The following is a 56377-nucleotide window of genomic DNA, read 5'->3' as shown; positions in this document are numbered from 1 at the left end:
TGTTGTCCGCGCGCTCGATAAACGTGCCCAGACGAATAAAGCGAAACGCGTCGTTGCGCATGATCGTGCCGTATGAGGCGCCACGAAACAGGTGCGAACGCTCCTTGATCCATTCGCAGAACCGGCTCATGCCATAACGACTCAGGCCCTGCTCGGCGATGCCACGAATTTCCAGCCAGGTCGCATTGATGTTTTCCCACATGTCGGCAGTGATTCGCCCGCGCACGGCATGGGCACTGGCCCGCGCTGCACCAAGGCAGCTGTAGATACTGGCCGGGTTGGCCGCGTCCAGTGCGAAGAAATGCAGCAAGCGTTCAGCGTGCAGGTCACCGTGGCGTTCAAGGTAATCGTCCAAGGTGCCGGTGATCAGCAACGGCATGGCGAGTTCATGCAGACCATCGCCGCGCCCGTCCTGCGGCATCAGCGACAGCGAATAGCTGATGTCGAGCATGCGCGCGAGATTCTCCGCACGCTCCAGGTAACGCGACATCCAGTACAGATCCGAGGCAGTTCTACTTAACATGGCAAGCTTCCTTCAATCCTCGACTACCCAGGTGTCCTTGGTCCCGCCGCCCTGGGAGGAGTTCACCACCAGGGAGCCTTCACGCAACGCGACACGGGTCAAACCGCCAGGCACCACACGGGTTTCGCGGCCGGACAGCACGAACGGACGCAAGTCGATATGGCGCGGCGCGATGCCGTTTTCGACAAAGGTCGGACAGGTCGACAGCGATAGTGTCGGTTGCGCAATGTAGGCATGGGGTTTGGCTTTGATGCGCTCGCGAAAGGCATCGATTTCCGCCGTCGTCGCGGCCGGTCCGACCAGCATCCCGTAACCGCCGGAGCCCTGGGTTTCCTTGACGACCAAATCCGCAAGATTGGCCAGTACGTGGGACAGCTCGGACGGGTTGCGGCATTGCCAGGTCGGCACGTTTTTCAGGATCGGCTCTTCGTCGAGGTAAAAACGGATCATGTCGGTGACAAACGGGTAAACCGATTTATCGTCCGCGACCCCGGTGCCGATGGCATTGGCCAGCACCACATTGCCGGAGCGATAAGACGACAGCAGCCCCGGCACGCCGAGCATCGAGTCCGGGTTGAACGCCAGCGGATCAAGGAACGCGTCGTCGAGGCGGCGATAGATCACGTCGACCGCTTTCGGGCCATCGGTGGTGCGCATGAACACCTTGTCGTCACGCACGAACAGATCTGCGCCTTCCACCAGTTCAACGCCCATTTCCCGCGCCAGAAACGCATGTTCGAAGAACGCGCTATTGAAGCGTCCCGGCGTCAACACCACCACGCTCGGGTTGTCGATCGGACTTGAGCTTTTCAGGGTATCAAGCAGCAGATTGGGATAGTGATCGATCGGGGCAATGCGCTGGGCGGAGAACAGTTCAGGGAACAGACGCATCATCATCTTGCGGTCTTCGAGCATGTAGCTGACGCCACTGGGTGTGCGCAGGTTGTCTTCGAGAACGTAATAAGTGCCATCGCCATCGCGCACCAGATCGACGCCGGAGATGTGCGAATAGATATCGCGGTGCAGATCCAGACCTTGCATCGCCAATTGGTATTGCTCGTTGGCCAGCACCTGTTCGGCGGGAATAATCCCGGCCTTGATGATGCGCTGCTCGTGGTAGAGGTCGGCGAGAAACATGTTCAACGCCTTGACCCGCTGGATGCAGCCGCGCTCGACAATCCGCCATTCACTGGCGGGGATGCTACGGGGAATGGTATCGAACGGAATCAGGCGCTCGGTGCCCTGCTCGTCGCCATAGAGCGTGAAGGTGATCCCGGCCCGGTGGAACAGCAGATCGGCCTCGCGGCGGCGCTGCGCGAGCAGCTCGTCGGGCGTCTCGGCCAGCCAGCGGGCAAATTCCCGGTAATGCGGGCGGACCAGGCCGCCGGCATCGTACATCTCGTCAAAATAGGTGCGGATCATGCCGTACTCCTTGTCACTCCGGACATACAGGCCTTCGCAAGGCCCGTGCCATCGGCATAAACGCTTTGATTTCAATCGGTTGTAGATCCACGCCGAAGGCTGCGCACCATTCCTGTGCGGCAAATGCCCCGGCCCGATTGCCCCCGCTTCATTGCGACGCACTGCATCGCCTATCACCAGCATAGTCAGAGTTGATTTCACTGCCCGGCCGCGACTGCGGATAATCCGCGCATTCGCTGCAAAACTTCCCCGGCAAGCCGCCGCGAAGTAGACAGCTCAACTGATCTGAACTGCCTTGGCAGCCCCGTCCCGACGGGACTTTATTGCATACGCGTCTTCCCTTTTAGCCACCCTCTCCGGTGGCTTTTTTTTGCCCGGGATTCTTGTTTCAGGGTTTTGCCACTGCGATATGCAGAAGCCAGAAACGACAACGGCCGACCCGAAGGTCAGCCGTTGCCCGAGAAACAATGCGCAATATCAATTCAACCGGTAACGATTGCGCACCTCCTGCTTCACGCCCCAACCCTCGATAATGCCGCCCAGCGGTTCGACCACGGCAGAAAAGCCTTGCTCGAAATCGCCGATGTCGTCATAGGTTGCGTACATCACTTTGCTCAATTCCAGCGACCAGGCGCCGTCGTCGCGCGCACTGACCTGGGCATTGATGGATTCACCGCGAAATTTGCCTGCTGCCCTGCGCGCCCGCTCCTCGTCCGGGAAAATCGCGTAGAACTCGATGGGATGGAACCGGGAAAAATCGAAGCCGCCTTCTTTCATGCGGCGCAGAACGTTGCTGCTGATGTCTTCTTGATAGGCTGTGCTCATGAATCGTCCCCCTCGATTGATGGATAGACTTTCCGTATTCCCGCCCCGGGCCTTTTGGCCTAAGTACTACGGCAACGTGGTTGCGCGCGGGAAACAAGCATGTAGCTGACAAGACCAGACCTTAGCGATCCATTCGCTGATCTCGCTTGCAGAGTAGCCCCAAGAGAGCGCCGCTGCCAAGGCCTGGTTTACGAGATGACAGGAAGTGTTCAGACAGGGGTGATGCTGAGGATTTCGATGCCGTTCTGGGTCTTGAGGTTTTTCACCTCGGCATCGGTGGTGCGCCCTTGCAGGTCGTTGAGATCCAGCTTGGCGGCAACCGGAAGAAGCCGCTCCTTGATCAGCCGGGCGGCTTCATCATCGGACGGGCATTCCTCACGTTCGAAGACTTCATCAACAATTTCGCCGTGATCATCCACGAAAGTGACTTTCCACTTTTGCATCAGTGCCTCCTCGATCAACCCGTAAATGGGCTTACCTCTATCTCGACTTTTTTCCGCGAGAGTTGGTTCAAAAGGATTACAGCCGCCAACGGTGAAAATAACCATCCGATCGATAGGGCGGACTTCTGTGGCGAGGGGATTTATCCCCGTTCGGCTGCGCAGCAGTCGTAAGACCGTCCATTGCGGTTTAACGGAGACACCGCGCCGGCCGGTTCAGGGATGCTGCGCATCCCAACGGGGATTTATCCCCTCACCACAAAAGCTCCCTTGCAGAGCGCCTTCAGCGTGATCAGTCGTTGCTCGGCTTGTTGACCGCTTGCAGCACGTATTGCGGCAAGGCGAACGCACCGATGTGGATTTCCGGATTGTAGTAACGGGTGACGATGCCGCTGCCGATGAAGCGCTGTTGCAGGGTTTCACGGCTGAGCTTGCGGTAGGCCGGGTTGGTCGAGCCCCAGGCGAAGGTCATCGAGCCGCCGATGTAGGTCGGCACGGCGGCCTGGTAGAAGTGCCAGTCCGGGAACAGGCTGCGCAGGCGACCGGCGGTGGTTTTGACTTCGTCGATTTGCATGAACGGCGTGCCGTTCTGAGTCACGAGGATGCCGCCTTCGTTCAGGCAGCGGTGGCACGCCTGGTAGAAATTCTCCGAGAACAGCACTTCGCCCGGGCCGATCGGGTCGGTGGAGTCGGAGATGATCACGTCGAATTTTTCAGTGGTGGTGGCGACGAAACGCATGCCGTCATCGATCACCAGGTTCAGGCGCGGATCGTCGTAGGCACCAGCGGAATGGTTCGGCAGGAATTCCTTGCACATGTCGACCACGGTGCCGTCAATTTCGACCATGGTGATGTGCTCGACGCCGGCGTGCTTGGTCACTTCGCGCAACATGCCGCCGTCACCGCCGCCGATGATCAGCACGCGCTTGGCAGTGCCGTGGGCGAGGATCGGCACGTGGGTGAGCATTTCGTGGTAGATGAATTCGTCGGCTTCGGTGGTCTGGATCACGCCGTCCAGCGCCATCACCCGGCCCATGCGCGGGTTCTGGAAGATCACCAGATGCTGGTGTTCGGTGCGCACTTCGTGCAGCAGTTTTTCCATGCGAAAACGCTGGCCGTAGCCTTCGTAGAGGGTTTCCAGGTACTCGCTGGTCTTGGTAACGGTCATGGTCAAGTGCTCCGATAAATGCGCGGGCGCCATCGTGGGGACGATTGCCCGGGAAAGGCGCGCATTCTACGTTGCCGAAGATGACAGGTCGAACCTCCGGTTGTTTTTTACCAGCGCAAACCACTGTGGGAGCGAGCCTGCTCGCGAAAGCGGAGTATCAGTTGCCGGTGATGGCGACTGACACAACGTCTTCGCGAGCAGGCTCGCTCCCACAGGGATGAACGTGTGATCGAAAATCAGCTCAGATCCGGACGTTACCCCGTGGCCCGGCAATAGCCCAGATGATCAGGCCCAGCACCGGCAGGAGGATAATCAGCAACACCCAGACGATTTTCATCCCGGTGGAGGCGCCGCTTTTGAGCACATTGATGATGGCCCAGATATCGAGGGCAAGGATGATCAGGCCAATCAGACCGTTGAACGTGGAACCCATGGTGTCGCTCCAGAATAGTGGCATGCACTTTTAGGATAGACGGTCGCGCGCAGGGTTCCCTTTTATTGCGTTTAGACGTGAACAGCGACCTTCAAGGCTTCCAGTGCCGGCGCAGCGGCGATGCCGACCTCGGCGCACAACTCCAGCACGCGGGGCACGTCGTTGCCGTAGACCAGGACCATTTGCAATTCATCGTCGAGCAACTGGCTGAAGTTCATCAACGTGTAACCGCCGTTTTCCTTGTTCAGGCTGCTCATCTGCACCTGGATGCGGTTGAGTGCGGTCAGTGCTTCGGTCTTGGCCAGTTGTTTGGGCTTGAGGTTGAAATCCACGCCGGGGCCAAACGAAGCAACGATTTGTGCGAACAGATCGACATAGGTATCGGCCTGGAACAGCACAGTTTCCGGCAGGCTGCCGACCACTACCCACTCACCCAGCGGGATCGGGAATGTGTTGTCGTAGTTGATGTCCGGATTGGCGGCCAGAAAAGCATTGGCATCGGCGTAGGCCTGTGCGGCTTCGTCGGCCACTTTCAGGATCTCGTCCTCGCCCATGCAGCCGGAGCTGATTTTGCTGATGAGTTCGACGAGTGCGGCTTTCATGAGGGCGGATCCTGTGATGGAGGTAGATTTTGCGGGCGCGAAGAATAGCGCAGAAAAGCAAAAGATCGCAGCCTTCGGCAGCTCCTACAGGTCCTGCGTTCACTTGGCGAACGCATCAAGTGTAGGAGCTGCCGCAGGCTGCGATCTTTTGACGTTTATCCGGCCAGCAACTTTTCCAGCTGCGCAGTGGTATCGACTGCGCCCATGGTCCGCGCCGCATCCAGCGCGGTCACGCCATTGGCGTCCTTGGCTCTCGGGTCAGCACCCTGGCCGATCAGGTAATCGACGATTTCAACGCGGTTGAACATTGCCGCCATCATCAGCGCCGTGCGGCCGTCGAAGGAAGAACCTTCAATCTCGGCGCCCGCCTCGACCAGCGCCTTGACCACCGCCAGATCGCCCTTGAACGCGGCGCCGGCAATCGGGCTCTGGCCGTTGCCATTGCGCATTTCCGGATCGGCTTTGTGTTTAAGCAGAACCTTCACCGCATCAACATGGCCGTAGTAGCTGGCGAGCATCAGCAAGGTGTCGCCCTTGCTGTTTTTCAGGTTCACCGGCAGCCCGGCGGTGACCAGGCGATCAAGCATCTCGGCATCACCGTCGCGCGCCTTGTTGAAAACCTGCTCGGTGAATTCGGCAGCTTCTTCAGGGGTCATCTGGCGGCTTTGGTCAGACATGTGGCACTCCATTTCGGTCTATCGGAAAGCCGACAGTTTCCCGAGCGCGACGGTGCCTGTCACTCGGTATTTTCCGAGCGTCCCGATAGCCACACTCAATATCGATGTTTGCCCTGTTGAATTTCAGCGAGGATTTGCTCACTGACATGCACGTAAGTTTCGCTGCCCGGCAGCCAGGCGAAGATCGGGTCATCGCCCGTGAGGCCGGGATCGAAGCCTTCTGTTTTCAGGCGAGTCTTCTGGTACTTGAACGTGCCGGTGGTTTCCATTTTCACTTTCACCCGCAGGAACAACGGCACGGCATAAGCCGGCATACGTTGCCGGACGAAACTCAGCAATTCAGCGAAATCCAGCGTGGCCAAGGATTCCGCAGGAGTGATGGCGGCCATTCCGGCGCGCCCGTTGGTGTTGGGGATTTCGACACCGTAGGCCACAGCTTCAGCAATCAATGGATGTTGCAGCAACAGGTTTTCGACTTCGGTGGTCGACACGTTTTCACCCTTCCAGCGATACGTATCGCCGAGGCGATCAACAAATTGAGCATGGCCGAAACCGATGTTGCGCAGCAGGTCGCCGGTGTTGAAAAAGCGATCGCCCTTGTTGAACACATCGTGCAATACGACGCGGGCGGTTTTCTGCGGATCGGTGTAACCGTCCAGCGGCGCTTTTTCGTCGATCCGCGCCAGCAGCAGGCCTTGCTCGCCCTTGCCGACCTTGCGCATGAAACCATCTTCACCGCGCAACGGTTCGCCACTGTCATGGTCGTAAGCGACCAGTTCCCAGGCCATCAGCGAAAACCCGACGGTGTTGTCGAAATTGAGGATGTTGGTGAAACCGATGTTGCCGTCGCTGGCCGCGTACAGCTCACAGATATGCTCCACCGCAAAACGTGATTTGAACTCGGCCCAAGCACCAGGACGCAGGCCATTGCCGATCATCTTGCGCACATCGTGACGGCTGTCATCGACGCTGACCGGTTGCTCGACCAGGTAGCGGCACAATTCGCCAACATAGCCGATGGTGGTCGCGCGATAGCGGCGCACGTCATTCCAGAACTGGCTGGCGCTGAATTTGCGGCGGATGGCGAAACCCGAGGCGCCGTTGATCGCCGATCCCCAACACACGCACAGACCTGTGGCGTGATACAGCGGCAAGGTGCAGTAAACGACATCATCCGGGCGCATATCGAGGGCGATCATGCCGAAGCTCGCCGAACTGCGCATCCACCGTCCGTGCTTGAAAACCCCGGCCTTGGGCAGACCGGTGGTGCCGGAGGTGTAGATGTAGAAACACGGATCGTCGAAGAATACTTGCGCGCTGCTCGGCGGGTTATCGCTGCTGGCGTCAGCACTGGCGCTGATCAGATTGACGTAATCCTCGGGCGCGATGCCCGGGTGGCTGTATGTGTCCTGATCAGCGACAAACCAGGTGCGGGGCGCTGCGATCGCTACCTGATCACGCACGCCGGCATAGGCAGCGGTCAGTTCTTCGCCGACCACGATGGCCACAGGCGCAACCAGATTGATGCTGTGAACAAGCGTGTCGCGCATCAATGAGGTGTTGAGCAGCGCACTGACCGCGCCGAGCTTGGCCAGCGCCAGGATTGTCACCAGTAATTCCGCACGGTTCTCGATGAACACCGCGACCACATCGCCCTTGCCGATGCCCTGCTCGCTCAGGTAATGCGCGATGCGATTGGCCCACTGATTGACCTGTGTATAGGTCAAGGCAACGTCGCCCTGCAACAACGCCGCACCATCGGGATTGCGCAGCGTCGCCTGCTCGAACGTCCAACCCAGGCCGCACGTTTGGGTCGGATCCGTGACGTTGGCCACCTTCATGCCTTTGACCACCCGGGGGATGGCCTTGGCGATCATCGGCAGTTTGCGGAGCATCATGCCCCAGGTAATCGTGTCGCTTGGTGCGTGACGCATGAAAGCTCCCCGTTCGATCTTGACGTGCAGACCGCTGTTCTTGTTATCGGGTAATGACTGCGACCGACGCGTTTACTCCGTGGGTCGAGAAGGAAAGTACGTCAGTGCTCGCGGGGCTGTACACGCGGTTTTTGCAATGATTTGTATCCCGTCGCGCCTCCGGGGAAGAGCGGATTCTGGTACGGACGTTTGGTTCCGTTGTACGGAGAAAAATCACGCAAAATGCAGGATGCACGATGGCCATTCATGCAGATTGCACGACGCCTGCAAAATGCAACGCCTTCAACTTGTTGATTTTAAAGGGATTTTATTCGAATCAATACTGGCACAAACGCTGCAACTACCTCCGCATGCTTGCCATTCAAGTACATACGGAGCTGATGACATGAGCCTGATTCAAGAAAAATTTACATCGCTGTTCTCCAACTACGAAGTCAGCACTGCCCCGCGTCCTGACGGTGGCATCCTGCTCACTCTGCGTAGCAGCGACGGCAAAGTCTTCAAACGCGCCCTCTCGTATCAGCAACTGCATGCCGGTGACCAACTGTCGTGGGCGATCAGCGCGATCCGCCGCGACCTGGCCGAACAAGCCAGCGAGCTGCCGCAAATTGCGATGCTGCAGAGCCAGCAGCGTTTTGCTCTGCCGACCTATCACTCGCTGTAATTGGCTTTAAACAAAAACAGGCCGTGGAGCATGCGCTTCACGGCCTGTTTTTTGTGCGCATGATTTTTGTAGGAGCTGCGGTACGCTGCGATCTTTTGATCTTGATTTCATGCGTAAATCGAAAGATCGCAGCCTCGTTTCACTCGACAGCTCCTACAGGGATGCGTGCAATGGTCAGAACGCTTCCGGTTCGATCCCGGTAAAGCTGTCCACCGTCACGTGTCCTGCCAACTCCCCGCCTTCACGCGCCAGGCCACAGGTTTTCATGCCGGCTGACTGGGCAGCGTCGAGCTCTTCGACGATATCCGACAGGAACAGGATTTCATCGGCTTCAACACCCACCGCCTGCTGAATGTTGCGGTAGGACTGCGCCTCACGCTTCGGCCCCGATGTGGTGTCGAAATAGCCGCTGAACAGCGGTGTCAGATCCCCCGCTTCCGAGCAACCGAAAATCAGTTTCTGTGCCTGGATCGAGCCGGACGAGTAAACAAACAGTTGATAACCGGCCGCATGCCAACGTTGCAGCGCTTCAACGGCATCCGGATAAACATGCCCTTTCAACTGCCCGGCCTGATAGCCCTGCGCCCAGACCATGCCCTGCAACGCCTTGAGCGGCGTGGCTTTGCGGTCTTCAGCGATCCAGCTCAAGAGGATTTCAACAACCCGCTCGACATCGGCCTGCGGCTCATTGCTGTCTCGGCGCACGGCGTCGAGCTGTTCGGCGACATCGGCACGCGAAGCGTTCTGGCGCACAAAGTCGGGCAAATGTTCGGCGGCGTAGGGAAACAGCACGTCGAAGACGAAACTCACCGCGCTGGTGGTGCCTTCGATGTCGGTGAGGATGGCTTTGATCGACACGGTTTCAGTCCTCCAGACGCGGGAAACGACCGGCGATGTCTTCGCCGGTGAAATTGGCAACCCAGCCTTCCGGGTTGTTGAACAGACGAATCGCCACGAAATGCGGATGTTCGCCCATGTCGAACCAGTGCTTGGTGCCGGCCGGAACCGAGATCAGGTCGTTCTTTTCACAGAGCACGGCGTAGACGTAATCGTCGATATGCAGGGTAAACAAGCCACGACCGGCGACGAAAAATCGCACTTCGTCTTCGCCATGGCGGTGCTCTTCGAGGAACTTGGCGCGCAGCTCGGCTTTTTGCGGATGATCACTGTTGAGGCTGATCACATCGACCGTAATGTAACCGCGCTCGGTCATCAGTTTGTCAATCTGCTCTTTGTAGGCGCTGATGACCTCTTCCTGACTGGCGCCGGGCTGAATCTTCGCGGCGGCCTGCCAGCGGTCGAAACGCACGCCCTGCTCGGCCAGCGTCGAGGCGATATCTTCGAAATGGGTCAGCACCTTATTGGGAATCTCAGGGCTGGAAACGTGATAAACGGACAGGCTGCTCATGGGCAATTCCTCGGTAGCGGCGGCGCCGTCCGGCTCTTGAAGACCGGTCGGGCGCCGCATGGCATCAGGCAAACAGGCTGTTTCAGATGAATTCAGCCTTGGCGGTTCATGACGCTGCGGGTTTTCAACTCGCATTCAAACAGGAATTCAAAAGCCTCGATCTGCCGCAGCGCGTCGCTCATCTGCGCGCCCCAGGTGTAGAGGCCATGACCACGAATCAGATAACCGACGCAATCAGGATGGGCGTCGAGCCAAGGCTGCACCTTGGCAGCGAGGCGCGCAATGTCCTGATCGTTGTCGAAAATCGGCACACGCACCCGTGATTCATGGGTGGAAATACCGCTGAAGGCTTTTTGCAGTTCGTAGTCTTCGAACTCGATGAAATCTTCCGGGGTCAGCCGCGACAGCACCGTGGCGTTCACCGAGTGGGTGTGCAACACCGCGCCGATTTCCGCGCGCCAGCGGTAGAGCTGGGTGTGCAACAAGGTTTCGGCGGAGGGTTTCTTGCCCGGCTCCAGGCTGTTGCCGGACAGATCGGTAGCGAGCACGTCATCCACACCCAACTGGCCCTTGTGCTTGCCCGATACGGTCAACAGCGCTTCGCTCGGCGACAGGCGTGTCGAATAGTTGCTGCTGGTGGCTGGCGACCAGCCACGGCCATATAGAAAACGCCCGGCGTCAACGATCTGCTGGGCGAGCTGTTCACGACTAAGGCTCATGGCCTGTCCTCTTGCATACATGTGGCAATGATAACGGCAGCGGCAAGCGCTGCGAGACTGGCAATACTAAAGGTCAATGTTGCGCCGAGGGCATTCCAGCTGTAGCCGGAATACAGCGCGCCGAGCGCCCCGCCGGTGCCGGCCAGTGCCGCATACAGCGCCTGGCCCTGGCCTTGCTGGCGGGCGCCGAAACTACGTTGCACGAAAGCGATGGCAGCCGCATGAAAGCTGCCGAATGTCGCTGCATGCAACACCTGGGCGAACAACAACACCCAGAGAAACTCCGCAAACGAACCGAGCAGCACCCAACGCAACGCCGCCAGCAGGAAGCTCGCCAGCAGCACCCGGCGCAGGGAAAAGCGCGCCAGAATGCGACTCATGGCCATGAACATCAGCACTTCCGCCACCACACCCACGGCCCAGAGCATACCGATGACGCCACGGCTGTAACCGAGGCGTTCAAGGTGCAAAGTCAGAAAGGTGTAATACGGCCCGTGGCTGACCTGCATCAGCGCGACGCAAGCATAAAACGCCAGCACGCCGGGATGACGCAATTGCTTGAGGAAGCCCTCACCCGTCGGCCGATTGCCTTGCGCGGGCTGCGCATTCGGCACCCACAGGCTGCTGAGAACGATACCGGCCATGATCAGCACCAGCGCAGCCGGGTAGATGTCCAGACTCAGCCATTCGAACAGCCGCCCCAGCACTACCACGGTGATGATGAAACCGATCGAGCCCCACAGGCGAATCTGGCTGTAGCGCGATGTTTGCCCCTGCAAATGCGCGAGGGTGATGACTTCGAACTGCGGCAGCACTGCATGCCAGAAAAACGCATGCAGGGCCATGACCATCGCCAGCCAGGCGTAGGTCTGACTGACGAAAATCAGCGAAAAGGTCAGCAACGTGCACACCGCGCCAAAGCGCACGATGGCCAGACGCCTGCCGGTGTAATCGCCGAGCCAGCCCCAGATGTTCGGCGCCACGCAGCGCATCAGCATCGGAATCGCCACCAACTCGCCGATGCGTGCGGCGCTGAAGCCGAGGTGATCGAAGTACAGCGCCAGGAACGGCGCTGTCGAACCGAGCAAGGCGAAATAGAACAGATAGAAACTGGACAACCGCCAGTAAGGAAGCGCCGCCACGCCGGTTATGCCGCGACGGCTTTGAGCGCGGCCATCAGAGCTGGCCCAGCACCGGCGTGCTCACGCGCACATCGGCGTTCTGCCCACGGTGGCGCAGCAGGTGATCCATCAGCACGATGGCCATCATCGCTTCGGCGATCGGCGTCGCGCGGATGCCGACACAAGGATCGTGACGCCCCTTGGTGATCACATCGACCGGGTTGCCATTCACGTCGATCGAATGCCCCGGGGTGGTGATGCTCGAGGTCGGTTTCAATGCCAGATGCGCAACGATTGGCTGGCCGGACGAGATGCCACCGAGGATGCCGCCGGCGTTGTTGCTGAGGAAACCCTCCGGCGTCAGTTCATCGCGGTGTTCGGTACCACGCTGGGCGACACAGGTGAACCCGGCGCCGATCTCCACGCCTTTGACCGCGTTGATGCTCATCAGCGCGTGGGCCAGTTCGGCGTCGAGGCGGTCGAAAATCGGTTCGCCAAGACCCGGCATCACGCCTTCGGCGACCACGGTGATCTTCGCCCCGACCGAGTCCTGATCGCGGCGCAACTGATCCATGTAGGCTTCCAGCTCCGGCACCTTGTCCGGGTCAGGACTGAAGAAAGCGTTTTCTTCGACACAATCCCAGGTCTTGAACGGAATTTCGATCGGGCCGAGCTGGCTCATGTAACCGCGAATGACGATGCCCTGACTGGCCAGATACTTCTTGGCGATCGCACCGGCCGCCACGCGCATGGCGGTTTCCCGTGCCGAACTGCGGCCACCGCCGCGATAATCGCGTTCGCCGTATTTGTGGTGATAGGTGTAGTCGGCGTGAGCCGGGCGGAACAGGTCCTTGATCGCCGAGTAGTCCTTGGACTTCTGGTCGGTATTGCGAATCAGCAGGCCGATCGAGCAACCGGTGGTGCGACCCTCGAACACGCCGGAGAGGATTTCGACTTCATCGGCTTCCTGGCGCTGGGTGGTGTGGCGGCTGGTGCCAGGCTTGCGGCGATCGAGGTCGCGCTGCAGATCTTCCAGGGAAATCTCCAGGCCCGGCGGGCAGCCGTCGACAATGGCGACCAACGCCGGACCATGGCTTTCGCCAGCGGTGGTGACAGTGAACAACTTGCCGTAGGTATTGCCGGACATGCAGGACGCTCCGTGAAATCAAACCCGAATTCTTGATGCGCGCCAGTATACGCAGGCTAACCGAGTAGTTCATCCTCGAACCTTAGTGGTGCTGGCGAGTCCAACCGGCACCTTGACCAATGATGGCGTGATGATGCTGCGAGTTCTGATCTTGAGTCTTACCCTCTTTACCGGCTTTGCCCAAGCGACAGTCCTACAGCGCCCGGTCACTCTGGACACCGGCAGTGGCGAACTTTTCGGTTCGCTGTTGCTGCCCAAGTCCGACAGCCCGGTGCCGATTGTTCTGATGATTTCTGGCTCAGGTCCTACAGATCGCGATGGAAACAACCCCGACGGCGGACGCAATGACAGCCTCAAGCGCTTGGCCTGGGTGCTGGCCAAACACAACATCGCCAGCGTGCGCTACGACAAGCGTGGCGTTGCGGCAAGCTTGGCGGCCGCTCCCGATGAACGTGATTTGTCTGTAGAAGGCTATGCGGCGGACGCCGTGGCGTGGGGGCAGAAGCTCAAGGCCGATCCGCGTTTCGGCAAACTGATTCTGCTCGGCCACAGCGAAGGCGCGCTGATTGCCAGCCTCGCCGCGCCGAAGCTGGACGCAGCGGCGGTGATCTCGCTGTCCGGCAGCGCGCGCCCGGTCGATCAGGTAATCCGCGAACAGTTGGCGCGCAGCCTGCCGCCGCCACTGATGCTGCGCAGCAACGAACTGCTCGACAGCCTCAAGGCCGGCCATACCGATGACAACGTGCCGCAGCCGTTGCAGGTGATCTTTCGCCCGAGCGTGCAGCCGTACCTGATTTCGCTGTTCCGTCAGGACCCGGCGCAGGCCTTTGCCCAGTTGAAAATGCCGGCGCTGATTGTCCAGGGCAGCAACGACATTCAGGTCGGCACCGAGGACGCGAAGCTGCTCAAGGCGGCGAAACCGGAAGCGCAACTGACGGTGATCGACGGTATGAATCACGTGCTGCGCATCGTCCACAACGACATGAAGCGGCAATTGGCCTCCTACAAGGACCCGAATTTGCCCCTGGCCGCCGAACTGGGCGCCGCCGTCATCGAATTTATTGACGGAATTCGTGCAAGTTAACTGCGTTTTACCCTCCAGCCTCACAGAAAACGGCCGATAAGCCTTTGTCGCCAGCGCAACGTCTGGCGGCAAGCAGGGCTTGGACAGGATCTCGCCGTTATGACTGAAACCCAGACTTCACCCGACACCAGCGCTGAAAAAGACGCATCGCCAGCGGTCGAACTGCCGTGGGCGGACGTTCAGGCCGAGCACCACAAGATGCTCCGCCTGGCGCCGCTGCAGACCGACCGCAATACCGGCGGCCGGCCGTTGCGCTTTGTCGAATTCGGTTACGCCGAGCGCAACAGCAAAGAGCGCAGCCTGATGCGCATGGCGATCAAGCTGCCCAACCAGCGCGTGCGCAAAGAGCAGAATCATCTTGATGTGTGGGTAGACCACGCGAGCAAACGGGTGAGCTTCGGTCCCGATAGCGGCTTGCAGATTGAACCGCTGAATCGCGGTATCGGCCGCTTCATGGCTGCGCAAGGCATCAATTGGGCGAAAAAGCGCTGGCCCGGCTACACCGTCGACGGCATGGACCTGAACAACAAGGACGCGCTCAACGAAGACACTCGCTTGCGTCGCGACCATTTCCTGCGCGTGCACGGTTTCGATGTGGCTTACGCCGACGCCCAGCATTTGAAAGGCAGCATCAAGGCCGTGCAGGTCGGTGATCTGCTCGGTGACTGGAACAGCGAAAAGCTGCAGATCGTCGAAATTCTTGAAGCCGCGCAGATGCTGCAGCAGGCCGAACAGAACCTGGCCGAGCAGGAAGTGAAACTGAAGAAGCAGGAAGAAAAAGTCAGCAAGTTCAAGCGTGAAGACGCCGGGCTGCGTTTCACCATTACGTGTCTGGTGGCATTTGCGGTGTTTCAGGCGGGGTTGTTGATCTGGATTGCTACGCACCGCTGAGGGCTTGAGCGCGTACTGATCGTTCCCATGCTCTGCGTGGGAATGCAGCCCGGGACGCTCCGCATCCCAAAAGCGGACGCAGAGCGTCCATTGATGCATTCCCACGCGGAGCGTGGGAACGATCTGTCACAACCTTAGACGCGGGACGCGAACAGGGCCTGATGCGCGCGGCACTGCTCCGCTGTCAGCATGAACACACCATGCCCACCACGCTGGAACTCCAGCCAGGCGAAATCGACTTCCGGGTACAACGCCTCGACGTGCACCTGGCTGTTGCCCACCTCGACAATCAACAAACCTTTCTCGGTCAGGTGATCCGCCGCTTCGGCGAGCATGCGCCGGACCAGATTCAGACCATCATCACCGCAGGCCAGACCGAGTTCCGGCTCGTGCTGATATTCGTCCGGCATGTCGGCGAAATCTTCCGCATCGACGTAGGGCGGGTTCGACACGATCAGGTCGAAACGCTGACCCGGCAAGCCATCGAAGCCATCACCCTGCACCGTGTAGACGCGCTCATCGACGCCATGGCGCTCGATGTTCTGATTGGCCACTTCCAGCGCTTCGAACGACAGATCCGCGAGCACCACTTCGGCATTCTGGAATTCGTAAGCGCAAGCAATGCCGATGCAGCCGGAGCCAGTGCACAGGTCGAGAATCCGCGCCGGTTCGTTGCCGATCCACGGCGCAAAGCGGTTTTCGATCAGTTCACCAATCGGCGAACGCGGGATCAACACGCGCGGGTCGACGATGAACGACATGCCGCAGAACCAAGCTTCACCGAGCAGATAGGCGGTCGGAACGCGATCCTCGATGCGGCGCTTGAGCAAGCGCTGCAGATTGACCAGTTCGTCATCTTCCAGCGCGCAATCAAGATAGCTGTCGGCGATTTCCCAAGGCAGGTGCAAAGCGCCCAGTACCAACTGGCGCGCCTCGTCCCAGGCGTTGTCGGTGCCATGACCGAAAAACAGATCCTCCCCATGGAAGCGGCTGACGGCCCAACGGATGTGGTCGCGCAGGGTACGAAGTCGGGAAGTGATCACGGCGTAGAACTCCAGAAAAAACGACTGGCGATTCTAGCAGCCAAAACGCGCGACGACGACGCAGGAAAAACCGCGTGGTAACGGTAGGAGATTTCTTTTTTTTGCATCAGGCATTGAACGGAACGTGTAACTTGACAAGGCTGCAGGCCAAGAACGACGGCGCCTACGATGGTAGCGATTCACAGAACCGCTCAGCCAGAGGACAATGTCGCAAAAGCCCCACCCCGAGGAGCCCCAGAATGTCCGTTCCAAAAACGATGTTTCAACTCAGCGGCCGCGGTTACGCAGCGGCCACACTGAGCCATGCCACCGTGGTCATCATCGATGCCCAGAAGGAATACCTCAGTGGCCCGCTGGCCCTGAGCGGCATGGACGCGGCCGTCGCGAACATCAAACAAGTGGTTGCCGCAGCCCGTGCCGCCGGTCGGCCGATCGTGCACGTGCGTCATCTCGGCACCGTGGGTGGCCTGTTCGACCCGCAGGGCGAACGTGGCGAGTTCATCCCTGGTCTGGAACCACAGGGTGATGAAACCATTATCGGCAAACTGCTGCCGAGCGCGTTCCATGGCACCGAACTGCTCGAGCGCCTGCAGAACCTCGGCTCGCTGGACCTGATCGTTTGCGGTTTCATGAGTCACTCCAGCGTCAGCACCACCGTGCGCGCGGCGAAGAATCTCGGTTTCCGCTGCACCCTGGTCGAAGACGCCTGCGCGACACGCGATCTGCCGTTCAAGGGCGGTGTACTCAGCGCCGAACGCGTGCAGGAAGCGGAAATGGCGATCATGGCCGACAACTTCGCCACGCTGGCCAAGACTCAGGACCTGATCTGATCCTGCCCTTGCGAGCGGTGCGTTGGCGCCGCTCATCCGCTATATCCGCTGATTTGCCGCAAATGCCATAGCCTCAGGAACAACCCGGTCAACTCCCGGTCGAAGGGCCGATACCATTGAGGAAGGTCGGAATGAAGTTATCCGATGGATTTGACGCACGCCGTTTGCGGCCCAAAGGCCAAAGCAACTGGCGTTTTCGATTTGGCGCGGCGATCTCGGCCATTCTGGCGACGTTCGGCGTGCTGCTGGCGATGGCTGGGGCAGCCAGCCTGCTCGGCCGTCCGCCGGCGCTGGGTGACCTGAACGCGTCACCGCTGGGCTCGGCAATCATGCTCGCCGTCGGCTTGCTGTTTCTGTATTTCGGCGTTGCCCTGTGGCGCCGCTGCCGCCGTCGCGCACGGCAATCGCGGGAACTGAACATGGCCCCGCATCTGATGAAAAAACACGACTGACCCAACGGCCTGGCTTTTTGCCGGGCCGTTTTCTGTCGACTTGGGTAAACTGGCCGCCCTTCGCGGAGGCTGACATGCAAGACGACGATTTTTCTCTGTTCAAAAGTGCGATCCAGGGCGTCAAGCCGATCAAGCACGACCGCGCCGACACCGGCAAACCCAAGGCTGACCGCGCGCAGATCGCCAAGCTGCGTCAGTCCGCCACCGTGCGCAGCGACACCACTATCATTGATGGCTTGTCCGACCAGTTCGTGATCGACGTCGGCCCGGAAGACGAACTGATGTGGTCCCGCGACGGCGTGCAGGAAAGCCAGATGCGCAAGCTCAAGGTCGGGCAGATCCCGTTCGAAGGCAGCCTCGACCTGCACGGCATGAGCGTGGAAAAGGCCCGGGAAACGCTTTGCGCCTTTCTCGCCGAAGCGACCAAGTTCGAAATCCGCTGCGTGCGCGTGACTCACGGCAAGGCCGTGCGCCTCGATGGCAAGCGGCCAATGATCAAAAGCCATGTCAACACCTGGCTGCGCCAGCACGCCCAAGTCCTCGGCTTTTGCTCCTGCCAGGCCCGTCACGGCGGCGCCGGCGCGGTTTATGTGATGCTGAAACGGACGATGATGGAAGGTCGCGACGAATAATTGCGTTACACCAAATTTGCGGGCTGCGAAAACTTCCACAGATAGTTCGATAGATCTAGAACAGAATCATACCCCGGTTCTAGAAAGCCAAGGCAATAGTAAAAAGCCCGCATATCTGCGGGCCCGGCTAAAAAAGTACTAACTATTTATCTTCTGCGATATCTTTCATTATCAACGGAACCAACGTCGTCTGCGCAGCATAAACAGAAGCAACTGGAGATAGATGGCTATTATCAAATGTAGTCATTCCAGTTTTTCGATCAGAACCTAAATAAGTTCTGCATCCTTTATCAGTACACAACAGGTCAATCATCGAAACATACTGAAATCCACCCTGCCCATCGCCATACTTGCTTTTGAGCACAGCTTCGGAATCAAGAACATGCTGGACGACGCCATCTTTTAAGTAAGTCGGCGTGGACTCCCAATGTCTCTGTAATATGATCTGATTAAGCCTCCCGTCCCACAACGGGACTGGGCCCATAACAATTACATGCTTGACGCCGTAGGAGGTCAATGCAGTCGCGAGTTGAGGGAGACTGGCGGAGACATCGTGCCAGAGTACCTGACCTATAATTACCACATTAGGCCTTTGATCCTTTATCGTCTGAATCGCAAATTTATTGGATTTTTTGCAATATTCAGTAGTTGAAGCGTCGATTTCCGGAAGGTTAGGCAAACAACCGGAAGTAGCCACACTGAGAACCCCAATCTCTTTAGGTAACTCGTGTGTCACTCCGTAAATATATTGTTGCGCGTGTGAATCCCCCCAAAAAACAAGCTTCTTGGATTTGTCTGACTTGAAACATTTTTCTGCAATATTGGAAACTGGAATATTTGTGGCTGAACCTTTGAGAAAAGCATCCATATTGTACCAGTCACAATCGTACCTGAACTTACCAGGAATGTCCTGTTTCATAAAATATTGCCAATCAGGTTTTACATTTGCAAAGTACTCCGCGAACTGCTCTCTTTCGTCTTGACGAGATGGAAACCCATTTTTAGAAATGGTCGCCGCACCAATACTTATAAACACCAGAGCCCCGCAGATCAGAAGTCTGAACGCTGTGCGACCGGATATTTTTTGGCGCATAGGTATTTCGATAAACCTATAGGTCAACCATGCGAGAACTACAGATAAAACTACCATAGCACTGCGCAGTGGGAAGTCGGGTGTGCCTGAGAAAAAAATGTAAGTAAAAGAGAATATCGGCCAATGCCACAAGTAGAGCGGATAGCTGATCAAGCCAATAAAGACCAAGAAGCGTGACGACAATACTTTTTTATTAATCCAAGCGTCAGGCCCTGAAAATATTAATAGTGCTGAGCCTATGACGGGAAGCAGCGCCCAATAACCAGGAAATTGTTTATTTTTATCAATAATAGATACTGCTGTAACGACGAATGTTATACCCACAAACGAGGCCGCATTACGAAGAACCTGAGATCGAATTTTACACGAATGGGGCGATCCGAACACCGTATTGTAAGCTAACAAGCTACCAAACAGTAACTCCCAAACCCGGTATTGAGGTAGAAAAAAAACGCCCGCTGGTGTGTCGGAGATATAAAGCAAGCCGAATCCAAATGAACATAGGCCAACGAATGTTACCGCTATTGCATACGCCAACCTAGATGCGACTTTGGAAAGAACGATTATAGAAATTGGGAAAAAGAGATAGAATTGCTCTTCGACGCCCAATGACCACAAATGCATGAGAGGTTTAGTCTCAACGGTTGCGTCAAAATAACCCGACTCGGAATACATCATTAAATTCTGAACAAAACTTAAACCAGCGATCATATGCTTGCAGAGAACTTTAAACTCTGCCCCCATCATGATCACCCAGGCTGCGATAAACGACGAAAGCAGAACTATCAGGAGCGCTGGGAATATACGCCTCACACGCCGCACGTAGAAATCATAGACACTGAAACTATTTGTCGATACACCCTTGAATATAATATTGGATATCAGATACCCGGAAATCACAAAAAATATATCTACACCTACAAACCCACCCGCGAGCACGGTCGGGAACGCGTGATATATAACTACAGCAAGAATTGCGAGCGCTCGCAGCCCATCGATATCGGGACGATAACTTAAAGGTCGAACATAAAGATTATTCTCCCTCTCCGACAAAGCCTCCTTTGAACTCAAATTTTGCGCAGCACTAGAACCCATTAAATTATTTCCTTGTCAAATAATTAGCAGCACATCGCGCTGTAAAACGAAGGCTAAAAAATTGGCGAATTGTACTTTCCGAACGAAATAAATTCCAATAAAATTCAAGATAAACCAATTCCGAACGGCGCCCAACCGCCCTGCACATGATTGCAGACGCTTGAAGCACTAACTTCCAACACCCGCGTGAGCTTCACTTTGCTTTTGATAGTCGGCCGATTATTAGACACCTGTCCATCGATCACCTCGCATCTGCGGCGAAATATGATCACAGGAGCGGCTTGCACGAGCAAAATTCATAGTGCTGTTCCTCCACCCACTGAGCGCGCTCGGTTTCGAGCACAGACCTGCGGACATTCAGCTCCCCGAGCGGCTTTCTCTGGATGCGCTGATCTATTTTGACAAAAATGAGGACAAACCACCAACTCTTCTCTCAGGCCAGTTTTTGGCCACCTGCATCGGATCCTGCGTACGGAGAGAAACATTTCATGCACTGCTAAGCGACGATTCGTCCTCCCTCAGAAAGAAAAGCTCCAGGCAAAACTTATGGTAGGTCGATAAATCCGAAATTTATGCTGTAGAATTTACCAGCACATGCCCAACACCTAAAAGCTCGAGCACGTTACAGAGTTTAAAATTAAAACATCCGGAAATTAAGAATGGACACTGGCAGTTACAAGAAACCACATACTTCTAAAATCAAAACCATGCTTAAAGCCTTTAAGCACCATGAAGAGCTTTCTGCATTTTTTTTAACTTTACTTATTATTTTCACCACCCAATTCTGCATAGGCGCTATTAAATTCGTTGGCGATGCTAACGCCTACTGGCATTACAGCTCTTTCATTCTAGACTTGGATTTTCCAAAAACCATGCGAGGATATTTTTATCCTCTGGTGCTCGCCATTCCAAGATTTATAGCGAATTCGTGGCCCTCGTCCGGCTACATTGGATTTTATGTCATACAAGCGCTACTGTTCTCCTACATTTTTTCCACATTGTTACCCTATGTATTCACACGACTTATCGGAGGGAAACTCTCGATCTCCCGCCGAATACTTCCACCACTTCTCGTTGCGATATTTTTTCCAGGTCTAATGGCCTATCCGCTAAGTGATCTCCCGGCGCTATGCATGATCGTGACGAGCCTTTACCTAGCCTTAAGAGCGTCTAAACAGAAAAACCTGGCCTCATCGTTTCTATTTTTGTTTTTAGCAGGCATCACCGCTTATGGCGCCTACAACATTAGAACAATATATTTGTTCCCATTACTAATTTTAATCCCAATCATCCCGGCATTATTACTGAAGAAAAACAGTCACATCGAAAAACTTCTGCTAACAGCTTCTTTTATTGCCGGAGCGACTTTTGCTTCGTTGCCACAGATAATAATCAACTTTAAACACCTGAACTCGCCGTCACCATTTGTCATAACGGATAACAAAAATACTTCGCTGTACGCCAATCAGTTAAAGTGGGGAGTTACCATACAAAGGTATGAGACTGGATACAACTCAGAAACCGGGGGTATATATCCGATTTATTACATAGACCCTTTGGGCGAGCGTTTATTTGAAAATGCAAATCTTGGCGAAGGCGTTATTACTGTTCCAAAAATCCTTACTGCCATTGTCAATCACCCGCTTTCGTTTTTGCGAATTTATACCAAGCATTTCATCAATGGTATGGATGTCAGAGATCCGGACCCGTACACATCAACATCATCAAAGGATAGAAATTTCCGTTCTTTTACGAGCTTGTCATTGTCTGTACTAGGTGCATTTTTCTTAGTACTCGTGGTTGCCAGATCTGAAACGGGCCGAAATCCTTGGCCTCAAATACTGTCAAAAGTCACTTGGCTCGTTTTATTGTTGCTACCTGTTTTGGCGATCACACCAGGCGCGATAGAAACCAGATTTTTCCTACCATTTCACTTGATAGGCTATTGCGCCATTTCTTACGGTTTCTCAAAAAATCTGAAGAATAAATTTAGCACTAAGGAAGCATTGCTCGCTGTAGTAATATATTTGACATTAGTCTTGTCTTTTTATAACAGCGCTAGAGAGTCAGTGCAACATCCGAATTCAGCTATCAAAAAGGAATATTTTGAATAACGTATTTCTTTAGCCTCTATGTTCAATTGAAGCGCCGATCACATCAGTTGACTGATTCCGTTAAAGGAAAATCGTGGGAACTGAACAACGAGCCGGGCGCACGCTCGCGAGCGCGGTCCTTTTACCGAGAGCCGCAATCCCGTCGTAAGACTTCCCAGACCTCAAGAGGGCTGCCTCAATGATTGTCAGCGGAACGTGGCACAGTTCTAGACAAGGCCAACCTTTATTCAGGGGCTTAGCTTCGTCAGAATTCATCGCTTCGAATACTCCGCCGTCGGTATCCTGGTGCGTCTCCCTGCCCTGAAAGGTGACACTCACGAATCGGCTAAAGCTCCGCAGGGATTGCAATTTCGACCGAGGGCGCAACGCAATGCGCCCCTGGCAGACCTAGTGCCCCCCATGTGCAACAGCCACCTCTTCCACAAGGGGTCGCGGGAACCTCACACGGATGTCCGCCCCCGGCTTGCGCCGCTCCAGTCAGGTGCATGACGACACGCTTCTCCGACAAGCCGATCGTGGTCATTGAGGCGCAAATATCCAATGTCCCACCTATAAGCGCTGAGTGATTACCGTGTTTGGGCTGCCAATCAAGATTTTTGAGTTTGTCTAACACGCAAGAATGACTGGCAACAGCAGCCAAGCGGCCCCTGCTGCACTCAATATCAGGGCCAACTGGCAATACAACTACGTGCATACTTACGCTACCATAAGCCCCATGACATGCATGAACCTCGATTTCATCCCGAATCAGTTTGGCCGTAGCGTGCAAATGCCGCTTCGACTTATGCCCGTTGGATCAATCACATTCATGACTGAAGCGAAGCCGGGGCGCTTGACCAAATCCTGATTGGTACTGACAGGAACCGTCCCTCCTCTAGAACCCATACGGAATAAAGCTCTGTGACACTGGAACAGAATTACACCGCTATGTAGGGTGGGTTCTGCATAGGGTTAAGAGGTAATGAAATCAAGGATTTCGTGCTCAGAGCTACCTGATTTTTCTCACTAAGACGCAAGGATTGGTACAGAAATTGGTACGATGTTTTTTACATCGAGCGTCCGCTCAATCGTAATGACGTGGGGCTTTTTCTGCTGCAAGCGTATTAGCATCCTACACTCGCGATAATAAAAAGTCTGAGCGCATATGAAAAACACAATACCGCTTGCGTTAACTTTGCTCTGGGCTTTAGCTAGTGCAATTTTTTTTGGATTAAATTTTCAGTCCAGCAGCCCAATGTCACCGAACGAAGTTGGTGATTTTCTCGCAGGCTTTTTTTCACCTGTCGCTTTAATGTGGCTGGTTTTTGGATATTACCAACAGGGCGAGGAGCTAAGACTCAACACCGAGGCCATAAAACTTCAAGTTAAAGAGCTTAATCTTTCAGTTGAGCAGCAGAAGGAGCTTGTGAAAGTAACTCAAGCAGATTTAAATTTAAGCACAAGAGCTCATGATCATCAATACGTTCCGCGCGAAGCTCTTTGCGGCTCTATGATTTCTATGGGAATAAGTGAGGATCGTTTGAAGGACGAATATCAGTACGTTTTTTGCAATACCGGAAACGTGCAATTTGCTATCAAGGAAGCCGTGTTATCCTTCGAAACTTACGGCAAGATTGGAGAGACCGATACATTACCAGCGATTATTAAACCCGGAGAGATCATTCTTGTCCTGGTTTCGTTTGCGACAGAGCGATATGAATCACAACGTGAAGGACTCGAAAAAGATGATGTTACAGGCTTGGAATTCGAAATCTTTTCTGCTGAAGGCAGAGCTTATACCTTGCCACACAGCCATACCGAAGACAATATTTGGAGTAAGTTTGAACTGGGTCGCGACTGAGCAGTGTAATTAAACCACATATTTTCAATTGGAAAATCACAATAAATTCGCTGCCCCCAATGATGGATTGGACATAGCTTTGCCCAAAAACCCTAGCATTGCTACTCTTAACTTGTTTTAGCTCTGCCTTGTAGCAAATCCTAAGCACCACTGTTAAGAATAAAAAGACAGAACAATGCCAGGACCACTAATAAGAACCTGACATTGCTTTACCCTTAAATCAAATTTTAACCAATGCAGTCAATTTATTTTATTCATCGTTCCGAACTAAAACCAGTTCTTGCGGCAGCTGCACTCTTGGTGTCTTTGAAACAATCGACTCCCACAATTTATAAACACGTGACGTCGGCCCTTCAGGACGATTGCCACCTCCCACACTTATATCCATTGCGCGAGCAATACTACATGCATGCGCCACTGCCGAAAGCGGGAAGTTTGTAGGATTTAATTTTGTCTTATCAAAAGCTCCTAATTTTTTCCGCAACTCTACGCCGACTGATTTTGCATCAGTAATTATCGAAAGATCTGCATCCGCCTCTAAATGATGTAACAACAGCCAAAAATCAAAGCATGGATTGCTTAGTGCGACTTCGATCCCTTTTTGCCGAGCCTCAGTTATAGCCTGCAGAAAAGTAGCTGCATGATTTGGCTGGATATAATGATCCGTATCCAACAACATCCACCGCTCATCATCCTCTTCTACATCAAATTGATCTAGCCTCGAGAGCACGTGCGGAGCTGCAGAACTGCCATCTGTTGTAGGCACTACTACTACTTTGATTCTCGGTATTTCAAAGGCATCGAAATACTGCTTAGGAGCAAAAGTATCATCAGAAGCAATAATAAATAATCTATCGTCACGATAGTCTTTTTGATCTCGAACTAGCGGCCTTTTTTTTCTGGATGTTAGTGACATGCTTCTTCACCCGAATCAATTAGACCGTCCAAACGACCTAAAAATGGAACGGCTCCGAATCTCCCCTGAAGGTAGTGCTTCCTAACCTCAAGATCCTTTCTTACTTTGAAATCAGATAAGCTATATAAATTCGTACTTAATGAGAAGTCTTTTTCTGCAAACCATATCTCATCCCGCCTTAGCAGCTCGAGATCTAACAAATTGGACTCATGGGTGGTTACAATTATCTGACTATTCTTTTCATCACATGCATTCAAAAATGTTTCCAAAAACTTCCAGATAAGCATTGGATGCATACTTCTATCGATTTCATCTATAAAGTATGTGGCATCCTTTGAACGCGCGACGTGTAACGCTGGAAGCAATTGCAACAATCGGCGAGTACCATCAGACTCTTCAGTTAATGGCAGCCGTGAGTTTGCTTCGTCACCTACCTGATGATTTGAATGCACTGACAACTGATAAAATCTATTACCATCCCCACGTTCTAGAAGAAGCTCCTCTCCGTTTGCCATTTGGACGATACCGATACCATCCTCACTATCTTCGAGTCTCCTAAGAAGAGTCGGCAGCACTGATTTTGGAATTATTTTCTCTAGGTCCTGCTCAGTAATTTCTTTCTTCTCGACACCTAAACTCTGGACTCCGGTAGACGATGCCCGGAGAAACTCACCAGCAAATTCCCTAAAGGCAACATTGTCCGCCAACATATGACCGACCGGCTCAATATTCTCATCCGGACCTGTCAACCTCAATTTATACTTGAACCAATGAATAACGCTTTTTACGTGTCCACTTAGATCACTATCTTTAAGTGTTGCATTCGCCGTAGCTAAAAAAGTCTGATTCGCAGGCCCACCTATTTTCGCAAGCAAGTATGCTTTTTCACTCTTACCTAAACCTGCGGGTTCAATTTTCACACCACCTGCAGCATCAGTAACTCTTTCGTATATTACTATCTCTTTCTTACCGGAGACCTGCAGCAACCACTCTTCTAATATCTGACTGTCGTCAACTTTAAATCCGTACCTATACAATTCACCTTCGCATATAAACTGCAAATCAAATGTAGATGGCTCATCTCTCAACTTACTAAACTTATATGGTTCTCTAAGGGTTCCGTGCGGTTTTCCTGCACGTAGGACCATCTTCTTCATGTAGCTGAGTGCTTTGAATAGGCTAGATTTCCCAGCCCCATTCGCACCATAAAGGACACCAACCTTCAGAACCCTGAGATCAGAATTCGGGATGGCTACGGTATGGCTGTCATGAGTACCTGAAAGCCTCCCGCTCGCTACCAAAGAAAATGTCTGTTCTTTGGAAAAGGATCTAAAATTTTCTACTGAGAAAGAAACTAACATCGGACCACCCTAATGTGATTTTTTCACACCTTAACCCACAAATACTGACGCTTTCCTTTAAAAAAAACATCCATCTGCGTAATTTTCACAGATTCACGCGAAGCAGTCGAGGAGTTCTATGATCAGCGTAGACCAGCGTTTTCTGCCTAGAGGTAGGATCTGAGATCCACGCCGTCCTAGACTCATTTCCCCTGCTCGCTTGGTGCGGACGAGCGACCGATCTATCGAGACCAAGACGACGAAATCTGGCATACATACTCTAATAGGTGTCGAGGAGAGGGGTTCCTTCGGATTTACTGGAAAGGATGGATCAGAATCATCTCGCCCTAGACGCCACCCTAATGGAGCTGTCGCTCAGCACTCAAAAACAAGGCGCCCGATGTGGGCGAAAATGTCCGTGGTGCCTTGTGGGGAGTCGGGGAGAGCGCTGGACCCGTTAAACAGGGCTTGGCCAACCTCCGAAGCAAATCCCTCAAACCCCGATTGTGCTGGAGTACTTTGGTCGTTATGCACCAACCCCCAGTATTTGTTAAGGATTAGCGCATTTCACCATTGCGTGCGCAAATGCATGCTTGGCATTGAATGGCATTAAATGGCGTACGGTTTGCCCCATTTTTGCCCCATCCCAAGAGGCCTATGGCCGGACCTTTCGAAGTGGCAAATGTACAATGTGCGAACCGGAGTCGCTCGCTTTGGACTAGGATCATGCAGAATGATGGACAGATTTAGCCACGCATCGACTTCAAGGACGAACACCATGCCAGATCCGTCGGATTTCAATATCGTCACGGCAGATGCTCTGACGTTGCTCCTGCATAACCAGCATGCACTCGGTGCAGCAATCGAAGAAATCACCCATTGGATCTCAGGGAATGGCGCAGACACTGTTGCCGATAACGCCGTTGCGGCCTTGGAAACGCTTGATCGAAATGCGCAAACGATCACTGACGCGATCATGCGACTTAGGCAGTCTAGTGCGCCTCGTTAGATAGGACGTCTATTACGTCCAATCGCGCAGGCATCTTGACCTGGTCTTGGGCCTTAAATGCGTCCAGGAGATCACTTGAAGTGATGGCCCGCCAAGACCTGACCTCGCTCCCCTATTGGAGCAATTGTCGCTACTGATTGTTCGGATAGGGATTCGAACCCCTTCTAGGATCACTTCAGACCGCTACAGGCCATAAAGTACGGGCAACTAAGCCGAATGCTTTGGTGCTTAGCGGCCTCGTGCGGCCTCTGATCTGCCCTAAATCTGCCCTAAACCGCATCCAATAATCTGACCACCAAGGTCCGCTTTCGGCCAGAAGCAGCCTGTCATAAGCGAAATGTTTCGGCCCCGGAGCGGTCATTTGCTTTTGCCTATCCAACGTTTTGTATAACCTCGGGAAATTCGTTTCGAACCCCGCATTGCAATATCCAGGTTCCCGATATGCAGACAGACCAAAACAGACTACTCGCCCTCGCATTGCTAGAGATCAAGACTTTACTTGTTGATTATCTGGGTAGCGTTGTAGACGCCCCGACGAATGTTCGCGTGGCGGCGCATATTGCCTATGCACTTCATAACGAGGCGGAGGCTGTTTACACCAATGCTGACTTTGCGCTCGACGACGCATCCCAAAAAATCGCTGCGATCGATCAAATTTTAGGTGCCACTGACGGCGCCGCGCTATTGGGCAGATTTGATGTCGAAACCTAAGTCATTCCAGATAATGCTAAACCAGGATGACTGCTTTTGGCCGAAAGCAGACATCCTCTAGGACATATCCGCTGAAGTTGAACCCTTTCACAGCTCCACCGCTGTCAGGCTGTCCCAAATACGTAGGCGTTCGCGCCGAGAGCGTACCGGCACCCAGCGTGCACCACTTCCGCCCAAGCAGATCGACAGACTCCAAATCATCCACCATCGAACTTAGCCACCAGGCACTCGCGCACTACGTTCTGCTGCACCAGGGTGCGCAGCACCTCTTCATGGATCGCCTCGCTGATCATGTGAGCTTCCTCAGCCGCGTTTGGCTGCATCATCCGTGATACCACAGTACCCGGGGTCGGCAGGCCAGACTAGGCATCGGTGGTTCCCGCCCCCCAAAGAAAAGGCCCCCACACCGGGGTCGGGTGTGGGGGCCGATGGAACATAGGCTGGAATTCAACGTAGCGGTCGTCAATAACTGAGAACGATCCGGATCTGCCATTTGATAGCTAACTGCAAGATTCGGAGATTCATTAAACCTTCGCTGGAGCTAAAGATAACCTACGGAAAGTTATTGGAGATCGTCTCGATCTCTTAGGGTTAAAGGTGGAAGTGTATATCCAAACTCTCCCATTTCGACCCTCCACTGCTCACTGCATTCCGCAAGCCGCTGATTGATCCAATCGCATGGAACTACGTCAATTCCAGCATGAACATACGGAGCATGCTCGGGTAGTTTCGTTAAATACTCATGCCTGAATTGAGCCAATAAGGTAAGACGCCTATCGTACTCAGGATGATTAGCTCCAGAGGCACCGTTTCCGTATCCCCAAAAATCAGTGGGAGATCCAACGCGCTGCATAGGGCTTCGCGCCCCTTTTCCGCCGCGACCATCAGCAGTGCCCGCGCTACCGCCATTCCCACCAATGATCAACCCCTCATCCCCTTGTATAAATCCGCTACCACCTTTGCCTCCACTCCCTCCTGTCCCCCCTTCACCTCCTTTTCCGCCGATTACAGTCCCTCGGTTGCCGATAATCGTCCCTCCTCCGCCGTCGCCGCCTACGCCTCCAGGTGTTTTGTTTAAATTAGCGGAGACCCAATCCTCATGATCTGACTTCCAAGATCTCAGCTCATCAACAGTGAAATCGATGCCTTTATTTTTATCTATTAGGTCGGCGCAACTCCGGCAAAGGAAGATTCCATTCGTTATCGCAGCACGATCCTCCGTTGTCATATTCGGGTCGTAACGCGGACCATATTTCGAAGCTGCAGTTATGTGTGCTGCCGCTCCGATGTATAGAAACTTCATGGCGTCAGCACTTGAGGGTGCAATTGTTTGTCTTCTGCAACCAGGGTTAGAACATATGAATGAGGCACGTTTTCCGAGAGCCGCAACCACCAACGGAGCAAAGTCATCTCTTGCCATTACTAAATCCTTTTTCTAAAAAAAAGAGGCTGGCCGCTTTTGGCTAAAAAAGCAGGCGCGAATCTCCGCTATCGACTCACAGCCGTCTGTGATTCGTAGGTTCACACTCAGAGAGCTGTATCTACGACTGCCGTATTCGCAGAATCGCATCTGAGAGTGCTTTGGCGTTTGTGTCTAAGGTTTCCATAGCCTTTACCGCATTAAGAGCAACATCTTCTACGCCGCTCTCCGAGAGCCACTTTGTGACCTCCTCAATAGCTGCCCCAAGTGCATGCTGGTTGTGTAGTAGTAATGTCAGAGCATCTGCCGTGGCAACGTTGGGATCTGAGTCAGATGGCATGGAAGTCGTCCTTGTGGTCGGGTTCACGACAGCCTAGCTGATCGCATTGTCGCCGAAGGTTAGTCGCTCATTCAGCAAGCTCTATCTGCGCACCGAAATGAAGCCCCAGTCCCATCTCAGTCCCATATGGCCTTTTCTCAGACGCCAAAAACCACAAACCCCCGACTTTCTCTAGGAAAATCAGGTGCTTGCGTTTACTGAATGTGGCGGTGAAGGAGAGATCCGAACCCTCTCAGGGACACCAGCTCTCAGACTGAGACTGCGCAGCACTCCAGTTAACATGCCCCTCTCCCAGGATCCAGACCTACCGTTCACAGCAGCTCGTCGACTTCCCCTCGCTCCTACGCACCACCTCATTTACTGTATACCCATACAGTGACTTTACAGCGAATCCGGCTCCATGAATTTCGACCAGGCTAAAATCTTACGACTCCAGCGATGGCGCACGACACTCGACGATCAGGATTTCCGTATGCGAAACCCGGAGGGCCATCGGGAAACACTCCACGAAATGTCGGCGGCGCTATTCGATGAACGTCTGATCGACCAACTGGAACAGTTCGACTTGAACGAAAGGGCAAACGCCGCCTATTGGCACGCCGTCGAAGAGCTGCAGAACTCGCCAGGTCACTACCGCGGTGCATCGACGTACGACGTTGTACAGATCGATAGTGGGAAACTGCTAGGCACGATCCGTCGATCGATCTTCAATTTTGTCAATGATCAACCACGCGGCGCGTCATTCGCTTACGACGGAAAGGTTTACTCGAATACGGACGGAGTAAGGCTGACGCTCGGTCTTTCACAAAAGGTCGGGAAGATCTTCGGGCTGGTCTTGGAAATGAATGGTCATCGGTACCAGTTGGTTGAGACCGAACGAATGATCGCCGGCATCACCCACCAGCCGCTTTCCGATGCTGACACTTATCGAGCATTAATAGATGCAGCGCAGGTCGCTCAAGAGGAACGTGATCTGCGTGCCTTTGAAAAGGTGCGACCTTACATCGAGTCGGCAGCCTTCTGTATTTGCTCTGCCTGCCTAGATCGCTTTGGTGCACGTGACGACTGCCCAACCTGCACCGGACAAGGTTTTGTGGAAAAAGCAGTGCCCGCAGGTCTGCGCTGAAAGCATCACGCGTGGAGTTAGCGATGAGCGCAGAACTCACTCTGAAAAGTGGCATTCATGACCTTTGAGGCACTCATCATGCCCAAAGCTTTGACCAGCATGCGAACGACAACGATAACCTGTTCTATTTTCCCGCAAGCGTCTTAAGACGGTCCACCAATGCCGCTTCGAAAATGATGTAGAGCCGCTCCGCGTCTCCGCTCTTCAATGCGCCTGCGGCTTCCAGACCCAAGACAAAGCCATCCGCCCGCGCACCCGCTTTCACGGCCAGGATCATCGAATCAGCCCGCACGATCAGGGCAAGAAGCCGATCGGCTTCACGCTTCATTTTTTCGCTCAGAACAACGTCGTCCACGGTAATTACCTTTACTACGACATCCAATACATCACCAAAAGAACAATGCTTACCCATCCTAGGGTCATTAGAAAAGAAAGGCCGACTAATCGCTTGTCCATTGCAGTTATCATTTGATGAACGAAGATGATGAGTGACATTCTCAGCACTAGTAATAATAGCTTAACGCCAGAAATGCTCTACGAGCAGAATCGGAAAATTAACTCCGATATGCCTCTAGAACAAGCCTCCTAGGGACGCCGGCTCCCAATTCATGATCACCAACTCGCCACTGACTTCAGCCTTCCCTTGCCGCTGGTTGGTGTTGCTGTAGCGGATGTCCAACGTTTCAAAGTTGAAGCCTTCGAACACGCGGCGGATGTCCGGATGGTCGTTGATGCTGACCATCACTTTGCCTTTGCAGCGGCGCATAAAGTCGGCCATCCGTTCGTAGTTCTCGAACGGAAAGTCCACGCCGTAGCCGGCGGTCTGCCAGTAAGGCGGATCCATGTAGTGGAAAGTGTGAGCACGGTCGTAGCGTTCTGCACATTCAAGCCAAGGGAGATTTTCGACATAGGTGCCGGACAGGCGCTGCCAAGCGGCCGAGAGGTTTTCCTCGATCCGCAGCAGATTGATGGCCGGGGCAGTCGTCGCCGTCCCGAAAGTCTGATTCGAGACCTTGCCGGCGAAGGCATGGTGCTGCAGGTAAAAGAATCGGGCGGCGCGCTGGATGTCGGTGAGAGTTTCAGGGCGGGTCATTTTCTGCCATTCGAACACCTGCCGCGAGCTGAGCGCCCATTTGAACTGGCGCACGAATTCTTCGAGGTGGTTCTGCACGACGCGGTAAAGCGTGACCAGGTCGCCGTTGATGTCGTTGAGGACTTCGACCGGCGACGGCTGAGGCTTCATGAAGTAGAGCGCGGCACCGCCGGCAAAAACTTCGACGTAGCATTCGTGCGGCGGAAAAAGCGGGATGAGGCGGTCGGCTAGGCGGCGTTTGCCGCCCATCCAAGGGATGATGGGTGTGGACATTGAGAGCAAGACCTTTACTGTATGGATAAACAGGTGCTAGGCTCGCCGCGCTTTGTGCACGGAGCAGGAGCCTTGGCTGGACTTGCAGGGATAGTCTGCGGGGACAGCGATCAGGTCGGATGTTGACGCATCTGATCAGATCGCTCCTTTTACTTCGCTATTGCGCGGGGGCTTTCGCTAGTATGCAACGGTAATTCGACATCACCAGGAGGATACCCATGAGCACTAAGGAATTTTTACAGCACACGATTTTGGCGCACCTGCACGCAAAAGAATGTGCTGAGCGGAAGAAAACAGAGCAGGCGGAAATGTTCGAAACTCATGCGTCGACCTTCTACTCGCAGCTTGAATCGATGCTCGCAGGAATCCAAGGCATTGAGTTGTTCAAAAATAGTGTTACTTGTTCAGACTTCACTTCGAAGATTGAAACCCTGTGCGTGAAGGTGTTGGACAAAACAGTTACATTTGAACCAGAAGAACAAAGCGGTGAGCGCGGTCTAAACGTGACGGGGCTTTTTGACCGCGCCATGTTCTACCGCCCGCTCAAATCTGGTGAATGGGAGGCCAATGACGAAAGAAGTGGTAGAGCAGTTCGTCTGACGAACGAAGTGTTGTTCACCAGGCTAGCAGCCATTGTTCCTGGTTAACTGCGCCGGGCACATCCCTATCGACTCAGCTCCCGCACATATCCTTGGCACGCAGCAAGAGCAATCAGCCCCCGGTCACCATCATCGGTGACGCCGATAATTCGTTGAGCATGCGCTGGGTCAAGTTCGGCTCTTGCGGGGCCATGAACCACGCCGCCGGTGGCGGTGGTGGCTGACACCTGTCCGTTGTCGGCGCCGGTGGTGGCGTCGAGTAGGACTGACAGGCGCAGATCAGCAGTGGCAAGGCGGTCGCGCAGGCGACCTTGATCACGTTGGGCATCACTCAAGGCTCGGTAATGGGTTTGTTCGCTGGTAGCCAGGCGCTGCTCGAGCGCGAGGCGTTTGTCCTGTTCAGCACGCTGCTGCGCAACCGTGGCCACGGCCAACTGGTTAAGGATTTCGGTGTGGAGTCGGGCCTGCTCTGCGAGCTGTTTGCCGAAGCGCCAATCCTGGACTCGCCAAGTGATGGCCGCAGAACCACCGACCAAGACAACCAGCAGCACTCGTGTTGCCAGCAGCCGATACGGGGCCGGGATCAGTTCGCCGAGACGCATAACACCGCCCTCGCCCGCTCCCACAACTCCAGCCGATCCTGCAGGCCATTGAGGCCACCGTTGATCCTGCGGGTGATCGTGTTGAATTCATTTTGATCGGCCAGCGCGTTCAGCCCATTCACTGACCAAAACCATGCAGCCGATTCGGCAGCCCACTGCGGCAGCTCCAGCAATTCAGGCGTGCGCAGCAATCGCTCGTCACCGAACAGCGCCAAGCTGCAGCGCAGGTAGTTGTCGTGGCCAGTGACCTGGATCAGCCCGCGACCGCGATAGCGCTGGCCATCACCATCCGCTGCTGGCGTGTTGCCCAGTTTCGCAGCGAGGCTGCCGGTGTCGTATTTGCTCAGGTACTGGTCGCCGCCCAGTTCCCGGACGTACTGCAGCTGACCCGATTCGTGACCGACTTGCGCCAGGAACGCGGCTTGGCGTTTCGGCGTGTTGATCTGTCGATGGGCCATGGCTGCGTTGAGGGCGGATACAAAAACGCCCGCTTGGCGGCGGGCGTTGGGCATGATGCTTTGCAGCTGTTGTTCAGTGATGGACATACAAACTCCAGACATGAAAAAGCCGCTCAAGGCGGCGAATGATTGCGACTAAGCGCGTTATGCGAGGCTGACGACCTTGACCGGCTTGGCCGGCTTTTTCCCCTTCTTGCCCTTGGCGTTAGCCTTGCCCTTCTTGCCGCCGTTACATTCAACGGTGGTCGACCAGCCGGATTGGGTGTACGTCTGCTGCACCGACTCGGCTAGAAACTCGCCATCAAGCCCGACCTTGAAGCCCTGGGCGATGATCAGGCATTCCGCAAACAGATCTGTACGCCCGGCCATTTCCAGCCGCACGCCGGCGGTGGAGCGGTTGAACGCCGCCAAACGCGCCCGGGCCGCTGCCTGGGCGGCGGTCTTGTTTGGGTAGATATGCCGATCGGTATGCACCGCCGGCAGCCCGGCCGGGGCGTCGTCGTTTTCCAGCGACACCACAGCCAGCTCACCGGTCTTTTTGTCTTGATGCTTGGCCCCGACCGCCTTGTGCGAATCGCGATCCTCAAAGTTGAATTGCCAGCGGCTGACGTCGCTTTTGTTGATCACAATCGGCGGCAGCACCTTTCCGCCCATCGTGCGCAGGGTGTCGAGTTGCTTTAATCCGCCCTTTAGCCCCGGCAGGATCACGCCCTTAAGGGTGATTTTCTCGTCACCGATGCCCACGCCCTGCTGCGCCGGGCGCCGCGATAGGCGCTCTTGCGAGGCCCAGCGGAATTTGGTCGACCGGCGCAGCTCGTCAAAGGCCGCCGTGTCCAGGTTGAAGAAATACGGCTGCGCCTTGGGGTCTTGCGGCTGGATGATCAGCAGGTGCGGGAACGGCTTCACGGCTTCCGGCGCCGGCGTCTGATCCGGGGCAAAGGTGCCCGTGGGCACGATGTTGGCCAATGCCGGACTGATCTTGCCGGCGATCTTGTTGATGGCCGTGGCGGCCTTGCCGGCCTGTTCCTTCAGCACGCCCAAACGTTCCTCCACCTGGGCGACCGCGCGGGTGGCCGTGCCGTACATGGCCACCACCCGCCCGACTTGCGCCTGCGCGGCGTTAATCCCGCGCATCGCCCGCTGAAGCTTTTCCCCGATCGCCGGCCCGACAAAGGGCAGGCTTTCCAACTCGGACGCGGCACCGGTGATTTCGCCGATCGCGCCATTCACCGGTGACAGCATTCCGTCCAGACTGCGGCGGCCGGTTTCGCCTGCCGTGGCCAGATATTTCAACCCCGACTGCAACTGCCCCAATGCTTCCATGTGCCCCCCTTATCAAACGTGTGGCGTGTCATAGAGCTGATTGCCCCCCATCTGCTTGGCCATGTCGCGATAGTGCTGATCGAGCATTGGCTTGATCTGCGCGAAAAGCTGATTGCCATCCTTCACGTCACCGTTGACCACCAGCGAAAACGGCGCCTGAATCGCCACGTTGGACTCGACTTTTGGCGCCGCCGGCGCCGCTGCCATCGGCTTGACCAATGCCCCCGCCGCGGCGTCTGCGCTGGCCGGTGGCATCATCATGTCTTTGGCGGCCATGCCGATCTGAGGCGGCGGCGTCGGCTCTTCCAGCCCGGAGCGAATCACCTTCGGCCGACGCAGTTCCGAACCCGGGAAGCGCACCTTGTTGGCAAAGTGCGGCAACAGCATGGCGTCCTTCGAATTCAGGTCGCGCGGGTCATACGACACCGGCGGCGCCTCCGGAACGGCCGGGGCCATCGTCGCGCCGACATCCAGCCCCTTGCCGGGATTGGTCAGCATCAGAGGGCCAGTGGTTGCCGGCGCGAACGCCTTGGCCGTAGCACCCAACGAGGTGTCGCCCAGCTTCGGCGCCATGTCTTTGCCGGCATTGGCCATCATCAACGGCCCGGCGTCCGGGATTTTCTTCAGCGCGTCTTCAGTGCCGAACATCGATTTGCCGACGTACCCGCCCAAGGCATCGCCGCCGTAACTGCCAATCAAGCCACCGATCAGCCCCCCGATCGCCGTGCCGATCACCGGCATAATCATCGTGCCGAGGGCTGCCCCCGCTGCTGCACCAGAGAGCGAACCGGCCAACCCACCGGCAGCCGCACCGTAACCCTCGGCCTTTTCGTCCTGAGTTTCGGCGTTCATGTAGGTGTCATAGGCCTTGAAACCGGCATCGGCCACCGCCACTACGGCCGTGCCCTTCACGACGTTGCCGACCCCGCGCGCCATCTCGACACCGCCACCGACACCGCCACCAACACCCTTTCCACCAACACCCTTGCGGCCGACCTTCTTGCCCTTCTTGCCCTTCTTGTCTTTTTTATCCTCGCCGCCATCCACGTCGCCGATGTCCAGCCCGTCACCCAGGCCACCACCGGCGCCCATATTGGTCACGATCACCTTTTGCGGAATGTTCGGATTCATGTTCTTCAGAACTTGAGGAATCATTGATAAGCCCCCTTAGGCTTCAAGCACTTCGGTCATGTAATGCGCCATCGCCAAGCAATACACCATGAGGTCGAGGGCTTCGTTACGCTCTGCTTTACCCTTGATCCACTCGATGCGTTTATGGCCGCGCACGTAACGAGCGACCTTGCGCTCGGCAACGCACTGGGCGAAAAACTCGTCGGGTACCCACTTATTCACCGGGTGGCATTAAAACAGGGTTGCTGCCACCGGAATCGACCTGTAAAAAGTAGTCATCTTCGATAGGTGCGACCGCAGAAAGCGGCAGGCACCACACCACCAAACCCGGCCATTGCGCCGGGTTTTTGCGTTCATGGGGTAGGCGATGACAAACGAGCAACAAGCACTGGCAGAGATGCCGATCTGGTTAGTGGTTGTCCTGGCGCTGGTCGGGGGTGTGTCGGGGGAAATGTGGCGAGCAGATAAAGATGGGGCGCGGGGCTGGGCATTGTTGCGCAGGCTCGCGCTTCGGTCGGGAGCCTGCATTGTCTGCGGCGTGTCGGCAATGATGCTGATGATTGCTGCCGGCATGTCGCTCTGGACGGCGGGCGCCTTGGGTTGTTTGACGGCGATGGCTGGTGCGGATGTTGCCATCGGGTTGTACGAGCGCTGGGCTGCGAAGCGGCTTGGTGTGTGCGATGTCCCGCCGAATGGCGGCGGGCCAGCCTGAAACCGCAGGGGACCCTAGGGTTATTCGGAGGGTACGGGGTCGGAAACCCGCGGGATCTTGCGACTGGCCGGTTTTTTCACGTTGGTTGACAGAGGTTGACAGAGGTTGACGGCCCTAAGTTGACAGGAGGTTTACATGACCGTTTTGAGCCGAACGGAATACGCGGCCAGCAAAGGTTGGTCCCGCCAGTACGTCGGCAAACTGGCCAAGCAAGGCCGATTGATTTACGCCTCGGATGGCAAGATCGATGTCGAAGCCACCGATCAGTATTTAGAAATGACGGGCGATCCAGCACGCAGCAATTCGGGTACCCGAATCGCACCGGTCGCCACTACATCGGTCCAGCAACCATGGATCGCTCCCGCGCTTCCCACTTCGGCCCCTCAAGCTGGGCCGGACTATCACCAGGCTAAAACACGGTTGGCTCTTGCGCAGGCTGAGAGGGCCGAAGCTGACCTTCAAAAGATCACCGGTGAGTTGGTTGATAGAGAAGTCGTCGACGAAGCCGCTTTTACTACTGGGCGCATGACTCGTGATTTGCTTTTGAGCTTGCCACCCAAACTCGCCCCCGTGTTGTCGGCTATGACCAGCGCCTGGGACATTGAAAAGCACTTGCTTGGTGAGATCCGCCAAGCGCTTGAAGAGGCTGAGCGCCTGTCTGCCGAAGACTTCAGCCACGCTTTGACCCTCGGGAACTGATCCTATGGATGCCAAACTTGCAGACGGTGCCGAGGTTTACCGGGCGGCGTACTTCCGTGGCCTTCGCCCAGAGCCTGAGCTGTGGGTCGATCAATGGGCTGACGAATACATGCGCATTCCGCGAGACACAGGTGCTGCTGAACCTGGACGGTACCGCACCTCTCGGACCCCATATGCTCGCGAGCCTATGCGTTGCCTGTCACCGGCACATCGCAGCAAACGTGTAGTCACTATGGTGGCTTCGCAGTTAATGAAAACCCAGATTGCGTTGAACTGGATCGGTGGGCTGATCCACATGGCACCGTCAAATATCCTGACCTTGCTGCCAAGCTTAGGCCTGGCCAAACGGGTGTCAGCACGGATCGGAAAGACCATCAAAGCCACACCTGTTTTACGTGAGCGAATCGCGACCGGTCGTGATGCAGTCAACACGATGGACACCAAGGAATTTGAGGGCGGATCGCTGTATGTCACCACAGCCGGCTCTGCCGCAAACTTGTCAGAGTTGTCGGCGCGCTACATTTACGGTGATGAAATTGACCGCTGGGAAGTCGACATTGGTGAGGAGGGGGACCCCATCGAATTGGCGGAGACGCGAGCGAGTACTTTCGGTCGCAACGCTAAGTTTTATTTCTCCAGTTCGCCAACGATCAAAGGCGCTTCGCGGATTGCGGATCTCTTTGAAGGTAGCGACCAGCGTCACTTCTACGTGCCATGTCCAGACTGCGGTCATATGCAGGTACTGGAATGGGAGCGTCTTCACTACAGCGACGATTTCAGCACCGTGCATTACGAGTGCGCTGGGACCGAATGTGATGTGCTGATTGAGGAACACCATAAAGGTGAAATGCTCGCCAAAGGCGAATGGCGTGCGCACGCTGAGGGAGATGGCGAGACGGTAGGGTTCCACCTTAACGCACTCTATTCACCGCCCGGCTGGATGGACTGGCGCACCCTGGCCATGCAGTTTGAGAAGGCAAAAATCGCTCAAAACAAAGGCGATCTCGAACCCATGCAGGTGTTCTACAACACTCGATTGGCCAAGGTTTGGGACAGTGCGCAGGAGCAAACCAAGGCCGAAGTACTGATCGCACGGGCGCGTCTCGAAACCTACACTCTCGGTACGATGGCGGTCGGTGCGCTGATGCTGACCGGCGCTGTTGACGTTCAGGCTATACCCCACGAAAAGCTGCGCGAGGCAGCCACACCCGATGCAACGCTAATCGCTCAGAATCGCCCGCCCGCGCAGCCTACCGAGGGGTATAAGCATCCCTCCTGCTCGCCCGCACACACAGCGAAAGTTGCCGCTAACAAGGTGCAGATCAACGCGCGTGCCGAGTTCGAAAAAGAGTTCCCAGTGCCCGAAGGTCTGCAGTACTGCACACAGCGAGGCACGTACATCACCGCACCAGGCGCGAAAACATCCGACTCATTTGCCCGTGAGCATTATGCGTACCGGGCCGGCTTCGCCGCGTGGAGCCGCAGAGCTTGGAAGCATGCCGCGCTCGTTGGCGAGCACGCTCAAGGAGTACAGCTGTGATGGAGCATACATTCCAGCAGTTCCACATGTGCTGCGGCCACGGGAGCGGCGCCAATGCAACTTTGACTGCACAGAAACACCTCTCCGCGCAGCTCGGCAAAAGCCATTCACAGTTTGAAGAAGCTGATGAGGCATCACTTCCCACCTTTCACCTGGACAAGATTCCAGAAGAAAAGATGGCCGAACTCGTTGGAACTAGCCGCCGGGCGCTACAAGGAAAACGCGCCAGAGGCGTCATCCCCAAAGGTGTCTGGAACACCATCGACAGCCGCATTTACTACAGCCTTAGGAGATACGAAGCATGGCTCGAGAGCCAATGGGATTGCCCACCGGAGTTGAATTTGCTGGCCAATCCGTCCGCATTCGTTTCACCTGGAACGGGCAACGCCGTTGCGAAACCCTCCCCTATCCCCAAACGCCGAAGGGGATTAAGGCTGCCGCCGACCTACGCGCTAACGTAACCAGCCTAATCAAGCACGGCGTGCTGGATGATCAGCGCTACGCCGAACTGTTCCCCAACTCCACCTATGCCAACTACTCGGCAACTCCCCGTTTCGGGGAGTACGCCCAGGAGTGGCTCAACAGTCGCGAGATCGTGGCCGGGACACGCAAGAATTACCTCGGCTCCCTCAATCTGTACTGGATGCCGTATCTGGCGATGTTGCCCATCGACAGCATCACGTCGGTGATGCTGCGCAAGGTAGTAGCCAACACCGAATGGCCGACACCGGGCGTAAAGCGCGCGGCGATCCAGCGCCTGACCACGGTGTTCGGTACCGCAGTAAAAGATGGCCTGATCACCCGTAACCCAGTGGAGTCCATCGAACTGCCGGTGAAGGCCAAAAAGCCCATCGATCCCTTCACAGTCGGCGAGGCCAACCAGATCATTGATCACCTATATAAGACGCTGACCCATTCAATGGGGATCTACGCGGCCTATTTTGAGTTCGCCTTTTACACCGGCATGCGCCCCAGCGAGATCGCGGCGCTGCGCTGGGAAGAGGTCGACAAGGAAAAGCGGCTGGTCAACGTGTGTCGAATCGTCGCGGACTACAAGATCGAGGAGCGTACCAAAACCCGTAACGGGCGCCAGGTCATGCTCAACAGTCGCGCACTGCACGCCATCGAGCAAGCCGAGCTAGTAGCGCAACAACGTGCCTCGCAGAGCCGTCGGAAACGCGCTGAATCGCCCTACGTGTTCCCGCCCACCAAGAACTTCGAGTTCATTCAACAGTCGAGCGTGACCGATAAACACTTCCAGGCTGCATTGATCGAATTGGGGATTCGCGCCCGCCGGCAATACAACTGCCGACACACTTACGCTACCATGTGCCTCATGGCGGGTATGAACCCTGCGTTTATTGCCACTCAGCTCGGTCATAGCGTTCAGATGTTGCTATCGACCTACGCCCGATGGATCAACTCCAGCACCGACTGGGGTGAACTCGGAAAGCTCGAAAACAGCTTGATTGGTACAAAATTGGTACAGACAGAAACAGTACCCCTCTGAAACCCTTATGGAATCAGCCTCTGTGACACTGGAACAGAACTACACCGCGATTCTCGGCCAATTGGGCGAGGACGTCTCCCGCGAGGGCCTGCTCGACACGCCAAAGCGTGCCGCCAAAGCCATGCAGTACCTCTGCCGCGGTTATGCACAGACGCTCGAAGAGGTCACCAACGGTGCCCTGTTCAGCTCCGACAACAGCGAAATGGTGCTGGTCAAGGACATCGAGCTGTATTCGTTGTGCGAACACCACTTGCTGCCGTTCATCGGCAAGGCGCATGTCGCCTATATCCCGAGCGGCAAAGTGCTGGGCCTGTCCAAGGTTGCGCGGATCGTCGATATGTACGCGCGCCGCCTGCAGATTCAGGAAAACCTCAGCCGCCAGATCGCCGATGCGGTGCAGCAAGTCACCGGCGCGCTGGGCGTGGCCGTGGTGATCGAAGCCAAGCACATGTGCATGATGATGCGCGGCGTCGAAAAGCAGAATTCGTCGATGATCACTTCGGTGATGCTCGGTGAATTCCGTGAAAACGCGGCAACCCGTAGCGAATTCCTCAGCCTCATCAAGTAATTCGCAACAGAAAAGAGCCGGCGTTGATCGCCGGTTTTTTTTCGCCCGTGAAAAATCGGGTAAGCTGCGCGCCTTCTTCATTTGCACCGTGAGGCTTTCAACGTGTTCGTCAAAGCGCTTCGTGTCGGCCTCGGCCAACTGGTTATCTTCATCGACTTTATTACCCGCCCGGGGAAGAAAAAACGCCCCACCGCTGCTCAGGCGCAAGTCGACGCTGCCGCGAAGGACCTGACGCTGTATCAATTTCACGCCTGCCCGTTCTGCGTGAAAACCCGCCGCGCCCTGCATCGCCTGAATGTGCCGGTGGCGCTGAAAGACGCGAAGAACAACGAGCAGGATCGCCAGACCCTGCTGGAACAGGGTGGCCGAATCAAAGTGCCTTGCCTGCGAATTGAAGAGAACGGGCAGACAACCTGGATGTATGAATCCAAGGTGATTATTGATTATCTGGATAAGCGGTTTGCGGCGGTCTGATGTTAACGGGTTGGAGCGATAGCCGCCTTCGCGAGCGCGCTCGCTCCCACCCTTGAAACGCATTCCATTTTGTGGGAGCGAGCCTGCTCGCGAAGAGGCCCGCACTGACAACGCCGGCCCTTAAGCCGGCGTTTTTGCTAGGCCGCCCTTTCCATCTGCGCCCGCCGCACCACCGCCGCCAACCGCTTCAACCCCTCATCCAGCCGCGACGGATCAATGTGGCTGAAGTTCAAGCGCAAATGCCCATGATGCTTGTCCGGCTCGGGAAAGAACGGTTCACCGGGCATGAATGCCACATCATTGGCCAACGCCTCATTGAGCAAAGTGCGCGTATCCAGCGGTTGCTTCAGCGTCAGCCAGAAGAACAGCCCGCCCTGGGGCATGTTCCACTCAGCCAGATCGGTAAAATGCATTTCCAGCGCCAGTTGAAACGCATCTCGCCGCTGCCGATAGAAATCCCGCAACTCGCTCAAATGCTGTTGATACTTCTGCGAGCCGATCCATTGCAGCGCCTGCCACTGGCCGATGCGATTGGTGTGCAGATCCGCCGATTGCTTCAGTTTGAGCAGGTGCGGGAACAGATCCGCACTGGCGATCAAGTAACCGACACGCAAACCCGGGAGCAAGGTTTTCGACACGGTGCCGGTGTAGATCCAGCTGGCTTTTTTCAGGCGCGCCGCAATAGGTTTGGCACTGCCACCATCGAAAGTCAGTTCGCGGTATGGCTCGTCTTCAATGAGCGTGACGCCGAATTCATCAAGCAACGCGGCGACCGCTGTGCGCTTGGCCTCGCTGTAGCGCACGGCGGAAGGATTCTGGAACGTCGGGATCAGGTAGATAAACGCCGGGCGATGCTGTTCTAAACGATTACGCAATTGCGCGAGGTTGGGGCCGTCCGCTTCCTGCGGCACGGTCAGGCAGTCGGCGCCAAACAGCTGGAAGATTTGCAGCGCGGCCAGATAAGTCGGCGCCTCCAGCAAAATCTCCGTGCCCTTGTCGATATACAGTTTTGCCGCCAGATCCAGAGTTTGCTGGGAACCACTGACCACCAGCACCTGACTCGCATCGCACTCGAGGCCCAGCGCCCTCGCCTCTGCCGCCAAAGCTTCGCGCAAGGCCGGCTCGCCTTCGCTCATGCCGTACTGACCCAGCGATAACGGCATCTCGTCCCACTCCACCTTCGGCAACATCGCCTCAGCGGGCAAACCGCCGGCGAACGACATGACCTCCGGAAGTTGGGCCGCCGCGAGGATTTCTCGGATCAAAGAACTTTTAAGGCGCGAGACACGTTCGGAAAAAGCCATGGAGGTCACCGTAGCAAGGCATGCAGGAAATGAGTCAAACTGGTTGACTGAAATTACGACAGCTTGAGCGAGTACGTCAACATGCTTGACCTTAAAAACCCCTCCACTCAGCAACAGGCCATGGAAGCGTTTTTCTTCGGCTATCAGGCATTCACTGCCAAGGCTGATGAAATGCTCGAGCGTCGCGGCCTCTCGCGGGTGCATCAGCGCATCGTGTTTTTCATCGCGCGCTATCCGAACCTCAGCGTAAAAGAGTTGCTGGCCCTGCTGGGCGTGAGCAAACAAGCGTTGAACATGCCCCTGCGCCAGTTGCAGGAAATGCACCTGGTCGACAGCGTCGCTTCGCAGACGGACAAGCGTAAGCGCCTGCTTGAGCTGACGGCGGAAGGCGCGAAGTTCGAGCAAGCGCTGCGCCGTGAGCAGGTGAAATTGCTCGAGCGGGTATTTGCCGAGGCTGGGGAAGCGGCGGTGAATGGGTGGTTGGCGGTGAATCTGGCGCTTGGGGGGAATCAGCTGCAACTCGATTGACAGGGCCGCCCTCTTCGCGAGCAGGCTCGCTCCCACAGGGAAGCGCATTACAAAGGAGGCAGCGAGCCTGCTCGCGTAGCCATCCTGATAGCCATATATCCCTATCGGCAAAAAAATCGCCGACAAAACAAAAAACAATATTTGCTTTATTTGTACACAAAAGCATAATCCACTGCGTGCGAGTTCCTGACTATACGGTCAACAAATTCGCGTATGCCTCAAAGGGCCGCTGCCACCCCTCATGGGTCCGGCCCTGGAAATAACAATAAAACTCTTGAGGAGTACTCGCTGTGGAAAGCCGCAAATCCGAAGCACCGCCGCTCGAGCTCACGCCGCCATTACGCAATGGCCTGCTGGAGCGTCTGTTCAAACTCAGCTTGCATGGCACCACGGTGAAGACCGAGCTGATTGCCGGTCTGACAACCTTCATCACCATGGCTTACATCATTTTCGTCAACCCGAACATCATGGCCGATGCCGGCATCGACCACGGTGCGGCCTTCGTCGCCACCTGCATCGCCGCTGCGCTCGGTTGCCTGTTGATGGGGCTCTATGCCAATTGGCCGGTAGGGCTTGCACCGGGCATGGGCCTCAACGCCTTCTTCACCTACACCGTGGTCGGCACCATGGGCTACAACTGGGAAACCGCCCTCGGCGCGGTGTTCGTCTCGGGCGTGCTGTTCATGTTCCTGACCTTTTCGCGGATCCGCGAGTGGCTGCTCAACAGTATCCCGGTCAGCCTGCGGTTCGCGATGGGCGCCGGTGTCGGTCTGTTTCTGGGCCTGATCGGTCTGAAGACGGCCGGTATCGTCGTCGACAGCCCGGCGACGCTGATCAAGCTGGGTTCGCTGCGTGAACCTGGCCCGCTGCTCGCCGCGATCTGCTTCCTGATGATCGCGATCCTCAGTTACCACCGTGTGTTCGGTGCGATCCTGATCAGCATCATCACCGTCACCCTCGCCGGCTGGGGCCTGGGTCTGGTCCACTACGAGGGCATCATGTCCGCGCCGCCGAGCCTGGCGCCGACCTGGATGGCAATGAACGTCGCCGGCGTGTTCAACGTCAGCATGATCAGCGTGGTGCTCGCCTTCCTCTTCGTGCACATGTTCGACACCGCCGGTACGCTGATGGGCGTGGCCCAGCGCGCCAACCTTGTCGCCGCTGACGGTCGCATCGAGAATCTTTCCCGAGCCATGAAGGCTGACAGCGCATCCAGCGTATTCGGCGCCGTGGTGGGGGTTCCACCTGTGACAAGTTACGTGGAAAGTGCCGCTGGCGTGGCCGCTGGTGGTCGGACTGGTCTTACCGCCGTCACCGTGGGTGTGCTATTTATAGCGGCCATGTTTTTCGCACCGCTGGCTGGCATGATTCCCGCTTATGCCACGGCAGGTGCACTGATCTACGTGGCGATGCTGATGATGGGCGGTATGGCCCACATCGAATGGGACGAAGCGACCGACGCCATTCCGGCGATCGTCACGGCGATCATGATGCCGCTGACCTTTTCGGTCGCCGACGGCATCGCCCTGGGCTTCATCACTTACGTCGCGTTGAAGGCCGGCACCGGCAAGTACAAGGAAATTTCCGTCAGCCTGTGGGTGCTCTGCGCGATCTTCATCGCCAAGTTCATCTTCCTGTAAACGCTGCGCGGTTCAGGCTTCAAACCAGCCTCACCCTCACCGGTGGGGCTTTTGCACATCCCGATAACAACAAAGGAGCAATACGATGAGTCTGGAAACCTGGCTGCTGTTCAGTGGCGCTGCGCTGGTGGTGATCCTGATCCCGGGACCGCTGTCATTGCTGATGATCAGCAACAGTCTGAATTACGGTTTGCGCCGGTCGTACCCCGCGTTCCTGGGTGGCGTGATCGCCTCGATCTGCCTGCTCAGCGCGTCGGCACTTGGCCTCGGCGCATTGCTAATGGCTTCGGAGCAGTTGTTCAGCGCACTGAAAATAGTCGGTGCGCTGTACCTGTTCTACCTCGCCTGGCAGAGCTGGCAGCAGTCGCGGCAGCCATCGACGGGCGCCGAAGTACCTGAGGCTGCACCGGTGCCGCGCTTTCGCACATTGTTCGGACGCGCCTTTGTACTGGGTGCGAGCAATCCGAAGGACATCCTGTTTTTCGCCGCGTTTCTGCCGCAGTTCCTCCGCGCTGAGCAACCTTTTCTGCCGCAATTGCTGATCATGATCGCGACCTGGGTAGTGCTCGATCTGTGCTGCAAGCTGGCCTATGGCCTGGGCGCCCATGGCGCCGCACGTTATCTGCGCAGCGGCAAAGGCCAGAGTTGGTTCAATCGGGTCAGTGCCGGACTATTTGGTGGTGCTGGCGCCGCGTCGTTGCTCGGCAGCCACTGAAAAGCGCCACTATTGATCATCCTGCCGGAACGGACCTCGGGCGGGATGATGTGTTGTTTTGAATCAATTCAACTCGAACAACATTCAATCTTTGATATGCAATAGATAGCAACAACCCCCCGATATACAGCTCTGGAAAAGCCAACGTAATATTCTTCGCCTTAACGACAATTGCCGGAACAAGGAAGTTCTAATGGCCACACTGATAAGCGAAGCAACAGCACAAACCGACCCTTCAATACATGCGGACCTGCAACCTGTTTCCGATACCGTAATAATCATGGATCTGGGCTATGAAGCCAACGAATACAAGCCCTCAACCATTGATCAGAGCCGAACTAACGAAAAATCGAGTCAGTTGCAAATGGTGGACGAAGTGTTCGGCCCCTTGGAAATTGGCGATATTTCAATTACCCGTACCGCACTCGACGGATTAGGCGCGACCATTGACGGTCAGCCGTTGAATGGCGAGAACAGTTTCTTTCGCCGCCCCAAGCGCTCTTTTATCAATAGCCTGCAGTTCGACGCCAATAAAGTTGAACACTACCTGAAAACTTCAACGGGCAGCGATAGCTACTTGTTGCCCACGCTCCTGTTTGAAATGGCCAGCCAGCGCCCGCTCACCGCTCCCCGGCTCTTGGGGGAGAGTGCTGCAGATACTGTATCCGGCAATTACCGCGACAAACTTGTCAAACTTCTGAGTGCCGCACAGTCGCTTGATCTGCAACACGTGCACGTCCCCAAACATCATCCCCGCTGGGCCGCATTGACCAAAAGTTACGCGACGCTGGGCTCCAGCGTGGGCATCCAGGGCTTCGGCATCTTTATGGGAATTCGCGGCGTTGTCGATGCGATCAAAGCCGAAAACACTGCTGAAATAGCGATAAACAGCGCAGGCATTGTATCGGAGCTGGGCTCCATCGCGGCCGATGTCGCGGTGAGCAAGATAGCCACGCAGATGCTCACAGCCGGGCAAAGTGCTTATCGGGACTTCGCCAAAACCCGCTTTGCACTCAGATTGGGTCGATCGGGAGGGTTGGTCGGCGGCATGCTGACGCTGCCCTTCGACATCTTTACCGCCGTGAGGTCGATGAACGCCGCTCAGAATGCCACCGGCAAAGAAGCGATGGATCATTACGTCAGCGCTGGCCTGAGCATTACCAGTGCAGCCATGACTGTCATCCTCGGGTCCGCCGCGATGGCCGGGTTCTCGTTTGCCGGCCCTGTCGGACTTGCAGCCGGCGCGATTCTCGCCATCGGCTCACAGGTCTACGGCGCAGTACGTATCGTTGACGATATAGATGACTACATTGAATTGACTGTCGATGAACGGTGGCGTAGCGGTTGGTTTTCGTTCTGCATGATGGAGGTCGATCAAAGCGTTCAAAACCGCTATATCAAGGCAAAGACACTGTTGCAGCACTCTCTGCAACTGAAAAAGACCGCCAGAACGCTGCTCGACGGCCCCTTGAAAGAGACCACCGAAGCCATCGTCAACGGCAAGTTCGATGTGCGCCTGAAACCAACCCGGGTCTGGAAACGAAACTGGTGGACCAAACAGGATGCGTGGGAATCGGTCAATGTCCCCGAAGTGGTAGGCACCGATGACATCATTGATGCACGCGCAGGGGTTACAAAAGATACACCCGGCGCGGAGTTGGGGGTCGCCGCAGAGGGCAAGAACGTTCTCTGGTTTATCAGCGAGGGCAACGACTCGATCAGAGGGGTAGAAAAAAAACCCAACACCTTCCATTACAAGTCAGGAAAAAAACAACTTTCGGGCGGCGAAGAAAATGACCAGTTCCTGTTTGAGAACGCAGCGGACTTCCTTGAAAGGGGTCGCCATGTCGCAGATCATTCGACGCTGAGCGGCGGCGCAGGAAATGACACACTGGTACTCGGCGGCAGCTACTCCTCCCGAAATACCAACAGAACTGGCTATGACGTAGATCTGCTGGCTGGAACATTGCAGATCATCACGAGCGATGTCGATGCCGACAATAACCGGATATCTATCCTGCACAGTTTGCTGGACAGCATCGAAAACGTTGAGACAGTCCATCGCGCGGCAAGCGTGGTAACGGGCTCCGCGCAAAACAACATTATCAAATCCCGGGGCAGCGACAGCATTGAAGCTGGCGCTGGGGACGACCAGATATTTCTCTCCCACGAAAGAGCAAAAGCGTCGGGAGGCGCCGGCACCGATCAATATTACATTGCGCATGTGGCGGGCCGTTTTTCCATTGTCGATGATGGTGAACAGACCAGCTACATCGTTATGAACTGGCGCAAGGAGTTGATTGAATCCTGGGATATCGAGGGTAACGACCTGGTCATCCGCTCAGGTTTCGAAACGTCTGACCACCTCAAAAACGTGTTGACCATTCATGACGTTTATACGAACACCGAACACACTAGAAAGCTGAGCAACAAAAACCTGATTTTCGTAACCAGCGATGATTTCCATTTCAGACTTGATCTGCCAGACACCATTCCGGACGGCCACACCGTAGAAATAACCGAAATCTTCCTCAAACGTGGAAAACCGGTAAACCCGATCATTATTTATGCAGCGGAATGCTGGATCCGCCACCGCAAACCCGCTGCCTATTACGTCCCGAGAACCGGCAAGACAACCACTTTTTACGCAGTTTTACGTTCTGATGTCATTACCCGGATATATCTGGATTTCCGCAGCGACGAGCTGACAAAAGCGGAGGCGCATTTTTTCTCGGACAAACCCAAGTCATATCACCTGACTGTTGGTTGCCATCTCGTCTATCACTTCGGCGCGAAAAGCATCAAGCTCAATTATTACTCCGCTGCGCGTAACGAAGACGATCACGACAATATTACGAAGATCCTGCGCACCATGGCTGTTCGTCCGTTCAGCCGTTACGTATTGATTTTCAAGGACGGTGTCGTTGCAGATGCCGAGCTTACAGCGCAAACCGAAATCGCACCTGCATTTACGGATTTCACGGTATCGCGGGATTGGGTGACCCAGATGAAACTGCCGCTCGAGGTTCGCTCTCAGCGTTACTTTCACAATCTGGCTGAAAAAGCAGCTGAACCGATGGGCCGTACAAGAGTTTGCGCAACGCCGATTCGACTGGCCGTGCAAACCGACATGGACAACTACGAAGGAGAAGGTTCGAGTTATCTCATCCACGTACTCCCGGACATGACCATCAAACTCTCGACTCCCGGCGCACTTGCCGATGCCAAAGTTCGCCTGCCCTATTCATCCACTTGGGAACTTGATGCAACGCAGCTCGGCAAGGTCGAAATAAGGCTGGAAGAAAACCGGCTCTCCATCGGCACCACCACTTTTTATCTGCCGGTCTATGGAAGCGAAGATCTGATAGATCAAATCCGCGTTATTACAACCGGTGGAGTTGTGCACACGGTCGATCTGGTCTTTGATCGCATTTATCTGGATGGGCTTGATGCACGTTTTTTCGAAGAGCCCGACGCCTCAAAAGCGCTCCCGCCATATCTTGCCGCATTGGCCAACGACGAAGTCAAAGTCTGGAACGTTATCTGCGTCAACGACGAAACCGCGCGCGTGGGCTACAACCTGGCCGCCCATGGCTGGGTATTGCGTGCCGACAAATCCCGCATCGAAAAGTCTGCGTTAAGAGTAGTGAATCGCTGCAGTCACCAGACCAACATTTTCCGCCCTGTTTCGCTGATGAAAGTGCCTCCCGCGTAATTCGCGGTAACCCGTCAACAAACACCCTTTTTTTATCAGCGTACTGTCTACGCGGCACCCGCACGCGTCTGCGCGCTCTTTTTCCGAGTATTTCCCATGGCCAAATCACCCAAAAAAATCCCGACCATAAAATCGCCCGATTCGCCCGATGCCACACATCCCGTATCACCGCCCCTCGTCAAAAATGTGGGCCTGGACATGCCTGACGCCCTGCTCCTGGGCATCGATTCGCCGGCGATCAGCCAAGCGCCAGCCACCTCTGCCGCAGCCAACGCAGTGCCCACGGTCAGCCTTCATGCGTTGCCAGATGCAGCGCATGATTTCAGCGCCACTCGGAACGCAATCGCCTGGCCGCAAGAGCGTTTCCACGAATTGGTGCCGGTGACGCAAAACGATGGCTTGTTCACTGGACCGGATCAGCGCACCTACGCTCAAATCGCCAATGAAGGCCAGTTTGTCGTCGAGCAGGACGGGCAAGGCAACTACCATGTGCCACTGACCTTCGCGCCCGGCGTGCCCGGCCTGCCTCTGACGCGAACCGAGGGTCAGGCGATCTGGCAAATCCAGCGGCCCGCGAGGCCCTCCAACCGGCCTGCGTCCTCCACGCCACACTTGCCCTCATACATCTCGCCGGCCGACGCCATGACGTTGACCAAGCCGGAAATGGCGACAGAAGGCCTTCGTTACAACAGACTCAGGCAGACCTTCGTAACCACGGTAGACGGCACCGTCATGGTGCGCAAAAACCAGGACGGTGAATATCAACAAGCGTTTGCCTCAACGACCAATGCACCCGACCTTTTCTTCGAGCAAATCCCCGGCACCGTTTTCTGGCGGCGAAAAACACCCGGGACGAAGCCATCAGGTACCAAGCCCGAAGCCAGCCAGTCCGACAACGCAGTACCCGGCCCGAGCAAGCGTCCACGACTTGCCGAGGCCACAGAAACACTTACCGCGTCGAAAGCCACGACTCCGCCTGAGGAGCTGACCCCGTATTTCTGGCTGCCCTGGGGGCACCTGAACAAACCTGTGCACATCGAATCGGTACAGCTTGGCTGGCTGCATTATCCAATCGTCCCTGTCGGCTCGAACACGACACCCAAAGTGTATTTCGTATGTCATCCCGAGTTTGTCCCGACAGATTTCAATACTTTCGAAAGCATGCTGATAAACATGCCCGAGCGACAGCCGGTAGCGACTTTTCGCATCGGCAGTGATCCGGGTGAGGTCCATCCGGGCAAACGTTTTTTTGAAGAGCCGATATCAACGTCCGTCGCTCGCGCGTTCCCCGATTTCTCTGAAGCAACAGCAAGGGCCGTCGCCCGCAGGTTGTTCGAACTCGCCGATCACTCCGAGACGATTACCGGCACCGGATTGATCAATGTCCAGGCCGTTCTGCATCAGTGGAAACAACTGCCGTTTTCCACAGCTCCAGATTTTGCCGACCCGCTGAACATGCTCGCAGTTGCGCCGGACATCGACCTGGGAAGCAAACGGCTTATTCCGATGCCTTCCCAGACCGACAGCGAATTGCAACGCCTGAGCTTCGATCCGCAGCATTTCCCCTCCGCCTGGAATCATTACAAGACCTATCCCTCGGATCTGAATCTGCGGCGATTGCTCGGCGCGTTGCTGGTCGGCTGTGGTTACGAGCTGTTTCCACTGACTTATGAGCACAGAATGCCGACGCTGGTCTTCAAACGAGCCGGTCACGATCAGATCTTCTTTTTGAAACTGGGTGCGATCAGTCAGGCCGGCCTGACTCATGTGCCTGGCAACGAACTGGCGGAACCGGGCTTGCCCGCCAGAATCGGTCAGGACGCCTTCAAGGCGCTGACCGATGCAGCCGCGCAGAACAAAGTGGTATGGCTGATCGGGGGCGTATTGAAGGTCGCGTCCACGCCAGATTCGGTATTCATTATCCGCGAGCGCTGAGCCGCTACCCGCCTGCACCGGCAGTTGAGCTGTAAACAGGCATAAAAAAAGCCCGCAGTGTGAGCGGGCGAAAGACCAAAGAAGCTATATGCGCAGTCGCTTCCCGGTGGGGGCAGCTGCTTGGGGGTCAGCTGCCCCGATACGTGGAATAGCTGTAAGGCGAAATCAGCAGGGGCACGTGGTAGTGCTCCTGCTCGGCGGAGATGCCGAAACGCAGCACCACCACGTCCAGGAAGGCCGGCTCGGGCAGTTGCACGCCCCGGGCGCGGTAGTAATCGCCGGCATGGAACTGCACCTGATAAACCCCGGTGCGGTAATCATCGCCTTGCAGCAACGGCGCATCGACCCGGCCATCGCTGTTGGTTGTCGCACTGGCGACCAATTCCAGGTGCGAACCTTCAACGCGGTACAGCTCGACCTTGATCGAGCTGCCCGGGCAACCGTGTGCAGCGTCCAAAACGTGTGTTGTCAAACGTCCCATTGATTCTGCGCGCCTGGCCGCAACAAGCGGTCAGACCTCGCGCCTCCCGAAGTCAGTTGAAAAGGAGACCGCACCGTTTCGGAGCACGAAACGCTGCGGCGAGCGACTGATTAAGACACTTTTCAAAAAAATTGTACACAATAAAAACGACATTTTTCGCCTCACCCCCGCCATCCGGGCCTTTATCGCCAATCTGTAGCCAAAGCGCCTGATCATTGAACCTTCTATTTATTAGCTGACTGGTCAGGCAGGTTTCTTGCAGGCCGGAACCATTAACAGCAAAAGATGACAGCCGGTGAAAAATGCGAAAATTCAGGCTTACAAAATGTAAATAAAGTTGTATACAATCAGCCCATCGCTGTGACGCCAGCCTGCCAGGCCGCCACACCAATCTGTCAACGTACAAGAAGGAAGACTGCAGTGAGCGCTGACTACCCACGCGACCTGATCGGTTACGGCAGTAACCCTCCTCACCCACACTGGCCGGGCAATGCCCGGATCGCCCTGTCCTTCGTGCTCAATTACGAAGAAGGTGGCGAGCGCAATATTCTGCACGGCGACAAGGAATCCGAAGCCTTCCTCTCCGAGATGGTCGCTGCCCAGCCGCTGCAGGGCGCGCGCAACATGAGCATGGAATCGCTTTACGAGTATGGCAGCCGCGCCGGCGTCTGGCGCATTTTGAAGCTGTTCAAGGAATTCGATATTCCGCTGACCATCTTCGCCGTGGCCATGGCCGCCCAGCGTCACCCGGACGTAATCCGTGCGATGGTCGAGGCCGGCCACGAAATCTGCAGCCACGGCTACCGCTGGATCGACTACCAGTACATGGACGAAGCGCAGGAACGCGAGCACATGCTCGAAGCGATCCGCATCCTCACCGAACTGACTGGCGAACGTCCGCTGGGCTGGTACACCGGCCGTACCGGGCCGAATACCCGTCGCCTGGTCATGGAAGAAGGCGGTTTCCTCTACGACTGCGACACCTACGACGACGACCTGCCCTACTGGGAACCGAACAACCCGACCGGCAAGCCGCATCTGGTGATCCCCTACACCCTCGACACCAACGACATGCGCTTCACGCAAGTGCAGGGTTTCAACAAGGGTGACGATTTCTTCGAATACCTCAAAGACGCCTTCGACGTGCTTTACGCCGAAGGTGCCGAGGCGCCGAAAATGCTCTCGATCGGTCTGCACTGCCGCCTGATCGGCCGTCCTGGTCGCCTCGCTTCGCTAAAGCGCTTTATCGAATACGCCAAAAGTCATGAACAGGTGTGGTTCAGCCGTCGCGTCGACATCGCGCGTCACTGGCAAGAAACCCACCCGTACCAAGGGACTGCAAAATGAGCCGCTTTCAAACCCTGCAACCGTCGACCCTGAGCCGCGACGCTTTCGTCAAAGCCTTCGCCGACATCTACGAACATTCGCCATGGGTGGCCGAAAAGGCCTACGACCTCGGTGCGGACGCTTCGATCGACGAGATCGAAACCCTGCACCAGCGCATGAGCGATATCCTGTTGAGCGCCGATCATGCCAGCCAGCTGGCCCTGATCAACGCTCACCCGGACTTGGCCGGCAAAGCTGCCGTCCAGGGCCAACTGACCGAAGCCAGCACCAATGAACAGGCTGGCGCCGGTATTCACCAATGCACGGCCGAAGAGTTCCAGCGCTTCACCGAGCTGAACGACGCCTACAAAGCCAAGTTCAAGTTTCCCTTCATCATGGCGGTAAAAGGCAGCAACCGGCATCAGATCCTCGCGGCGTTCGAAACGCGCATCAACAATTCGGTGGAAGCCGAGTTCAAATGCGCGCTGGCGGAGATCAACAAGATTGCCCTGTTCCGTTTACTGACTCTTTAGCAAGCCTGGCCCGAGCGTGAATGAACGCGCAAACGCCCAGGGCCCTGCGAGCATCCCCAGCCAACTTATCAAAGGCAGACAAGAAGAATGAAAGCTTACGCCGTACCTTTCGAAAAATACGTCAACCTGGCCGACGCCCGTCTGGGCACCAAGATCATTTCGGTCACCGATGACTGGTTCGCAGACGCCAATCGTCTGTTCCAACCGACCCCGGCCGTATGGAAGGAGGGCGTGTTCGATGACAACGGCAAGTGGATGGACGGCTGGGAGTCGCGCCGCAAGCGCTTCGAAGGTTACGACAGCGCGGTGATCCGTCTGGGCGTACCGGGCTCGATCAAAGGCGTGGACATCGACACTTCATTCTTCACCGGCAACTATCCGCCGTCGGCCTCGCTGGAAGCGTGCTTCCTGGCCTCGGGCGAGCCGGATGAAAACACCCAGTGGACCGAAGTGCTGTCGGCCGTCGAGCTGCAGGGCAACAGCCACCACTACCATGAAATCAGCAACGACAAAGCGTTCAGCCACCTGCGCTTCAACATCTACCCGGACGGCGGTGTTGCCCGTCTGCGCGTGTACGGCATTCCGTTCCGCGACTGGTCCGCTGTGGGCGACAACGAGCAAGTGGACTTGGCAGCAGCCCTTAACGGTGGCCGCGCCCTCGCCTGCTCCGACGAACACTTCGGCCGCATGAGCAACATCCTCAACCCGGGCCGCGGCATCAACATGGGCGACGGCTGGGAAACCGCGCGTCGTCGCACGCCGGGCAATGACTGGGTAATCGTCGCGCTGGGTCATCCGGGCGAGATCGAAAAAATCGTCGTCGACACCCTGCACTTCAAAGGCAACTACCCGGACACCTGCTCGATCCAGGGCGCGTTCGTCAAGGGCGGCACCGACAGCCAGATCGAAACCCAGTCGCTGTTCTGGCGCGAACTGCTACCAAGCCAGAAGCTGGAAATGCACGCCGAACACACCTTCGTCGAGCAGATCAAGGCACTCGGCCCGATCACCCACATCCGCCTGAACGTGTTCCCGGATGGTGGCGTGAGTCGCCTGCGTGTATTGGGCAAGGTCGCTAAATAACACTGCAATGATCGTTCCCACGCTCTGCGTGGGAATGCATCACTGGACGCTCTGCGTCCGCTTTGGATGTGACGCGGAGCGTCACGGGCTGCATTCCCACGCAGAGCGTGGGAACGATCACTCAACGAAAAGAAGAACAGCATGCGCACATTGACGATTGAACCGCTGACCAAAGAAGCCTTCGCCCCTTTCGGTGACGTGATCGAAACCGACGGCAGCGATCACTTCATGATCAACAACGGTTCGACCATGCGCTTCCACAAACTGGCGACGGTCGAAACCGCGACGCCTGAGGACAACGCGATCATCAGCATTTTCCGCGCCGATGCGCAGGACATGCCGCTGACCGTTTGCATGCTGGAACGCCATCCGCTGGGCAGCCAGGCTTTCATACCGCTGCTCGGCAACCCCTTTCTGATCGTGGTCGCGCCAGTTGGCGATGAACCTGTATCAGGCTTGGTCCGCGCCTTCGTCACCAACGGCAGGCAGGGCATCAATTACCATCGCGGCGTCTGGCACCACCCGGTGCTGACGATCGAAAAGCGGGATGACTTCCTGGTGGTTGATCGCAGTGGCACAGGCAATAACTGCGATGAGCATTTTTTCAAAGAGGATGAGCGGTTGATCCTCGCCCCCCACCAATAAGAGAAGGTCTGATCACTCGACAACAAGAGTGACAGGCGAGAGGTAAAGACTGTGGAAGCACATCTGTTGGAATGGCTGAACCTGAGCGTGCGCTGGGTTCACATGATCACTGGCGTGGCCTGGATCGGCGCGTCGTTCTACTTCGTCTGGCTGGAGAACAACCTCAACCGCGTCAACCCGAAAACCGGTCTGGCCGGTGATCTGTGGGCGATCCACGGCGGCGGCATCTACCACCTGGAAAAATACAAACTGGCCCCACCGTCCATGCCGGACAACCTGCACTGGTTCAAGTGGGAAGCCTACTTGACCTGGATGTCGGGGATCGCGCTGCTGTGCGTGGTGTTCTACTCCAATCCGGTGCTCTACCTCGTGGCACCCGGCAGTGGCCTCAGCGGTCCTGAAGGCGTGGCCATCGGTATCGGCTCGTTGATCGTCGGCTGGTTTGTCTACGACTTCCTCTGCGATTCGGCC

At 55.9% G+C, this 56377-nt stretch carries 57 protein-coding genes and 2 pseudogenes (2 of these 59 only partly in view); 29 read left to right on the top strand and 30 right to left on the bottom strand.

The features are described 5' to 3' along the window. From CKW30_RS11365 to CKW30_RS11325, 9 genes are all read right to left on the bottom strand, one after another. On the bottom strand, positions 1-523 hold the 5' portion of the coding sequence (locus CKW30_RS11365; RefSeq protein WP_016773788.1) for an alpha-E domain-containing protein. It extends 428 nt beyond the left edge of the window; the window shows 523 of its 951 coding nt (coding positions 1-523); its start codon is at positions 521-523; its stop codon lies off the left edge, out of view. 12 nt (positions 524-535) lie between these two features. Beyond that, complete coding sequence (locus tag CKW30_RS11360; RefSeq protein ID WP_056784066.1) at positions 536-1945, bottom strand: circularly permuted type 2 ATP-grasp protein; 1410 nt, start codon at positions 1943-1945, stop codon at positions 536-538. Between the two features lie 477 nt (positions 1946-2422). Further along, positions 2423-2770, bottom strand: a complete 348-nt coding sequence (locus CKW30_RS11355) for a ribonuclease E inhibitor RraB (protein ID WP_003223226.1) — start codon at positions 2768-2770, stop codon at positions 2423-2425. 209 nt (positions 2771-2979) lie between these two features. Further along, positions 2980-3213, bottom strand: coding sequence for a hypothetical protein (locus CKW30_RS11350; RefSeq protein WP_095180818.1), 234 nt, complete (start codon positions 3211-3213; stop codon positions 2980-2982). 289 nt (positions 3214-3502) lie between these two features. After that, positions 3503-4378, bottom strand: a complete 876-nt coding sequence (gene speE, locus CKW30_RS11345) for a polyamine aminopropyltransferase (protein WP_016773785.1) — start codon at positions 4376-4378, stop codon at positions 3503-3505. Positions 4379-4619: 241 nt separating this feature from the next. Then, the gene (locus CKW30_RS11340; RefSeq protein ID WP_016773784.1) at positions 4620-4811 is read right to left on the bottom strand and encodes a PLDc N-terminal domain-containing protein; all 192 of its coding nucleotides are present in this window, start codon (positions 4809-4811) and stop codon (positions 4620-4622) included. A gap of 71 nt (positions 4812-4882) precedes the next feature. After that, entirely contained in the window at positions 4883-5413 is a 531-nt protein-coding gene (locus tag CKW30_RS11335) for a hypothetical protein (RefSeq protein WP_095180817.1), read from the bottom strand. 155 nt (positions 5414-5568) lie between these two features. Further along, a complete protein-coding gene (locus CKW30_RS11330; protein WP_095180816.1) occupies positions 5569-6090 on the bottom strand; it encodes an ankyrin repeat domain-containing protein in 522 nt (173 codons plus the stop codon). Positions 6091-6185: 95 nt separating this feature from the next. Beyond that, complete coding sequence (locus CKW30_RS11325) at positions 6186-8024, bottom strand: long-chain-acyl-CoA synthetase (RefSeq protein ID WP_095180815.1); 1839 nt, start codon at positions 8022-8024, stop codon at positions 6186-6188. 385 nt (positions 8025-8409) lie between these two features. Here CKW30_RS11325 and CKW30_RS11320 point away from each other — a divergent pair, with 385 nt between their 5' ends. Further along, on the top strand, positions 8410-8688 hold the full coding sequence (locus CKW30_RS11320) for a DUF3509 domain-containing protein (protein ID WP_016773780.1): 279 nt from the start codon (positions 8410-8412) through the stop codon (positions 8686-8688). A gap of 174 nt (positions 8689-8862) precedes the next feature. On the opposite strand, the gene mtnC is transcribed toward CKW30_RS11320, so the two are convergent. The 5 genes from mtnC to aroC form a co-directional block, all read right to left on the bottom strand. After that, positions 8863-9546 (bottom strand): acireductone synthase, encoded by a 684-nt coding sequence (mtnC, locus tag CKW30_RS11315; protein WP_056784055.1) that lies wholly within the window; start codon positions 9544-9546, stop codon positions 8863-8865. 4 nt (positions 9547-9550) lie between these two features. Beyond that, positions 9551-10096 (bottom strand): acireductone dioxygenase, encoded by a 546-nt coding sequence (locus tag CKW30_RS11310; RefSeq protein ID WP_038861971.1) that lies wholly within the window; start codon positions 10094-10096, stop codon positions 9551-9553. A gap of 92 nt (positions 10097-10188) precedes the next feature. Further along, positions 10189-10815, bottom strand: coding sequence for a methylthioribulose 1-phosphate dehydratase (locus CKW30_RS11305; protein ID WP_095180814.1), 627 nt, complete (start codon positions 10813-10815; stop codon positions 10189-10191). Beyond that, a complete protein-coding gene (locus CKW30_RS11300; RefSeq protein ID WP_024012224.1) occupies positions 10812-11957 on the bottom strand; it encodes an MFS transporter in 1146 nt (381 codons plus the stop codon). The genes CKW30_RS11305 and CKW30_RS11300 overlap by 4 nt, the downstream gene beginning before the upstream one ends. Positions 11958-11991: 34 nt before the next feature. Beyond that, positions 11992-13083: a chorismate synthase gene (aroC, locus tag CKW30_RS11295; RefSeq protein WP_095180813.1), complete on the bottom strand. Its 1092-nt coding sequence runs from the start codon at positions 13081-13083 to the stop codon at positions 11992-11994. Positions 13084-13213: 130 nt separating this feature from the next. On the opposite strand from aroC, the gene CKW30_RS11290 reads away from it, so the two are divergent. Both CKW30_RS11290 and CKW30_RS11285 read left to right on the top strand, forming a co-directional pair. Beyond that, a complete protein-coding gene (locus CKW30_RS11290) occupies positions 13214-14167 on the top strand; it encodes an alpha/beta hydrolase (protein ID WP_056786766.1) in 954 nt (317 codons plus the stop codon). Between the two features lie 99 nt (positions 14168-14266). Continuing rightward, positions 14267-15058 carry a hypothetical protein gene (locus tag CKW30_RS11285; protein ID WP_056784049.1) on the top strand — a complete coding sequence of 264 codons (792 nt, stop codon included), beginning with the start codon at positions 14267-14269 and terminating at the stop codon, positions 15056-15058. A 134-nt stretch (positions 15059-15192) separates the two neighbouring features. Here the strand turns inward: CKW30_RS11285 and prmB are convergent, their stop codons facing one another. Further along, on the bottom strand, positions 15193-16101 hold the full coding sequence (gene prmB, locus CKW30_RS11280) for a 50S ribosomal protein L3 N(5)-glutamine methyltransferase (protein WP_016773773.1): 909 nt from the start codon (positions 16099-16101) through the stop codon (positions 15193-15195). 239 nt (positions 16102-16340) lie between these two features. Between prmB and CKW30_RS11275 the strand changes: the two genes are divergently transcribed. From CKW30_RS11275 to CKW30_RS11265, 3 genes are all read left to right on the top strand, one after another. After that, complete coding sequence (locus tag CKW30_RS11275) at positions 16341-16931, top strand: cysteine hydrolase family protein (protein WP_016773772.1); 591 nt, start codon at positions 16341-16343, stop codon at positions 16929-16931. A 131-nt stretch (positions 16932-17062) separates the two neighbouring features. Further along, positions 17063-17383, top strand: coding sequence for a hypothetical protein (locus CKW30_RS11270; protein WP_041479344.1), 321 nt, complete (start codon positions 17063-17065; stop codon positions 17381-17383). Positions 17384-17457: 74 nt separating this feature from the next. Continuing rightward, on the top strand, positions 17458-18015 hold the full coding sequence (locus tag CKW30_RS11265; protein ID WP_095180812.1) for a Smr/MutS family protein: 558 nt from the start codon (positions 17458-17460) through the stop codon (positions 18013-18015). Between the two features lie 142 nt (positions 18016-18157). Here CKW30_RS11265 and CKW30_RS11260 read toward each other — a convergent pair whose 3' ends face one another. Then, the gene (locus CKW30_RS11260; RefSeq protein ID WP_095180811.1) at positions 18158-20203 is read right to left on the bottom strand and encodes an acyltransferase family protein; all 2046 of its coding nucleotides are present in this window, start codon (positions 20201-20203) and stop codon (positions 18158-18160) included. 659 nt (positions 20204-20862) lie between these two features. On the opposite strand from CKW30_RS11260, the gene CKW30_RS11255 reads away from it, so the two are divergent. After that, positions 20863-22317, top strand: a complete 1455-nt coding sequence (locus CKW30_RS11255) for a hypothetical protein (RefSeq protein WP_095180810.1) — start codon at positions 20863-20865, stop codon at positions 22315-22317. Positions 22318-23461: 1144 nt separating this feature from the next. After that, entirely contained in the window at positions 23462-24157 is a 696-nt protein-coding gene (locus CKW30_RS11245; protein WP_143497930.1) for a hypothetical protein, read from the top strand. A gap of 250 nt (positions 24158-24407) precedes the next feature. On the opposite strand, the gene CKW30_RS11240 is transcribed toward CKW30_RS11245, so the two are convergent. After that, the gene (locus tag CKW30_RS11240; protein ID WP_095180807.1) at positions 24408-25073 is read right to left on the bottom strand and encodes an RloB family protein; all 666 of its coding nucleotides are present in this window, start codon (positions 25071-25073) and stop codon (positions 24408-24410) included. Next, positions 25064-26434: an ATP/GTP-binding protein gene (locus CKW30_RS11235; protein WP_095180806.1), complete on the bottom strand. Its 1371-nt coding sequence runs from the start codon at positions 26432-26434 to the stop codon at positions 25064-25066. The genes CKW30_RS11240 and CKW30_RS11235 overlap by 10 nt, the downstream gene beginning before the upstream one ends. Positions 26435-27191: 757 nt before the next feature. Here CKW30_RS11235 and CKW30_RS11225 point away from each other — a divergent pair. Then, positions 27192-27422, top strand: a complete 231-nt coding sequence (locus tag CKW30_RS11225) for a hypothetical protein (RefSeq protein WP_095180805.1) — start codon at positions 27192-27194, stop codon at positions 27420-27422. Positions 27423-27863: 441 nt separating this feature from the next. Next, positions 27864-28133, top strand: coding sequence for a hypothetical protein (locus CKW30_RS11220; RefSeq protein WP_064389996.1), 270 nt, complete (start codon positions 27864-27866; stop codon positions 28131-28133). 197 nt (positions 28134-28330) lie between these two features. Here the strand turns inward: CKW30_RS11220 and CKW30_RS27535 are convergent, their stop codons facing one another. From CKW30_RS27535 to CKW30_RS27525, 3 genes are all read right to left on the bottom strand, one after another. Continuing rightward, positions 28331-28459 carry a hypothetical protein gene (locus CKW30_RS27535; RefSeq protein ID WP_256584319.1) on the bottom strand — a complete coding sequence of 43 codons (129 nt, stop codon included), beginning with the start codon at positions 28457-28459 and terminating at the stop codon, positions 28331-28333. A gap of 236 nt (positions 28460-28695) precedes the next feature. Continuing rightward, entirely contained in the window at positions 28696-29436 is a 741-nt protein-coding gene (locus CKW30_RS27760) for a hypothetical protein (protein ID WP_095180804.1), read from the bottom strand. Between the two features lie 238 nt (positions 29437-29674). After that, the gene (locus CKW30_RS27525; RefSeq protein WP_095180803.1) at positions 29675-29893 is read right to left on the bottom strand and encodes a hypothetical protein; all 219 of its coding nucleotides are present in this window, start codon (positions 29891-29893) and stop codon (positions 29675-29677) included. A gap of 400 nt (positions 29894-30293) precedes the next feature. Between CKW30_RS27525 and CKW30_RS11200 the strand changes: the two genes are divergently transcribed. Beyond that, positions 30294-31019 (top strand): hypothetical protein, encoded by a 726-nt coding sequence (locus tag CKW30_RS11200; RefSeq protein ID WP_095180802.1) that lies wholly within the window; start codon positions 30294-30296, stop codon positions 31017-31019. A gap of 124 nt (positions 31020-31143) precedes the next feature. Here the strand turns inward: CKW30_RS11200 and CKW30_RS11195 are convergent, their stop codons facing one another. Together CKW30_RS11195 and CKW30_RS11190 are read right to left on the bottom strand one after the other, a co-directional pair. Beyond that, positions 31144-31374 (bottom strand): hypothetical protein, encoded by a 231-nt coding sequence (locus CKW30_RS11195; RefSeq protein WP_095180873.1) that lies wholly within the window; start codon positions 31372-31374, stop codon positions 31144-31146. A gap of 216 nt (positions 31375-31590) precedes the next feature. Beyond that, positions 31591-32385 (bottom strand): DNA adenine methylase, encoded by a 795-nt coding sequence (locus tag CKW30_RS11190; RefSeq protein WP_095180801.1) that lies wholly within the window; start codon positions 32383-32385, stop codon positions 31591-31593. Between the two features lie 218 nt (positions 32386-32603). Here CKW30_RS11190 and CKW30_RS11185 point away from each other — a divergent pair, with 218 nt between their 5' ends. After that, entirely contained in the window at positions 32604-33032 is a 429-nt protein-coding gene (locus CKW30_RS11185; protein ID WP_095180800.1) for a hypothetical protein, read from the top strand. A 17-nt stretch (positions 33033-33049) separates the two neighbouring features. Here CKW30_RS11185 and CKW30_RS11180 read toward each other — a convergent pair whose 3' ends face one another. From CKW30_RS11180 to CKW30_RS11160, 5 genes and pseudogenes are all read right to left on the bottom strand, one after another. Next, entirely contained in the window at positions 33050-33586 is a 537-nt protein-coding gene (locus CKW30_RS11180) for a lysis system i-spanin subunit Rz (RefSeq protein WP_095180799.1), read from the bottom strand. Next, positions 33568-34131: a glycoside hydrolase family 19 protein gene (locus CKW30_RS11175; RefSeq protein WP_095180798.1), complete on the bottom strand. Its 564-nt coding sequence runs from the start codon at positions 34129-34131 to the stop codon at positions 33568-33570. The genes CKW30_RS11180 and CKW30_RS11175 overlap by 19 nt, the downstream gene beginning before the upstream one ends. Before the next feature lie 57 nt (positions 34132-34188). Next, entirely contained in the window at positions 34189-35367 is a 1179-nt protein-coding gene (locus CKW30_RS27520) for a phage tail protein (RefSeq protein ID WP_095180797.1), read from the bottom strand. A gap of 12 nt (positions 35368-35379) precedes the next feature. Beyond that, positions 35380-36522: a hypothetical protein gene (locus tag CKW30_RS11165; RefSeq protein ID WP_256584318.1), complete on the bottom strand. Its 1143-nt coding sequence runs from the start codon at positions 36520-36522 to the stop codon at positions 35380-35382. A gap of 33 nt (positions 36523-36555) precedes the next feature. After that, a pseudogene (locus CKW30_RS11160) lies at positions 36556-36708 on the bottom strand (terminase gpA endonuclease subunit); the annotation flags it as partial. 157 nt (positions 36709-36865) lie between these two features. On the opposite strand from CKW30_RS11160, the gene CKW30_RS11155 reads away from it, so the two are divergent. The 7 genes and pseudogenes from CKW30_RS11155 (at position 36866) to CKW30_RS11130 (ending at position 42001) form a co-directional block, all read left to right on the top strand. Beyond that, positions 36866-37210 (top strand): phage holin family protein, encoded by a 345-nt coding sequence (locus tag CKW30_RS11155; protein WP_095180796.1) that lies wholly within the window; start codon positions 36866-36868, stop codon positions 37208-37210. Between the two features lie 135 nt (positions 37211-37345). After that, positions 37346-37909, top strand: coding sequence for a hypothetical protein (locus tag CKW30_RS11150; protein WP_095180795.1), 564 nt, complete (start codon positions 37346-37348; stop codon positions 37907-37909). A 4-nt stretch (positions 37910-37913) separates the two neighbouring features. Beyond that, positions 37914-39083 (top strand): annotated as a pseudogene (locus tag CKW30_RS11145) (terminase gpA endonuclease subunit); the annotation flags it as partial. A 365-nt stretch (positions 39084-39448) separates the two neighbouring features. Then, complete coding sequence (locus tag CKW30_RS27515; RefSeq protein ID WP_256584317.1) at positions 39449-39910, top strand: hypothetical protein; 462 nt, start codon at positions 39449-39451, stop codon at positions 39908-39910. After that, positions 39811-40959, top strand: coding sequence for a site-specific integrase (locus tag CKW30_RS11140; protein WP_256584323.1), 1149 nt, complete (start codon positions 39811-39813; stop codon positions 40957-40959). The genes CKW30_RS27515 and CKW30_RS11140 overlap by 100 nt, the downstream gene beginning before the upstream one ends. Positions 40960-40981: 22 nt before the next feature. Continuing rightward, positions 40982-41527 carry a GTP cyclohydrolase I FolE gene (folE, locus tag CKW30_RS11135; RefSeq protein ID WP_205970537.1) on the top strand — a complete coding sequence of 182 codons (546 nt, stop codon included), beginning with the start codon at positions 40982-40984 and terminating at the stop codon, positions 41525-41527. Positions 41528-41629: 102 nt separating this feature from the next. Then, positions 41630-42001, top strand: coding sequence for a glutathione S-transferase N-terminal domain-containing protein (locus CKW30_RS11130; RefSeq protein ID WP_095180792.1), 372 nt, complete (start codon positions 41630-41632; stop codon positions 41999-42001). A 137-nt stretch (positions 42002-42138) separates the two neighbouring features. Here CKW30_RS11130 and CKW30_RS11125 read toward each other — a convergent pair whose 3' ends face one another. Beyond that, the gene (locus tag CKW30_RS11125) at positions 42139-43305 is read right to left on the bottom strand and encodes a PLP-dependent aminotransferase family protein (protein ID WP_095180791.1); all 1167 of its coding nucleotides are present in this window, start codon (positions 43303-43305) and stop codon (positions 42139-42141) included. A gap of 81 nt (positions 43306-43386) precedes the next feature. Between CKW30_RS11125 and CKW30_RS11120 the strand changes: the two genes are divergently transcribed. The 5 genes from CKW30_RS11120 to CKW30_RS11100 all read left to right on the top strand — a co-directional run bounded on the left by CKW30_RS11120 (position 43387) and on the right by CKW30_RS11100 (position 51838). Continuing rightward, positions 43387-43833, top strand: coding sequence for a MarR family winged helix-turn-helix transcriptional regulator (locus tag CKW30_RS11120; protein ID WP_056786765.1), 447 nt, complete (start codon positions 43387-43389; stop codon positions 43831-43833). Positions 43834-44123: 290 nt separating this feature from the next. Beyond that, complete coding sequence (locus CKW30_RS11115) at positions 44124-45473, top strand: NCS2 family permease (protein WP_024012217.1); 1350 nt, start codon at positions 44124-44126, stop codon at positions 45471-45473. A gap of 85 nt (positions 45474-45558) precedes the next feature. Next, positions 45559-46188: a LysE family translocator gene (locus CKW30_RS11110; protein WP_041479336.1), complete on the top strand. Its 630-nt coding sequence runs from the start codon at positions 45559-45561 to the stop codon at positions 46186-46188. A 193-nt stretch (positions 46189-46381) separates the two neighbouring features. After that, the gene (locus CKW30_RS11105) at positions 46382-49903 is read left to right on the top strand and encodes a calcium-binding protein (protein WP_095180790.1); all 3522 of its coding nucleotides are present in this window, start codon (positions 46382-46384) and stop codon (positions 49901-49903) included. Positions 49904-49999: 96 nt separating this feature from the next. Continuing rightward, a complete protein-coding gene (locus tag CKW30_RS11100; protein ID WP_143497928.1) occupies positions 50000-51838 on the top strand; it encodes a hypothetical protein in 1839 nt (612 codons plus the stop codon). A 127-nt stretch (positions 51839-51965) separates the two neighbouring features. On the opposite strand, the gene uraH is transcribed toward CKW30_RS11100, so the two are convergent. Then, positions 51966-52319, bottom strand: a complete 354-nt coding sequence (gene uraH / locus CKW30_RS11095) for a hydroxyisourate hydrolase (RefSeq protein ID WP_041479332.1) — start codon at positions 52317-52319, stop codon at positions 51966-51968. Positions 52320-52739: 420 nt separating this feature from the next. On the opposite strand from uraH, the gene puuE reads away from it, so the two are divergent. The 5 genes from puuE to CKW30_RS11065 form a co-directional block, all read left to right on the top strand. After that, positions 52740-53666, top strand: coding sequence for an allantoinase PuuE (gene puuE / locus CKW30_RS11085; RefSeq protein ID WP_024012213.1), 927 nt, complete (start codon positions 52740-52742; stop codon positions 53664-53666). After that, positions 53663-54178, top strand: a complete 516-nt coding sequence (uraD, locus tag CKW30_RS11080) for a 2-oxo-4-hydroxy-4-carboxy-5-ureidoimidazoline decarboxylase (RefSeq protein ID WP_016773760.1) — start codon at positions 53663-53665, stop codon at positions 54176-54178. Before puuE ends, uraD begins: the two co-directional genes overlap by 4 nt. A gap of 87 nt (positions 54179-54265) precedes the next feature. Next, positions 54266-55261 (top strand): allantoicase, encoded by a 996-nt coding sequence (alc, locus tag CKW30_RS11075; RefSeq protein WP_071171520.1) that lies wholly within the window; start codon positions 54266-54268, stop codon positions 55259-55261. A 141-nt stretch (positions 55262-55402) separates the two neighbouring features. Continuing rightward, entirely contained in the window at positions 55403-55906 is a 504-nt protein-coding gene (locus CKW30_RS11070) for an ureidoglycolate lyase (RefSeq protein ID WP_016773758.1), read from the top strand. A 51-nt stretch (positions 55907-55957) separates the two neighbouring features. Further along, positions 55958-56377, top strand: partial view of a urate hydroxylase PuuD gene (locus tag CKW30_RS11065; protein WP_095180787.1) — the 5' portion only. Its footprint extends 894 nt past the window's final position; only the first 420 of its 1314 coding nucleotides appear in the window; the start codon lies at positions 55958-55960; the stop codon falls past the right edge of the window.

The sequence above is a fragment of the Pseudomonas sp. Irchel 3F6 genome, from assembly GCF_900187595.1.
Lineage (GTDB): Bacteria > Pseudomonadota > Gammaproteobacteria > Pseudomonadales > Pseudomonadaceae > Aquipseudomonas > Aquipseudomonas siliginis.
Note: the sequence above shows the minus strand (reverse complement) of the source record. Positions and strands in the feature narration are given on the sequence as shown.

Excerpts from the sequence above, each read along its gene's own strand:
- CKW30_RS11330 (WP_095180816.1), bottom strand. The coding sequence starts at position 6,090 with ATGTCTGACCAAAGCCGCCAGATGACCCCTGAAGAAGCTGCCGAATTC.
- CKW30_RS27760 (WP_095180804.1), bottom strand. The coding sequence starts at position 29,436 with ATGAAGTTTCTATACATCGGAGCGGCAGCACACATAACTGCAGCTTCG.
- CKW30_RS11275 (WP_016773772.1), top strand. The coding sequence starts at position 16,341 with ATGTCCGTTCCAAAAACGATGTTTCAACTCAGCGGCCGCGGTTACGCA.
- CKW30_RS27520 (WP_095180797.1), bottom strand. The coding sequence starts at position 35,367 with ATGGAAGCATTGGGGCAGTTGCAGTCGGGGTTGAAATATCTGGCCACG.
- CKW30_RS11100 (WP_143497928.1), top strand. The coding sequence starts at position 50,000 with ATGGCCAAATCACCCAAAAAAATCCCGACCATAAAATCGCCCGATTCG.
- CKW30_RS11290 (WP_056786766.1), top strand. The coding sequence starts at position 13,214 with ATGATGCTGCGAGTTCTGATCTTGAGTCTTACCCTCTTTACCGGCTTT.
- CKW30_RS11245 (WP_143497930.1), top strand. The coding sequence starts at position 23,462 with ATGAAAAACACAATACCGCTTGCGTTAACTTTGCTCTGGGCTTTAGCT.
- CKW30_RS11175 (WP_095180798.1), bottom strand. The coding sequence starts at position 34,131 with ATGTCCATCACTGAACAACAGCTGCAAAGCATCATGCCCAACGCCCGC.
- CKW30_RS11355 (WP_003223226.1), bottom strand. The coding sequence starts at position 2,770 with ATGAGCACAGCCTATCAAGAAGACATCAGCAGCAACGTTCTGCGCCGC.
- CKW30_RS11310 (WP_038861971.1), bottom strand. The coding sequence starts at position 10,096 with ATGAGCAGCCTGTCCGTTTATCACGTTTCCAGCCCTGAGATTCCCAAT.
- speE (WP_016773785.1), bottom strand. The coding sequence starts at position 4,378 with ATGACCGTTACCAAGACCAGCGAGTACCTGGAAACCCTCTACGAAGGC.
- CKW30_RS11335 (WP_095180817.1), bottom strand. The coding sequence starts at position 5,413 with ATGAAAGCCGCACTCGTCGAACTCATCAGCAAAATCAGCTCCGGCTGC.
- CKW30_RS11340 (WP_016773784.1), bottom strand. The coding sequence starts at position 4,811 with ATGGGTTCCACGTTCAACGGTCTGATTGGCCTGATCATCCTTGCCCTC.
- CKW30_RS11350 (WP_095180818.1), bottom strand. The coding sequence starts at position 3,213 with ATGCAAAAGTGGAAAGTCACTTTCGTGGATGATCACGGCGAAATTGTT.
- CKW30_RS11320 (WP_016773780.1), top strand. The coding sequence starts at position 8,410 with ATGAGCCTGATTCAAGAAAAATTTACATCGCTGTTCTCCAACTACGAA.
- CKW30_RS11360 (WP_056784066.1), bottom strand. The coding sequence starts at position 1,945 with ATGATCCGCACCTATTTTGACGAGATGTACGATGCCGGCGGCCTGGTC.
- CKW30_RS27515 (WP_256584317.1), top strand. The coding sequence starts at position 39,449 with ATGGAGCATACATTCCAGCAGTTCCACATGTGCTGCGGCCACGGGAGC.
- CKW30_RS11165 (WP_256584318.1), bottom strand. The coding sequence starts at position 36,522 with ATGATTCCTCAAGTTCTGAAGAACATGAATCCGAACATTCCGCAAAAG.
- CKW30_RS11180 (WP_095180799.1), bottom strand. The coding sequence starts at position 33,586 with ATGCGTCTCGGCGAACTGATCCCGGCCCCGTATCGGCTGCTGGCAACA.
- CKW30_RS11125 (WP_095180791.1), bottom strand. The coding sequence starts at position 43,305 with ATGGCTTTTTCCGAACGTGTCTCGCGCCTTAAAAGTTCTTTGATCCGA.
- CKW30_RS11270 (WP_041479344.1), top strand. The coding sequence starts at position 17,063 with ATGAAGTTATCCGATGGATTTGACGCACGCCGTTTGCGGCCCAAAGGC.
- alc (WP_071171520.1), top strand. The coding sequence starts at position 54,266 with ATGAAAGCTTACGCCGTACCTTTCGAAAAATACGTCAACCTGGCCGAC.
- uraD (WP_016773760.1), top strand. The coding sequence starts at position 53,663 with ATGAGCCGCTTTCAAACCCTGCAACCGTCGACCCTGAGCCGCGACGCT.
- CKW30_RS11255 (WP_095180810.1), top strand. The coding sequence starts at position 20,863 with ATGGACACTGGCAGTTACAAGAAACCACATACTTCTAAAATCAAAACC.
- CKW30_RS11200 (WP_095180802.1), top strand. The coding sequence starts at position 30,294 with ATGAATTTCGACCAGGCTAAAATCTTACGACTCCAGCGATGGCGCACG.
- CKW30_RS11150 (WP_095180795.1), top strand. The coding sequence starts at position 37,346 with ATGACCGTTTTGAGCCGAACGGAATACGCGGCCAGCAAAGGTTGGTCC.
- aroC (WP_095180813.1), bottom strand. The coding sequence starts at position 13,083 with ATGTCCGGCAATACCTACGGCAAGTTGTTCACTGTCACCACCGCTGGC.
- CKW30_RS11110 (WP_041479336.1), top strand. The coding sequence starts at position 45,559 with ATGAGTCTGGAAACCTGGCTGCTGTTCAGTGGCGCTGCGCTGGTGGTG.
- CKW30_RS11265 (WP_095180812.1), top strand. The coding sequence starts at position 17,458 with ATGCAAGACGACGATTTTTCTCTGTTCAAAAGTGCGATCCAGGGCGTC.
- CKW30_RS11225 (WP_095180805.1), top strand. The coding sequence starts at position 27,192 with ATGCCAGATCCGTCGGATTTCAATATCGTCACGGCAGATGCTCTGACG.
- CKW30_RS27525 (WP_095180803.1), bottom strand. The coding sequence starts at position 29,893 with ATGCCATCTGACTCAGATCCCAACGTTGCCACGGCAGATGCTCTGACA.
- CKW30_RS11105 (WP_095180790.1), top strand. The coding sequence starts at position 46,382 with ATGGCCACACTGATAAGCGAAGCAACAGCACAAACCGACCCTTCAATA.
- CKW30_RS11120 (WP_056786765.1), top strand. The coding sequence starts at position 43,387 with ATGCTTGACCTTAAAAACCCCTCCACTCAGCAACAGGCCATGGAAGCG.
- CKW30_RS11260 (WP_095180811.1), bottom strand. The coding sequence starts at position 20,203 with ATGGGTTCTAGTGCTGCGCAAAATTTGAGTTCAAAGGAGGCTTTGTCG.
- CKW30_RS11155 (WP_095180796.1), top strand. The coding sequence starts at position 36,866 with ATGACAAACGAGCAACAAGCACTGGCAGAGATGCCGATCTGGTTAGTG.
- CKW30_RS11240 (WP_095180807.1), bottom strand. The coding sequence starts at position 25,073 with ATGTCACTAACATCCAGAAAAAAAAGGCCGCTAGTTCGAGATCAAAAA.
- CKW30_RS11235 (WP_095180806.1), bottom strand. The coding sequence starts at position 26,434 with ATGTTAGTTTCTTTCTCAGTAGAAAATTTTAGATCCTTTTCCAAAGAA.
- uraH (WP_041479332.1), bottom strand. The coding sequence starts at position 52,319 with ATGGGACGTTTGACAACACACGTTTTGGACGCTGCACACGGTTGCCCG.
- CKW30_RS11285 (WP_056784049.1), top strand. The coding sequence starts at position 14,267 with ATGACTGAAACCCAGACTTCACCCGACACCAGCGCTGAAAAAGACGCA.
- CKW30_RS11325 (WP_095180815.1), bottom strand. The coding sequence starts at position 8,024 with ATGCGTCACGCACCAAGCGACACGATTACCTGGGGCATGATGCTCCGC.
- CKW30_RS27535 (WP_256584319.1), bottom strand. The coding sequence starts at position 28,459 with ATGATGCAGCCAAACGCGGCTGAGGAAGCTCACATGATCAGCGAGGCG.
- CKW30_RS11220 (WP_064389996.1), top strand. The coding sequence starts at position 27,864 with ATGCAGACAGACCAAAACAGACTACTCGCCCTCGCATTGCTAGAGATC.
- CKW30_RS11070 (WP_016773758.1), top strand. The coding sequence starts at position 55,403 with ATGCGCACATTGACGATTGAACCGCTGACCAAAGAAGCCTTCGCCCCT.
- CKW30_RS11185 (WP_095180800.1), top strand. The coding sequence starts at position 32,604 with ATGAGCACTAAGGAATTTTTACAGCACACGATTTTGGCGCACCTGCAC.
- CKW30_RS11305 (WP_095180814.1), bottom strand. The coding sequence starts at position 10,815 with ATGAGCCTTAGTCGTGAACAGCTCGCCCAGCAGATCGTTGACGCCGGG.
- CKW30_RS11190 (WP_095180801.1), bottom strand. The coding sequence starts at position 32,385 with ATGTCCACACCCATCATCCCTTGGATGGGCGGCAAACGCCGCCTAGCC.